Below are 56,729 nucleotides of genomic sequence, written 5' to 3' on the forward strand. Positions count from 1 at the left end.
AGGGCTTGGCTTACCAGGTATTGGCTTTCTAACCACACGAATTTGGGCCATTGGGTGTCGTCAATGTGGGCGGCGGCATGGAAACCGGAGCGGGTTAGGCCCGGCAGTAGCACGGTGGCGGTGACGCCGGTGCCCGCCAGCTCGGTGGAAAGTGACTCGGTGAAGGTAGCTACCCAGGCTTTGTGGGCGCTGTAGGTGCCCATGACGGTGCGGGCGGCTACTGAGGCTACGTTCAAGATAGCGCCGTGACCGCGTGGAATCATTACGTCGGTGGCGGCGCGGCTAAGTTCCATCACGGCCCGCACCATTACGTTTAGGGCGTCTAGTTCGCGTCCCATATCACCGTCGATAAAGGATTGCCCCAACCCAAAGCCAGCATTGTTAACTAGCAGCCCGATTGGGGGCAGCTGGGTGGAACGGATACGCTCAGCTACCGCGTCAACACCCGCCTGAGTGGATAGGTCTGCGGCCAGCACCTCCACCTTGACACCGGCTAGGTTGTGGATTTTGGCTGCGATTTCTTCTAGTTTTTGCCGACGCCGGGCCACCAGTACGAGGTTGTGTTGCGCCTCGGCTAACTGCCAGGCAAATTCGAGGCCGATCCCCTCGCTGGCACCGGTAATAAGTGCTGTTCCCATAAGTTGAGGTTACCAGCCAACGCTGGGCCGAGGCCGGTAAGGACGCGAGCAACGAAACGAAGCTTGACTCAGTACTTAACCTGGCGCAGCGCTCACCCCTGGGATAGCTACCAAGCCCGGCGCGCCCCTCATAGCCTGCACAGCTGCCAAGTCTACAGGAACGCAACTGGGCTGGACATGGGATCAATTCGCACAACAAAACAGCTGCCAAGCCTACAGGAACGCAACATTTAAAGGTAAGTCGGGCGGCGCCGTCGTCGTCGACTAAAAGTGGGTATAAAAAGGCGGTGGCCCGCACGTTAGGGGCGAATGCGAGCCACCGCAGCTCAGCCAGCTGCGGAAAACATGGGGGTACATCGCAGCTGCTGAGGTCTCTATTATCAGCCTTTAACCGACCCCGCTGCAAGTCCGGATTGCCAGTATCGCTGCAAGAATAGAAACAGTGCCATCAAAGGCAGTACCCCGAAGAGCGCACCTTGCAAAACCGCCCCGTAAGTTGGGCTGAAGTAGCTCATCATGCCATACAAACCGAGGGTGACCGGCTTGAGCTGCTCATTGTTGGTAACCATCATCAACGGCAACAAGAAGTTGTTCCAGGTGGCCACAAAAATGAACAGGAAAATGGTGACCATAGCCGGGGCCAGCAGTCGCAGCACCATGGTGAAGAAGATGCGGCTTTCACCGGCGCCGTCGATGCGGGCGGCTTCTAGCAGCTCGTCGGGCACAGAAGTTTGGGCATACATGCGCCCCAAGAACACCCCAAATGGGCTAACGCAGCTAGGCAAAATAATTGACCAGATAGTGTCAGTTAGCCCCAGTGAGTGCATCACAATGTAGAGCGGAATGGTTAGCAGTGCGATCGGCAGCAGCAAACCAGCCATAACCACCAGCTGCAACACATTGCGGCCAAAGAACTTAAATTTAGCCATGCCATAGCCAGCCATCACCGAAACCAGGGTGCCAATAGCGCCGGCAGCGGTGGAGTACAGCACTGAATTAGCTACCCAACGCCAAAAGTGACCGTTGGTGGTGCCCATCAGCTTTTGATAGTTCTCAGCGGCGGCGTTGTGTGCAAACCATAGGCCGTTAGAATCGCCTAGATCCGCGTTAGTTTTAGTGGAAGAAATAATCAACCAGTAAATCGGGAATAGGAAGTAAACCAGTACCGCGATCAAAACTACCCCGGTGACGATTTTAGCGAAACAGCTTGGTTCCAAAGAACGCGACCAAGCGTTACGCGAAACCCGATAAACGCGGCCATCTTCTAGGTGCGCAAATTCTGTTTTATTTAGTAGCTCAGCCATCAGCGCTTACCCCGAGTCTGTACGAAGGCATATACCGCCGCCAATAGTGCGGCAATAATGGCCATAGTCATGGAAATAGCAGAAGCCATATTGGGGTTACCGGGTGAGGTCATCATGGTGGAGTAGGCCATCATCATGGGGGTGTAGCTGTTACCCATCCACGACTGCCCGGCGCGCATCACCGTAGGCTCATTGAACAGCTGGATTGTGCCGATAATCGATAGCAACACAGTCAGCAGAGCGGCATTTGTCAGCATCGGCACCTTGATCTTCATGGCCACCTGGAAACCAGAGCAGCCGTCAAGGCGGGCAGCCTCATATAGATCAGTGGGGATAGCTTTCAGCGCAGCCAGGAACACCAGCATGTTGTAGCCGGTGAAAGTCCAGGTGGTCATATTGGCCATGGAGGCCAAAATGATGTTTTTATCGAAGAAATTAATGGGGATGACACTGGCCAGCGGCGAAAGCTGGGGGCTGTACAGGTACATCCACATCATGGCAGCCACCACGCCGGGAATGGCGTAGGGCAAAAAGTAACCCAAACGGAACACGGTGGGGCGTTTAAGCAGGTAGGAGTCCAGCACTAGAGCCAGGGCCAGGGCGGCGATAATCATGAAAGGAATCTGGAACAGACCAAAGAGCATTACTCGCCCCATGCCTTGCCAGAACTGCTCGTTGGTAACTACCGCAACGTAGTTGTCTAGGCCAACGAATTTGGTGATTTGCTTGCCGCCACCATACAGCCCTCCCGCCGTGGTGGTCTTAAAGAAGGATTGGTAGATCGAGACAATAATTGGGACAATAAATGTCAGGCCAAAAAGAATTGTGAAAGGGGCACTAAAAGCCCACCCATAACGCAAATCGCGTAATTTGCGGGCACGGATTGTCGCCTTATTTTCTGTATACGAGCTCGCAGCTGACATTTTCATCTCCTCCCCTTAATTAGGTGCGTAATGCGGTTGCAGCAGGCGGGGGTGCTAGCAAATATGCCAAGCACCCCCGTTTTAGACTGCGAATCAGGCTACGCCGATGTTCTTTTCCTTCAGGGTGGAAACAGACACCGTCTGGGCGGTGGTCAAAACGTCTTCAACCTTGGCAGAGCCGCTGGTGACCTTACCGCCGGGCTCCTTCATCTTCTCGGTTACGGTGAACCAAGTGGGGATGTAGGGGAAGTCGGTGACCATGGTGTTGTTAGCTTCAGCGAGGAAGCCGTAAACGTCCTGGCCGCCCCAGAGCTTCTTCATGGCCGCAGGGGTCTCAGGCTTGGCGGTGGTAGCGGCTACTACCAGACCCTGGGAGACCAGCGCGGGCACCTGGGTGTTGAACCAGTCAGCGAACTTGAGGGCTTCTTCCTTGTGCTTGCAGCCCTTGATGACGGCGACGGCGGAACCACCGTCAGCACCGGTAACCTTCTTGCCGTCCTCGGTGGGTAGGTAGGTGACCTGCCAGCTGGTGGCGTCCTTACCTAGGTCGCCGAGCATGAAGCCGGGCTCCCAACCAGCGGCAACGGTACCGATAATGGTGCCGTCCTTGAGCTTGGCGATCCACTCCTTGCCCCAGCGCCCGTCGGCGAGCTTGAGGGCCAGGCCTTCGTCGTTTAGTTCCTGTAGGAAGGTGGCTACCTTCTTGGAGGCGGCGTCAGTGACCTCTACCTTCCACTTGTCACCTTCAGGCTTGTACCAGTGGGCGCCGGCAGCGGCGGCCTGACCGGAGATCTGGTAGCCAACCTCATCCTGCTGCCAGGTGGCAATGTACTTGCCCTTTTCCTTGGCCTTCTTGGCGGCTTCCTTCAGCTCGGCCCAAGTGGTGGGGGCCTTGATGCCGATGGCGTCGAAGGCGGCCTTGTCGTAGACGTATACCAGCGGGCCGGTGTCCTGAGGCAGACCAACTACTACGTCACCGAGCTTGCACTGACCCATAGGGCCGGCTGCGAAGTGCTTTTCGTAGCCGCCAGCCTTAATTTCCTTGGCGACGTCTTCTAGAGAGCCTTCTAGGTATACGGAGGCGATTTCACCGTAGCCAACCTGGGCTAGGTCGGGGGCGTTGCCAGCCTTCACTGCCTGGGCGATCTTTGCATAAGACTCAGAGGCCTGGCCGTCAAACTTCTTGACGTTTACGTGGATGTTGGGGTTTTCCTTGTTCCACTGGTCGACGACGGTCTGCACCTTGGTCATACCGTCCTTGTCGGGCAGGCGGTGCCAGTAGTTGATTTCTACCTTGCCACCAGATGCCTTATCGTCTTTGCCGCTACATGCAGCTAAAGTCGCCAGGATAGCGGTAGTGGAAGCACCAACCAGGGCCTGGCGGCGAGTAATGCTGAGGGTTCGCATTTAGTTCTCTCCTTTGAGTATGCGCTAGGGGCGGCGCATATTCTGTAACCGCGCTGCGGTAGCAGCGTTGCTCTTGTCACTTAGATTAATAACTGCCCCCACTCAAGTCAAACGAAATCGAACACAACCGCACACTAAATCGTTTGACCTGCGGTTATAACAATCAATTTGGCTAGTTTTCGCGTTTTCCTAAGCTCTACCAGGCCCTATAGGCAGCTACACACCCAGCTCAGCAGCCATTTTGCCGCCTCCCCTGCGCGCAGGTACGCGCAACTGCAATCAAACCGTTACGCTTGTCCTATGCGTTTAGCCACCTGGAACGTCAACTCTATCCGCGCCCGCATTGATCGAGTTATTGCCTTTTTAGAGCGCAGTGACACGGATGTGTTGGCAATGCAAGAAATTAAATGCCGCCCCGATCAGTTCCCCACCGAAGCTTTTACGCAGGCCGGCTATGAAGTGGTGGCACACGGCTTAAACCAGTGGAATGGGGTGGCCATCGCCTCGCGCATCGGATTGTCTGATGTCGTACATCAATTCCCTGATCAACCCACCTGGGCCGCTAAAGCTGGCGAGGACGGCGTCGTCGAAGCTAGGGCCCTGGCGGCCACCTGCGCCGGAGTGCGAGTGTGGAGCATCTACGCCCCTAACGGGCGCGAACTAGACCACCCCCACTACCGCTACAAACTGGACTGGTTTGCGGCTTTGCGTCAGGATGTGGCCGAAAGTTTAGCCCAGGCTCCTGAGCAGAAAACCATTTTTGTGGGCGACTGGAATGTGGCGCCACTGGACACTGACGTGTGGGATATTGCCGCTTGGGAAGGCAAAACCCATGTTTCGGCCCCTGAACGCGCTGCTTTTGCCTCCCTGGAGCAGGCCGGGCTGGTTGAGATCACTCGTCCTCTGGCCCAGGGCTACACCTATTGGGACTATAAGGGTCTAGCTTTCCCCAAGAATAAGGGGATGCGTATTGACTTTATGCTGGCCTCGCCGGCTTTGGCGCAGCTGGCCACTAGCGCGGTTATTGATCGTGACGAGCGTAAAGGTAAAGGCGCTTCCGATCACGTGCCGGTAATCGTGGATTTTGATTTGGACGCTAACTGATGCCGTTTTCTTCTGTAGCTTCTAGCGCTGCTGTCTCCCCTAACGCCGCCTCACCCAGCCCCGCCGCAGCGCTAAATGCCGCCGCTTCACCCAGCCCCGCTGTCTCCCCTGGCTCTGCCGCCTCGCTAAGTGCTTTGGCTGAGTTTGATTTTCCGACGGCGCTGGTGGTCAGTCAGGACGGTCAGGTACTAGCCCAGGGCGGCCAGGTGGAGAGCGATTTTGCTTTCGCCTCAGTTACTAAACCGTTGGTGGCCTGGTCAGCTGCGGTGGCCTATGAACGGGCCCTGCTTGATTTAGATGCCCTAGTGGGCCCGCACCTGCCCGGGGCAACCGTGCGTCACCTGCTCGCCCACGCCAGCGGCGTGGCCCCTAATGATGACAGTGTTTTAGCTGCGCCGGGCACTAAACGCATCTATTCCAATCGCGGCATTGAGCTACTGGGGCAGGTACTGGAGCAGGCTACCGGCTACCAGCTAGATCAGTGGGTGGAACTAAGCGTGCTGGAGCCGCTGGGCCTGGCCAGTATTTTGATTCCAGGCTCGCCGGCCCACTCTGGGATGGGTAATGCGGTTGATTTGGCTGCTTTCACGCGCGAACTAGCCGCCCCCACCCTGGTTAGCGCGGATACCGCCAAGCTGTTTACTAGCGTGGCCTTCCCGGGTCTATCCGGGGTACTGCCCGGCTACGGCAAGCAAAACCCTTGTGACTTTGCGCTGGGTTTTGAGGTTTATGGCGCTAAGCAGCCGCATTGGCTTAGTAGTGCCCAGTCACCACAAACCTTTGGGCACTTTGGCCAGGCCGGCTCCTTTATTTGGGTTGATCCAGCCACTGGGCGCAGCGCCGCTTTTTTGGGGGCTAAGCCTTTCAGCCAGATTCACAAGCGGCTATGGCCGCTGCTAAACCAGCAGATCGCCGCCCTATGAGCAGCGCGCAAGACGGCGCCTCACAAGCCCAGCCGCAGGGCTTCCCCGAGCTGCAAGAAGTTCAAGATGTGCAAGCGGGGTGCCAGCCACAAGACGGCCCTGCCTGGCAAGGCGGCCCGCAAGAGGGCCTGGAACTGTATCAGCGCGTTAGGGACTACCAGCGCCAAGCCGATACGGGCGGGCTGGAATACCAAGCCGATTCGCGCGGCTTGGGCTACGCCGTCGTCGATTTAGAAACCACCGGACTAGAGCCGCAAGATGAGGCAATTATTGAGGTGGGCGTAGTGCTACTCGACCCGCACGGGCGTGAGCAGCTGCGCTGGGACTCCCTGGTCAACCCGCACCGTCACCCGGGCCCCACCCGCATTCACGGCATTACTCCCGACGATCTCACCTACGCCCCTGAACTGGGCACTTTAGCCCCGGCCCTGGTTGAACTGCTGCGCGGGCGAGTGCTGGTGGCCCACAATATTCGCTTTGACGCCAGTTTTTTGCTGCCCGCCTTGCGCCTGGAGCTGGGAGCGGCGGCGTTGCCGCGCAAAATTTCGCAAGTGTGCACTATGAACTGGGCACGCTCGTTTATTGATACGCCGTCTCGCTCACTGGTGCGTTGTTGTCAGGTGTGCGGGATTGAGCTGGCCAGTCACCACCGCGCTATCGACGACGCCGCCGCCTGCGCCCAACTGTTAAGCCACTATTTGGGCGTGATTGCTAGTGAATATGAGCTTTTCCCCCACGGCATCCCCTGGGGTGAGCAGCTAGCAAAGGCCGTGCAGCTGTGGCAGCAAGTACCTCGGTGCGAAAGCAGCCAGGTGGTGCGCGCCTTGCAAGCGCGAGTTGGGCGCTAACAGGTTTTGCACGCGCTTTAGCCGCGCCAGCCCAAAGCTGAGCCAGCCCAAGGCGCGCCCCAGCCAGCCCAAAGCCCAGGCGCGCCCGCCGGATAAGCCAGTTTGCGCGCCCGGACCAGGCAAGCGCTAGTTAGGCGCTGGGAGCTGAGCCGGCGTCGCCCACCTCTAGCAGCTGACCAATGGTGACAATAAAGCCGGAGTCATCAACCACGGTGCCACCTGCGGCTTCAACCAGTTTGGCGGCAATGGAATCGATCATGGCGGCGGCTGCGGTGCGTTCACGACGACGCACGCGGGGTAGGTTCTCACTGAAGGCGTCGGCCATCTTGCGTGGCTGCCAGCGCATGTCATAACGGATAACGCCGTCATTAGCCCACTCTTCACCAAGCAAAGCTACCGGTAGGTCACGGGCCCCAGTCACATACACCTGGATCTGGCCCCACCCTGGGTGAGCTTGGGAAACCGGCAGGAACAGCGAATAGTGGTCCACTTCGGCGCGCGGCACTGAAGGCGGCAGGGCAGCAGCCTCAGCAGCGCGGCGACGCGCCTCCTCAATAGCATGTGGGCCCAGACGCGCTTCCAGCTCTTCAAGCTGGCGGATATTAAAGTTCATTTCCCCAGTGATCCGGGGGATTTCCTGGCTTTCAAAAAGCTGACGGTTAGCTACTTCAAAACCGTCACGCTGGTCAGAAGTAACATCATCAAGCACCACCTGGACAGCGTCAGGGGTCAGCCAAATCGGCGAATACAGGCTGGCACCAATATAGGCGTGCGGATCTGGGGTGAAAATCTGGCCAGTGTCTACCACTCGGATAGCGCCAGCTAGGCGGCGTGCAATAGGACGCAAAGCGTGTAGCGCCGCAGCTTCAAGACCGATAGGGCCGCCGTCGCTAAATAGAGATAACAGCGGGTCAGTAGCTGCCAAAGCCGGCTCCAAATAGGCGCGCTGACGCGGCACCGAAAGTACCATTACCTGGCTAACCCAAGCCGGCAGCCCCAGGTCAGCGCGTTCTTCGTCACCAATCCACCAGGGTCCTAGCAAAACCGCGCCGGCCACAATCTGTAGGCGCCCGGCCCCAATCCAGGCAGCTGACGGGTCTAACGATAATGCCAGGGCCTCAACCTCGTCAGCATTTACGTCGTCAGCTAGCAGCAGGAGGTGGTAGTCATCTGCCAGCGCCCTGGGGAAAGTGTCCACCGTGGCCAGCTGCTGCGTGGCCAGGGGTAAGGAGACAGAAAGGTCGGCAGCATCGGTCATATTTTAATTTCCTCTAAGTTATAGTTTCTCGGCCTCTACCTGGGCAGACAAAACCGGATCAGCAGGAATATCGATACAGCTAAAGCCCTGGTAGGAGCGCGACGCCGTGGGGCCACGCTGGCCCTGATAGCGCGAGCCACTAGCGCCCTGGCCATAAGGTGCACGCGCCGGGGAGGACAGCTGGAAGAAACATAGCTGCCCGATCTTCATCCCCGGATAAAGCAGGATCGGCATAGTGGCGGTGTTAGATAGCTCCAAGGTGACGTGACCACTAAAACCGGGGTCAATGAAGCCAGCCGTGGAGTGGGTCAGCAGCCCCAAACGTCCCAGCGAAGATTTACCCTCCAGGCGCGCGGCTACGTCGTCGGGCAGTGTCACGCGCTCATAGGTGGAGCCCAGTACGAACTCGCCGGGGTGCAGCACGAAAGGCTCGTCTGCCGCCACTTCCACCAGTCGCGTCAGATTCTTCTGCTCATGGGCGGGGTCAATGACGGCGTAGCGGTGGTTATCGAACAAGCGAAACCAACGGTCCAGGCGCACATCAATACTGGCAGGCTGAATGAGCTCCGGCTCGTAGGGCTCAAGAGCTACGCGGCCAGAGTCAATCTGGGAGGCTATGTCGCGATCAGATAACAGCACAGCGCCAGTCTACCCGGTCAGTCAGTCATCGCATCTTGTAATGCATAACTATTTAAACCGTTAGTGGCAGAACTGGCGCCGCGTTAGGGAGGCTGCATCTCTAAGGCAGTACCCCTAAAGAAGCCGCTTTCAGGAAGCTAGCAAAATTCAGGAAGCTAGCGGAACGCCGTTAGCGTCGTGGCCGTACATCTGGTCCGGAGTGGCAATCAGGATCATGATGAAGTCCACGAAACCCCAAATTCCCGCAGCAATAATCAAGAAAACGCCAATGACAACAATGCTGAGCACGATGCCAGCAATGGCCAGGCCCAGCTGGTAGGCGCCGCGCTTGGTGTAGCCCAGGTAGAAGTTGTGAACACCGAAGGTGCCAAAGAAGAAGGCAAGCACAGCCGCAACGATCTTGTTCTTGGGCTGGCCGGTGTACATGGGCATCTGGGGGGCAGTCATATGTCCTCCTAGTGAATATTGGTTTATTGAGACCTGCATGCGTTATAGTAGTGCATGGTCGTTCAAGCAATGACTGCGCGGGTGTAGTTCAATGGTAGAACTTCAGCTTCCCAAGCTGACAGCGCGGGTTCGATTCCCGTCACCCGCTCCATTTCGGCGATAAAGGTTTTTACCGCTTTTTCCCTGATCTTTTAAGGCCCTGGTGCGACTCTGGCTTGTTCGCGCCCGGCTGCCGCGATGGCTTTTTTTGAGCAAATGACAGTATTTTTGCCGACGGCGCCATTCATGGCCCTTTTCACATAGAGTTGTGACCAGTGAGGCGCAAGTGGCTAGCCAAAAACCTTACAAACACTAACAAAACCGGCAACAGCTTGCATTGCTAACTAGTCGACCCATAGGGGTTAAAGGACGAAAAGAGTTGGTCTGGGGCTGGGTGCGTGGCGCTGCGGAGAGGCTCCTGGCGGCGGCTGATTCGGGCTGCGGAGCGTCCTCCCGGTTGGTGGATTCGCGGGTTGAAGCCGGAAGCGTCAAAGAGTATGGGGCCTGCATCAAAAAGTATCGAGCAAGCGTCCAAAGGTTCACCTTCGTTGATTAGTAGTACTCACGGATGTATTCGTGGGCCTTGTCGAAAACGTCAGTGGACTTGATCTTGAACTTGACAACCAGTATCAATCGCAGTTGGCGGCGAGCCTCTCGGTCCCCCTCGCTCGTAGACTGCCAGCCGTCGAAGCGCACCTGCCTGACGACGTTGTCAATCTCTTCGACGACCTTCTCCACAATGATCGGTGTGGAGCCGCTTCGTACGGTCTCAAAAAGTTCCGTAAGCGCTGCCTTGCCGCGTTCCTCGCGTGGCTCGCCGGCGAAGAAGTCACCCTCCAGGCCTTCCGTTAGGGCAAAAACCTCTACTGCCAGACTGCGAGCAGGATGTTCGGTATCCCAGTCGAGAAGCACAGGACCAACGCGGAGCTGCGCCAGAAAGGGAAAATCACGGTCCTGGACTGCGGATACGGCGGCTCGGTCGGAGCCCTCAAAGCCATGGGTGCACTACGCATGGGGCTCGATGAGTCCGAGCTCAAACCCTTGGTGGACGGCTTGCCGCTGGATGCTGACGGATACGAGTGCGCCTTCTACATGAAGGATTAATGAGTACGCGAAGCTGAAGTTTTGTGCATGCCGCTAGGCTTCGAGCATGTCACGCCAGTTGGTGGGGAATCCCATGTGGGAGAGGTCAATCGAGTCTGCGTATTGTGCGAAAATATTGCCGAGGCGCGCCACGCGCTCCTGCCACCGGTCTTGATCCGGGTGCAGGAATTTGAGCATGTAGATTTGGGAAAACAAGCTGCGATCCGCTGGGTGGCGCATGCGTGTATCAGGCCGGGGAATTGTGGTGAAACGCCAGAAATACAGGCGAGTGTAGTGGGCGCACTTGTTGCGCAGCTCCGTGAACGCGCGCAACCAAGACAACAGCTGTTGGTCACCGGTGCCGTACATCTTCGCTATCGCCTTGCGGTCGCCTCGTTTGAGATCGGCATAGGTAAACGAGAGCATGCCCGTGGAGAAAAACTCCATGATCACCCAGATCGGGAAGCGTCCTTCGTATTTGTCGAGATGGTGCTTGACGACGGGCGCGTTTCGGTTGTCATGAATCACCCGGTCGATGCGCCGCAGATACGCATCGTGCTTGTGGCGTGAATCGAAAGTGGGAGCCTCCAGGTAGCACTGACTTCCATATGCGCAGGCTAGATATGAGCCGATGTCAGCCTTGAGGGCGCTTTCGATTTCGCCTATGACGTCGAACAGCCATACCCGCAGTTGGCTGTCGAAATCGTATAGGCGCATGATCTGGTCGAAGGATACCGGGCGATAGCCGGTGCGTGTTTTGAAAGGCAGGAAGTAGGCGCGTAGACGGTAATAGCCTGTACGACGGAGAAAACCTCGTGCCGCCTGCATGTCGTTGATGTGGATGCCTTTGCCCTCGATGAGAACGAGTTGTTCGTCAATCGTTGTCGAAGGCTTCAGGTCCATTCATCACCCCAGATAAAAAACGTCTCCCCTGGGACACATCCGAAGGAGAGGTGCGGGGAGTCCTATTGGCATCCATGTTAGCACAGATCCATGCCAGCCGGTGCTGAATCCGGTCTGTCTGCTCCAAGGGCAGCGGGCTGAACAGTCACCGCACTTGCAGGTGAGAAAAGGACCAACCCTGGACTCCCACCGGGATGGGTAGCGGAACCGGTCTTGTTACTAGCGAAACTAACGCATTTGTCTGCTCGTCATGCGTCCCGCTCCCGCTCTGCACCTCGGGGACGTCACCTCAGTTCCTTCCTACTCTCACCCACGCCTGCGAACGGACAAGCGAGTAGACCCCACAAGCGCTGTCCGCCCCATGCCCGGTTTCGCCCTGTCCCAAGCACGCATGGGTGAGCAGAACAGGGACACTCCCGCGTCCGCTTCCAGTAACGAGATCGGGACGCTCTGGGATCCGAAACGTCAGCACCAGGCTGCCACCCCAGGCCGCTCAGAAAGGCCCAGACTCTTCGCATTTGAGGGTGTAGGTGTTGTGGGCGGGGTTGGGCGTGTCGTGGCCGGGTAAGGGTCGAGGCCTTCCTTGGGACCTTGTCGTTTTCTGGTTGATCTGTGAGAGCACGAGGCCGTACTTTTTGACGCGGAGCTGAACCTTTTGACGCAAGGCCACACTTTTTGACGCTTTCTGCCTCGACGCACCGAGCGAGCCCCTGAGTCACCCCTCCGAGGCTCCGATCAGCCGCCATCAGAGGCTCCTCCACGGCACCACACACCCGGCTTCAACACCCCAAAACCACCACAGAACAGCGAAAACACCACCCTGGATAGTTCCCGGCCGTGCCGGAAACCTTTGTATCCAGAGTGACGTCCTTTTGGAGCTGGTGACGGGAATCAAACCCGCTCCGTTTCGGCGATAAAGGTTTTTACCGCTTTTTCCCTGATTTTTTAAGGCTTTAGTGCAACTCTGGCTTTTTCGCGCTCGGCTGCCGCGAGGGCTTTTTTGAGCAAATGACAGTATTTTTGCCGACGGCGCCATTCATGGCCCTTTTCACATAAAGTTGTGACCAGTGGGACGCAAGTGGCTAACCAAAAACCTTACAAACACTAACAAAACCAGTAATAGCTTGCATTGCTAGCTAGTCGACCCATAGCTCCCACAAACCCTTCTCTAGTGTGAGCGCAATCATATAGGATTGTCATTAAGACACCATCCAATGAGGGGAGCTAGCGTTGAATGACGACGACGACACCACTGACAAGTCTATGGATGAGTTACCGCTCTTAGTTAAGAAACCGCCGGCTCCCCTCGGCTTATCTCTGCAACGAGCCATAGCTGTTTTGAAGGACACTGGCCGCTACTCACTGTTGGCAATCATTGTGATGACGCTGGTGCGCGGCGTACTTCCAGCAGTGCAGGTGGCAGCTATCGGCTCCCTGGTTGCCAATATTGCCGATCTTAGTAGCGGGCTGAACCAGGCTGCTTTGTGGGCGCTAACCCAGCTAAGTTTGGCTTTTATTGGCGCTTATGTTTTAGAAAACTTAATTAAATATGTGGGAGACCGCCTGACCTTAAAGCTTTCCTACGACACCGATATTACGGTGGTGCGCAAGCTAAGCTCACTTGAGGTGCAAGATTTTGAATGTGCTCACACCTATGATTCTATCCAGCGGGTAGATTCAACCACCGGCCAGCACATATTTGAGCTATTTGATTCTGCTCGCTCTGGCATTCAGGGAGCTATTTCGATTGTCAGCATTATTGCTGTTATTGCCACCTGGAACCTGTGGATTGCGGTAGCGCTTTTAATTGCACCTATTCCTGCAGCTATAGCCACATTCCAGTTACAAAACAAAGCTTATGAGATTGATTTTGTGCGCGCCCCACAGCTGCGTCTGGCAACCTATTTCAGGGAGCTGTTAACCTCAGATTCTATCCGCAAAGAGATTGGGGTTTTCTCCCTGGCGCAGCTGTTTGAAAGCCAGTACACCAACATCCGAAAGGGTTTCCTTAAAACAGGATTACTTGCTAGCCCGCTACAACCTAACCAAATCTGGCACACTTGGGCTGATTTCAGTTTTTGCTAACGTGGCTTCTATAGTTTTCGCCTCAATTGTTGCTGTGCAAGATGGCAAGGTTGGCGAACTTGCCGGTTTCATCTCCGCTATGGGGCAGATGAATGGCTTAGTTTTGGCCACCTTTATTGGTATTACTGGCATTTACCATAACCTGCTTTACGTATCTAACTGGGTTGCCGTAATGGAAATGCAGCCCGCGCAAATAACCTCTGGCCAGCTAACCCTGGAAGACTCGAAACTTCCACAAGACGCAAGCGACGCCGTCGAGATAGAATTTAAAAACGTAAGCTTCACCTATCCGGGCACGCAAGCTAAAGTGCTTGACGGAGTGTCTTTTAAGATCGACGCCGGCACCACCAGTGCCCTGGTGGGCCTAAATGGCTCGGGTAAAACCACAATTTGTAAGCTTTTACTACGCTTCTACGAGCCCACAAGCGGCAGCATTTTAATCAACGGCATAGATATTGCTGATTACAGTCGCGAAGCTTTATATAAGCGCTTTTCTGCACTTTTCCAAGACTTCGCTAAATTTGAGCGTTCCTTGGGGGACAATATTACTTTCGGCGCCGGCAGGGGTTTTACTGACGACGACAGTCAGGCAGCTACTGCCGCACTAAACATGGTGGCCCTGAACTATTTAAAGGAGGAGCTACCGCAAGGTTTTGACACGATTCTTGGCAGACGTTTTGACGGCGGCCAGCAGCTATCTATTGGGCAATGGCAGCGCCTGGCAACCGCGCGAGCCTTATATAAGAAGCCTGGCCTGTTGGTGCTGGATGAACCCACCGCCTCTGTTGATGCGGTTTCAGAAAAAGCCATGTTTGAGGCGCTGAGCGCAATCGACTACCAACTGACAATCTTGCTGGTGGCGCACCGTTTCACCACGATCTGCCACGCCGAGAAGATCATTGTGCTTGACGGCGGCAAGGTGGTTGGCTGCGGCGATCACGCAACCCTGCTCAAATCATGCAAGTTCTACGCAGACATGTTCCACGCCCAAAACAGCTACAACTAGCAGCGCTGCGGCCTGTCGCCTTGTTATGCCGGGGGTAGCGGCTGCGACTTGGTGGACTTGGCGGGACGCTTGACTGCTAGCGCAGCCAAAATAAGCAAGCAACCACCAACGCAGCCAAGGCCAGACAGTGAGCCGAGCACAAGATCTGAAGTTCTAACCACGCTCACCACATAGGCAACCATCCCGCACATAGTTGCAACCACAAAAAGTGACCACACCTGCGGGTTTAGCTTGGAAGTGCGATCTACATGAACAAGTTGCAGCCAGGCCACTGCAGCTAGTGCAAGGTGGACATACCAACCAACTTGCATACTCAATGAACTGAGCCCAACCACTAGCCACATCGCCGCAACAGCCAGGCCTAGCAGGCTAACTACTACGACCACCCGGTCTAGCTGCTTCTTGTTCTCTGCCACGCCACTCACCTTCGCTACCTGTCACCTTAGATTATGTTGAATTGAGTAAATACAGGCTAGTGCCACAATCTAGCGTTAAGCCATACTTGTCAGCAACTCTGGGCAAACACATCAATAGCGCGCCAGTAAGAATGTCACATGCTATAGTTTCGCCGTGGCGGGCAACACAGTAAGTTGTTGATTTAACGGTAGTTGTGCGCCACTTGCGCCTGCACAGCTTTGTAATTTAAGCGAGTTGAAATTAATGAATGCTGTAATTAACGCCCACGGGTTACAAGTGGCTTATGGCAAGCACGTAGCCCTGAACCTAGAAGACTTTCGCATAGACTCTCAAGCTGGAGTGGTTGGTCTTTTTGGTCCAAACGGCGCAGGAAAAACCACCTTACTGCGCACGCTTGTTGGCGACATCGCTAAATTTAAAGGGAGCCTGCAAGTCCCTAACCGCACAGACATAAGCTACCTACCCGACGAGCCTTTCCTATACCCCTGGCTTAGCGTTGGCCAATGCGTAGAACTGTTTACTGCTCGCCACAGCGATTTCCGTGTAGACGTTTTTGAAGAATTCCTTGCCGGAGCCGCTTTTTCTGCCTCAAGTAAGGTCCGTAGCCTCTCCAAAGGCATGAGTGAACGCCTACACCTGGCCTTAATCATGTCCCGGGCCCCCAAACTTTACGTGCTGGATGAGCCCTTGGCCGGCGTCGACCCCCTAGCGCGCGACTACCTACTTGAGCTTATCCGCACCCTACGCAGCCCCGAGGCACCCCTACTACTAAGCACCCACCTAATTAACGGTGTTGACTCCATTTTTAACGAAATCGTGCTGATATCAGACGGGCGACTACTAACCCACGACAGCGCAGACAACCTGCGCGCGCTTGGTGATGGAGATTTAGAGCTAGCCTACAAAAGGAGCGTGTCTGGCCGATGAACGCAACCAGTGACAATCGACTATTTGCCGTCAAATATGGGCGCACAATGGTGCCCCTGATCGCCATGATCCTGGTTCTATCCCTTGTGCGACTGAGCTTAGACCAGCTAGTAGTTCAACAGGTATACGGCATTGGTGTCATGCTGATTGAGGTTGCATTAACGCTATACGCACTAGATGCCAGCCTGCGCCTGACCGGGCTTTGCGATGATCGCCTACTGCTACTTTCCCCGCTATCAAGGTGGCAGCTAGCTGTGCGAAGCACCTGCGTGCTGTCGCTGTATCTCCTGCTGGGCTACATTGCCACCCTTCTACCGCTATTAAATTCCCAATCAGTAAATCTGACTTTGCAGCTGGCTAACCTGCTTGGTTACGGGGTATTAGTATTTACCGGCTTGGGTTTAATGCTGCTTATAACCTATGCAGCTAAAAGCATTCATGAGCGTTTCCAGTTCATATTGTCTACCTGGGTACTGTTTTCAGTTACCACAGCCCTGGCTGTAGCCCTTTGCGTGCGCGCTCTTAACTCCGCTGTTCCCAGTGCAAACTGGCTTCTAGGGGTCAGCTCCGCCGAGAACACGGTCAACCTCTATGCCGCAAACCTGCCAGTTACCGCAGTTGGCTTAGGCGGTCACAGCCAAACAGTCTTCCTATTTATCCTCGCCAATTTGATCCTAGGCGCGGTTTTTTGGGCTGGCGCACTGGCTTTAGCACGACGCAAGCACAACTTCATACGCCTATAGCCACCACTGCGAACCAAAAACACAATATAGTGGCGGCGATTACATACCTTAGATATAATATCTTTACAGCTCAGATGTACGGCTGATGACGGTATTAGGGCAGGTAATCATCAATGACAGCTAAGAGAAAAGTTGCCTCGGTTCTTAATGTAGTAAAGACCTACGACGGCCTTAATGTTGTTGACGACGTGTCGTTTGACCTTTTTACAGGACAGACGACTGTACTTGTTGGACCGAATGGCTCCGGTAAAACCACAACCCTGGAGATGCTTGTTGGTTTGCGCTCAATGAGCAAAGGCTCGGCAACCATCGCTGGCATTCCGGTTGTGCCAGGCGGAGAACATAGGTTTTACACCGGCGTTCAACTTCAAAGTTCAGGCATACCTTCACGGATCAAAACAAAAGAAGTTATCCGCTCTGTTGAATGCCTTTACGCCGACCCCGCAGACTGGAAAGCTATGGCAACCGCCCTTGGTGTCGACGCTTATCTTGACGCGATGGTTGATAACTTGTCTGGCGGTCAGCGACGCCGCCTAGACATTCTGTGCGCAGCAATAGGGCGCCCATCTCTCCTGGTTCTAGATGAGCCCACCTCCGGGATTGATCCAGAAGGACGCGCTATCGTATGGGATTTCGTGCGCTCACTCGCTAGTGAGGGCTGCGCCATTATTACCTCCACACATGACATGTCAGAAGCTGAGGCGTTCGCAGATCGTCTGCTCGTAATGGCAAAAGGAAAGATCCGCATCGAAGGTAGCGTCGACGACGTTCTTTCCAGTCTTGGCGGAAACCGACGTTTACGCGTCGCTCGGCCAACTGAGCACATTATCAAACTGTTTGAAGAATCTGGTTTACGTCACGGTCGTACCGGAAAGGCAATCGTTGCAATAGGCAGCGCCGAGGATACCACCAAGTTGGCTGCACAAATTGATGAGCAGAATGATGCAGTTGACATCCTCACCGGACCAGTTCGTCTTGAAGACGTATTTGCAGTCATAACCGGCATAGATGTGAAGCAAGGAGCTGAAGATAAATGAAGCATCATGCAAAAGGAGGTTCTCGCTCGAAAATTATCTGGGTATGGTACCGGCAAGAATTACTTCTTCTATTAAGAGAACCTGTTGCCGTATTCTTCTCCTTAGCTTTCCCACTAATCATATACATTTTCATTGGTATCCCTTACGCTGAACAAATTATCCCTGATACCAAAGTAAAATTTATTGACATGATGTTCCCGACACTCGTTGGAACAGTTGCCGCTAACCTCCTCCTTATGGGGCTTCCAATCTACCTAGCTGAACTTCGTTCACGGCAGGTAGATAAACGATATCGAGCTCTGCCTTTGTCTGGCACAAATTTTGGAATTGCCGTTATCTCAGCGATGCTGACACTCACTATTGCAGCGTCAAGCCTAATAGTCGGGATTGTTGGTTTTCAACATGGACTTCGCCCGGAGGTAACTTCACCGCTATTTGTCTTACTAAACATTGGACTTGTCGTTTTTCTTTGCGGTGTTGGATTTTTCCTTGGAACACTACCTTTGGGCGCTCGCACGATCAACGCCCTCACTGCCGCAGTCTTTTTCATCTTATTTTTTGGCTCAGGCGCCGCAGCCCCAATAGATACGCTACCTGCAATAATCAAGAAAATTCTTGAGTGGAATCCCCTAAAAATTTGGTTTGATGCGCTTGTAGCCGTCTACACTGACTCGCCATTCCCCGCCGGCGGGACATGGAAGATCGCCCTAACACTTATCTTTGCAGCATTTCTTGCTGCGATAGGACTGACTAGTTGGCGCAAAACTGAATAACAGTTTGATACTTGGTGAACGTGGTCTTGCCTTGGCTGTAAAGCCAAGGCAAGACCACGGGCAAGTAATAAGAAGTATTTGTTACTTCCTAACGTCCCACTTGAAAGTACGCACTGCCACTACAAACAAAGCCACAGTAACAGCAATAACTACCGCAAATGCTAACAGTGGGTTACTAGTGCGTTGTAGCGGGCTATCAGCCGCCCAGAAGATCAGGTCAGCGAAAATACTGGTAGGTATCTTGCTGAGAACAGCTGTCAGTGAGTCTGGCAGGATTGCGAATGGTATGGCAGCCCCACTAAGGAACAGTGCAAGAAGCTGGATAAGCGTAGAAAGATTGGCCGCTAACTGGCCTGACGAAACCACCCCACCGATTAGATACCCAATAGTGAAGAAAAGCGCTAAACCAATAAGCGACACCGCAAAAACTAAAACACCATTCGACGCTGTCACTAGATCCAACCCAATAGCGATTGCAATAATGATCGCTATCTGGATGATCCCCATAATGAAACGCACAGCTAGGTGAGTTAATAAAAAGTCTGTGCGCGACAGTGGGGTTGTTCCCAGCACACGCAGCGCCCCGGCTTCTCTAAGTTCTGCTAGCGGTCCGGCTGTTACCTGAAGCCCGATGCCAGTGACTGCCAGGAAAATTGCCATAGGCATAACAATCGGACCAAAATCTGGGCCACCCGGTTTCCCGGCCATAATGTAGGTCATCCCTAAAAACATTCCCGACATGAAGAAAGGGAACACTGCCACAAACACGAAATATGACACATTTCGCACTAGCTCGCGAGTTTGTAGTTTAAGTAAATCTTGTGTGTAGTGTCCACGCATTACTACTGCCCTGCCTTAGTAGTCGCTTGCTTTTCAAACTCATGGCCAACCAAGTTTTTGAACACATCATTCAAACTTGGTTCTTTTATAGTTAAATTGGTGAAACTACCTATTTGCGCAAGTCTCTTGAGTACTTCATCGACACTCTTAGTGTGGATCAAGACGCTGTCACCTTGGATAACAACCTCTCCCAAGGCTTTCAACTGGTCTTTAACAGCACTATCAGCGCCGTTAATCTGGCAACTAACCACAGAGCCCTGAGTATGACTACGAATAAGCCGCTGGGGACTTCCCTGGGCTACCACCTTGCCACCATTAACCACACCTACGTCATCGCACAGAGCAGTAGCTTCTTCTAAATTGTGTGTAGACAGCACTATGGTCATACCCTGCGAGGATAGTTGCCTTAAAACATCCCAAAGTTTTTCGCGTGCAATAACGTCAAGGCCTGTCGAAGGTTCATCTAGGAACACCACATTGGGTTTACCAACCAGAGCCAGGCCAACATTTAGCCGTTGATGCTGACCACCTGATAGCTTGGATACTTTTCGAGATAGCAAATCTTCTAGGCCAAGCCAGTGGACAACATCGTTAACTGGGTATGAATCTGGGTAGAGGCTTCCCCAAAAACTCAGGATTTCTTCTACTTTTTGATGGGGGAAGATTTTTACTTCCTGGGGTTGGACCCCTACATGGGAACGCACCCAGGCGTTATCACTGAGCGGATCTTTACCAAAAATGCTAACTGTCCCAGAATCTGCTCTGCGCAGGCCCACAGCTATCTCAATCGCCGTCGTTTTACCGGCCCCGTTAGGGCCAAGCAGCCCAAAAATCTCTCCCTGCGCAACGCTCAGAGTCAGCTTATCCAGCGCCTGCACTGGCCCGGAAGGAGTGTCGTACCGTTTTGACAGCTGACGCAACTCAACCACATTCTTCATCGCCATAGCCCCCAATCAGAGTGGAAATATGCAGTTGTTATGTGTCTTGTCCACACTTGCCTCAAACCGCAAGACTTCCGTATCTCGCCGTTGATTACAGAAATGGACAACAACTTCAATTACATTTAAACCCAAGAAGACATGTAACGGAAGTCTCAAACAGGCATGTTGCCAGGCCAGCTGAAAAACTATCGCTTAAGCCAGCGCCGTCGTCGTAAATAGCGCCACCACATAGGCCAGGCCAACCCCGAAAACCGGCAGATACCCCTGCCCACCACGCGTTTCCATGCACCCTATTATCCCACTTCAGGGGCAGTTTGAAGGGGTTAATAACGATTTTAAAGCGGGCTGTTTTAGGCAGGTTTTAACGCAGGTTCTGGCAGGTTTTAGCGACGCCGCAACACCCCGATACGCTCGGTAAGGGAACGCTGCTTACCCACCACCGGCAATTGCCACACACGCCAATAAGCCAGCAGGCAGAAACCCGCCCCCACACACATTGAAAACAGCATCGCCAACACCGGATTTAAATCAACAAAGCGCACCAATGAGGCTTGCGTAAAAGCAGCCGCAAGCGCCGGCAGTGCATAAAGCCGATTGCCGCCAAATACTGCCGGGGTGCGCCCTACGCTAATGTCGCGGATCATGGAGCCGCCTACCGCCGTCATGCAGCCTAAAAGCAGGGCGGGGATGAAACCTAGATGATTTTCTAGGGCTTTCGCGGCGCCGGTGGCGGACCAGATGCCTAGCACGACGGCGTCGGCAACCACCAGGAAGCGGTGGGACCACTTGCCTTCAAATTTGAAGAACCAGGCGATCGCGGCGCCCAGACACGCCATCCAAATGTAGTAGGGGTCGGTCAGGGCGAAGGGTGGGCCGTTTTGGATCATGAGAATGTAGGTGGTGTAGTAGTCCACCTGCGCTTGGTAGGAGGAGTACTGCTCTCCCCTGTCAGTGGATACACGCGCATACGCCGCGACCTTCCTGCATGCCAGGGTGGGTGCTTGTGGCCCAGAGATAGGGGCTTGACTGGGATTGTGGTGATGGTGGGCATCAGTTCTCCTCCCCGAGTGTGATGGTGTGGACCTTGCCGTTCTCTAGGGCCACGACGGCTTGTCGGTGCGGGCTGATGGTGATGGTGCGGACTTGTTCAAGGACAGCGTCGTTGTCCCATTCATCCAGATCGAGCACACAGGTGATTACACGGCGTAGTTCGGTTTCTCGTACTTGGGGCGCGTGGCAAGGGTTGCCTTTGCCACGGGTAGCGGTCTCACACCACCAGAACTTGTAGGACACGTGCCGGCGCGTCTTGGTTCGCCGGTGAAAGCGCCTGCCACGTTGACTGCAGTAGACCCGGTGGGTCAGTGCGCCGGTACCTCCTGTGGGGGTGGCTGCCCGACCTCCTGACGCGCGTCGTCGTGCGAGCTCAGCTTGGGTACGTTCCCATGTCTCCTCGCTGATGATGGGCGGGTTGCCTCCCCGCTGTAGAATAATCATGGTTTTGGTGCTGGAGCCCGTGACAGGGGTGTAAATGGTTGAGTCTTTCAAACTATTCGTTCGGACCTACACGTATTGGGTAGGACTCATCCTCGGCTTTGCGATAGTGCCCGGTTCCCTGCTCTTCACCGGTGGAGTCGCCCCGGTGAACACCCCATCGTGGCTTACCCCTCTAGCAGGACTGCTACTTTTTATCATTGATAGGCCATCAACATGGGAGACGCCGCTCTGTCGAGCATTACTGATCCGCGTATTGGGTACAGGGGTTGCGGCCATCGCGTTAGTCGCTTTTGATACAGTTGCTTCCACCCACTATGGATCTCAACATTGGAGTGAGACGCTCCTATCTCTCGGTCTCGGCTGGATTGCCTTCACGGTCATGGCAGGACGGATGCTCATGAGGAGCTCAGCCCGATTTGCCACGCCTACTTTCACGAACAGGGATGCGATCCGTACGTACACGACATGGATTGGAATCTGCTTCGGGATTTTCTATATCCCCGCCACGGGGCTCGCCGCAGCTGGCACTCTTTTGATGGTATTTCCACTTTACGGAACGTTTCTCACCGGCCTGGTTCTTTTGATTGTTGACCCGCCACAACGATGGCCGCAACGGAGAGTGAGAGCACTGTGGATACGACTCTTGTCAAGCGGGGCAGCAGCATTACTACTTACTGTCACGAACTCGTTCTATCGCAGTACTGACACACACGAGATTTCCGTTGGGAACTGGCGGGGAAACCTGCTCTTCTTCGTAGGCGCTTGGGCACTTTATGCCGCAGTGGCTGGGGCCGCGTATCTTATGCGTGGCCCCAGCCACGAAGCAGATGACAACCTCAGTAAATGAATTCAGCTAGAGCTTGACATGCTGCCTTCTTGGTTTTTCTGCCAGGCTCAACCCCCGAGTAGCCGTATGCTCCATTGGAACCGTCTGTGAGAAGACCAACGTATATGCCATTCAATAGGCCATCAATTTCTGCAAAGAACTTGTCCTTTGCGGTTCTTTCATCGCTTGCACCAACACTCTCAGAGATCGCCTTGAATCGCTGCAGTAGCGAAACTGGATTGTTGTAGTAGCTCCTCAGCGTTCGAGACAGAAGGTTGGGGTCATCGGCCCCCGATCCTTTCAGCATCGCAGCCAGTTTGATCGCATCCCCGTCGCTACACAGGTCGGAGTAGTTGCAGTTGTTCGGCAGATCATTGGGAATGGTCAAACCTTGAAGTCCGCTAGCACAACTGCGCTCAGCGTTTGAAGAACAGTGCTGGAGTGCCACTCAGAACCTTCGCTCTGAAATGCCGTTCGCGTTTAACGGTGTACGAGGCAGCAAACAAAAGTTCGCCGACTACGTGCTTGCCCAGACCACGGCAGTCGACCATGACCTTCAGGCGCTTATCGCGCAGTACCGGCTCGCTCACGACAGTAGCGCAAACCAATGCGCCCCGCTTGATGACATCGAGGTTCACACCCCAGATGAATCGATTCTTGCTGAACCGATCGTCAGCAGCGTTAAAAGCGAGTACGCGCGCTTCGTGTCCAAACTTGGTGCCGCCGACTGGGTGCGCCACGGCCACACCCACTACTCCCAGGCCGCAGGAACCACCTGCCCCTTCTGCCAGCAAACCCTGCCCATAGATTTCGAGCAAACTATCAAAGCTTGCTTCGACAGCGAATACGACCGCAAAGTCCAGGCCCTTGAGACCTTCAGCCGCGCCTACAAGCAAGCAACAGCCCTACTAGAGCGCATGCCGCTTTCGCGCGATCTGGGCCCTATGCCAGAACAAGCCGACCTAAGCACCTACGACGCCCTTGTCACCGCGCTCAAAGACCGGATCAGCAGCAATCTCAACCGGATCGATAACAAGCTCAACGCTCCCAGCACCACCGTGGTGCTTCAGCCCCTGGGCGAGCTGACTGGGCTTGAGAAGCCAAACGGATTACGTCAACTACCCGGATGGATCGTCTGGTTTGAGGTGATGCCCAAGCTGTGGGCTTTAACCATCGGCAGCGTTAAGAAGCAGTTGGCGATGTGGTTGTTGACCTTCACTGGCCATGAGGTCCCCGGCGACAGGATATTCAGGAGATGCGCCATGAACAGCACAGCACCGTAGATGCGTTCGCTCTGGCCGTCCGGGAGCGATTCGAGGCCTGGGATAGTTCGCACATACTTAGTGGATGCGGGAACAAAGGACTTGTTCCACAGCCGGCCGTGGTGTGCACACGTATTACGAACGATGGTGAGTTGCTCAAACCAGGAAGCCAGCGGATGCCTCCTCCTGACGATCTTCCGTTCATTCTTCGACAAAGCACCCAGGTCAATCGTGATGCCGAAAGTCTCAGCAATCTGCGCTTGCGCCTTGTAGGTGAGCCCTTGATAGAGCTTGGAGACATCGCCGAAGTCGAGGACTTCGCTCAGGACCCAGAATGGGTACTGGCCACCATATTGCTTCTTGTAATGGTCGATCGCTGTGTTGTGTGCGCCAGCTCGGTCAACACGCCTGCGAGCAGTACGAAGCCAACCATCGAGGTCAAAACCTGACCGGTAAAACCTGCGCTCTTGATAGCCGAGCGCATTGTCGCGGCACAGGAGGGAGGTCAGACGGCTACGGAGACCGACCTCGATCCTTTCCATCCCATCATGAATGAGAGTGCGTAGTTTCCTGTCCGCTTCGTACAACGCCACGACGTCAGCGAAGTCAGCTCCAGGAACGAAGCCATCCTCAACATGCTCCTCAGTATCCACGCGGCGCAGCGGATACCAGTAAGCGGAGAGCCGGTAGTACAGGACCGCCTCGAGCCATTGACTGGCTAGCTCGTCATCGACGGCCATGCCACGCGAACGCAGCAACTCGATCTGCTCAGGCACACTGGTCGGTGGTTTCAGCGGCCGTGCCTGCTCGTCACGCTTCATCACCAGTGTCTCCGCCCGTGTGCCGCTGAATAAAGATCCAGCCCACTCCCAAAACCGAGGTTCTGAGGCGGGCTGAACGATTAATACTAATATAGCCCAACTCAGATCTTTAGACAAACAACACAGGCATACCTCGTGTCCACCTGAAAACGTGATTCTCTCGAGAATACTGAGGAGAGTCCTCGTTGGTGGACACGATTGTCTCACGGCAAGGTTGCCTGCTGTAGAGCACCAGCTCTCAGATCCCTACAGGGATGACGTCGTCGATGCTGGGCTCAGCCGTGTTGCGGCCGGGTTGGGTGTGCTGGATAGACACGACCACAGCCGCAACTCCCACCGCGCGCTCTCCCTCGTAGCGCAGTGAGACTTGGGATTTGCCGTCCGAGCTGATACCGCTGATGGTGCCCTCCATGCGCGCAGCATCGAGGCGCTTGCAGATCTCATGGGCGATCACCAGCGGCAGCGGCAGATACTCGGGTGTCTCGTCGGTCGCATACCCGTACACCGTGCCCTGATCACCCGCGCCGGTGAGCACGAACGCTCCCTCACCGCCTGTCCGGGTCAGGGCGCGGCGTACAGCGGCCCGGATGGAGACCTTGACGCTGGAGGTGATCTCCCCGGCCACGATGATCCGGCCCTTGGTCGCCATCACCTCCACCGCACAACGAGCCGATAGATCCTCAAACAGAAGGTCATCCAGGACCGTGTCAGCAATCAGGTCACACAACTTGTCCGGGTGACCGATACAGGTGGACTCGCAGGTACGGATACTCGTCATCAGGGCTTGCTCCAATCAACTGGGGTCAATACAGAAGAACCCGCACACCACAGGCGGTGAGCGGGCAAGAATTCAGGACGTACACGGTGTACGCCGCGGGGCGGGGTGGTTAGTCAAGAAGGCGTTCCATCAACTGATCCGCGGGCGTCGCCTCGGAGTAGTCGCGGGTCGCGGTAGCCCGGACGATCTCGTAAATCTCGTACCAGTACACGTTCGCCTGCTTACCAAACGACTGCGACATGGCGACGAACGGGGACGCGATGGCGGCACCGGTGGTGGGGGTTTGCCGAGTAGGCCGAACTTGGAGATCGCCTGCTCGCAGTGCACATAACGCGCGAACGCCTGCGCATATGACTCGATCAAGCGTGGGGCGACGAACTGGGAACAACCACGAGCATCCAACCGCCGCCACGTCTCGCGGTAAACCAAATCAGCACCGAGCGGTTTCCCATCACGCTGAACCTCGAAGAGATAATCCGATGGTTCTGGCATTGTTTCACCAGCGAGCACCGCACCGGCACCGATGTCGCCGCCCTCAAAGTCGAACGGCTCATTCAGCGGGTCTTCGAGACGCGTGGCGGGGCGTCCAGCAGCAAGCTTCTCGTTCAACGGATCAGGTTTCGCACCCGCGTGTACGCGGCGCCCGCCTCGGTTCGTTCCATCTTTCGCCATCAGAGCGACCTTTCTCGATTGCTCCCTTCCGTGTGTCCGTGTTGCAATTGAGACGTGGCCCGGGCAAAAACGAAAACAGAACTCTTAGATGCAACCACCACACAGTGGAGCAAGCTGCAAGCACTCATTGACTCCATGCGCCCCAATATCGAAACCGCCGGCCTGTTTTTCGGCAACGATTTCGACCGACCAGAAGCCCACTGGATGCGGGATAAGAACCTGCGCGACATACTAGCCCACCTGCACGAGTGGCAGCGCATGCTGCTTGGCTTCGTCGACGCCAACCGCCACGGTCAGCCTCGGCCGTTTCTTCCGTTTCCTCACACGTGGCGAACCACGCCAGCTTTGAACCAGGAAATCTGGGAGCACTACCAAGATGTGTCGCTAGATGAAATCCAAGCGTTACTCACGGCGAGCCACACTCAGACCGTCGAACTCATTGAGAGTTTCAGCGACGAAGAGCTTTCAGTCAATAGTGAAGTTGGCTTATCTCTGACTAGGTATGGTGAGGGAAAGGGCACTGATGCGTGATATCGTCAAAATCGCTCTGGTCTATGGCGTATGTGTTCTGGTATTCCAGACTGCTTTTCTCAGCGACCTGGTGTGGGTGCTGTTCCCTGTGGTAGTCATTGGACCGATTCTCGTACCTGTAGTCGCATTATTAATCACCCGTAAAATCCAGGTAGCAGACTGGCGGCTAAACTTTTTTGTTCTACCAATTTTACTTTACTGCTTTGGCGTGGTTGCTGACATTATGGCATCTTGGATTTCAACTGGAGGAAGCGTGTTTTCAACCGGAGATCACATTTGGTATCCAGTATCTCCAAATTCCCCTTCGGATGTTAAATGGTATGGACTTTACGGAATCCCAGCTGTTATTTTCATGGCAGGCTACCTGATTCGTTTAGCGATACGAAAACGGGTAGCCTACCATGTTTCTGAACCTAATGATCCGTCAGAAAATATAATTCGCTAGTTTCTCGTAGGCTTTATTTTTTACCTTTGGGGAAACTGAATCAGCTAGCTTTCGTCTTAGAAAACCACCTGGGAATCCTGACATGACTGAAGTGAATGCTGTCAACGCTCAACCAAGAGAACTGGACTCAATATCAGGGAACTGAGCTTGAGACTATCCGCGAAAACCTCGCCGACAGCCACATCAAGCCACTACGAATGAGCAATCAAAAAGCTCCGCGCATTCACCAGAAAGCCGCCAGAACAACCCCATAACCAAGCCGCCCCCCAGTAGCTTCTTACCACGCTGTACACCACAGACAGATACTCGGGAGCCTCTGGTATAGGCGCTCCCGTGCGCCTTTTCGTGACTGTCGGGTTCAACGCACCAGACCTCGTGCCCGCATTCACGCGAGATCCGCCCCGATCAGCGCTATCCTTAGCAATGCAGGGAAACCCTTCTTGTAGAATGAAAACCTATTGGGGCATACAACTCCTGATGCCGTTGCCGTATCAAAATGTGTAGCGAAAAGTTGAAGGGACTGGTCATCAAAAAAATATCTGTGTTTCTTGTATCCGCTCTGGCATATTTTGTCGGCGCGTGGCTTTTCGCCGCCATCTTTATCTTTCAACGGTACGAGGATCGGGATCAGAGATTTTTTGTGATCTTCTTATTGATGCCAATCATGTATGTGTGTTTCACGATTCTTCTTCTGCTTTTCAATAAGCATATCATCGGTATTCAATCTGCCCGCGCGTTGCAACTTTCAGCAGGAGCCTTTATCGGACTCTCAGCTTTTCTCTTTTCACTCGATGGTGTTGGCTCATTAGTTCGTAGCGATTCTTTTTCTCGACTGCTGAGCCAGTTTTCCCTTCCCGCCATCGGCGCTCTTGTTGTTGGTGGTGTAGCGCTTGGGTTTAGCGTTTTTACCCAAGCGCCACACCAAGGAAAAGACCAAATCAATTATCAGTAGATGAATTCAGCTAGCTTTCGGCAAGCTGTCAAACTAATCTCTTCCTTGACGTATCCAGCCAGTCAGGAACCATCCTAAAACGGCGCTATCCAAGTCGGCATATTCACTTATTTTCTGATATGCCTCAGTGGAATTATTCGCCCCCAAGCTCCAGCCAATCTGCTTGAATCTGTTGGCTAGTTTACTGGAATTGTTGTAGTACTCTCGCAATGTTACTGACAGAAGATGAGCGTTGGAGTCGTTGCCGTTTTCTAGCGTTTTAGCGATAACGATGGCGTCTCCGTCACAGCAGAGGTCGTCACGGTTACAGTTGTTTCCTACCGATTCCCATTTTCCCTTGTCGTTTTTCTTGTCAAGTACTAGCCCCTTCAAGCCAGGATGCTGACGGTAATCGTTACCTTGACCGACTAGAGCTGTGGCCACCTGATCCAGGTTCGCGCCGGGATTCCACTCAAGTGTTTTCTGAATATTCTCCATGGCAGTAGCTAGGTCTCCAGCCCAGCCAGGGCTGGCCCGGGGGTATGAATGCTTGGAGCGTGTCGTGCTCGCTGACCCAGCGCCCCACGGCTGCGGCGATGAATTCAGGCCCGTTATCGGCACGCAGCACCTGGGGTGCACCACATGCCAAGGCAGCCAGGTCACGCATTTCGATCACGTCGACGGCTCCCATGCGCCGCTCAACGCGCAAAGCCAGGTGCTGGCGCGTGAACTCATCAATGACGTTACAGACCTTAAAGACACGCCCTTTCCAGTCCGAGTCGAACTGGAAATCAGTGGCCCACACCTGCCCAGGAACGCTAGCCCTGACCAGGTGCTGTAGGGGCGGCAATACGCTGACCGCGACAGCCCAGCAACACGCCCGCGCAAGATGCTGAGAAAACCCCTGGCCGATCAGGTGGTTCACAGCGTCGTGCCGGCGCGGCAGGTCTGGACCGTACTCATGCCCTCACCTCACAACGCCTCGGCCTTCTCCAGCTTCACGACAATCTGCTCATCAGAACAACCCTCTCAAAACAAACGGTCCGAAAAACCCAGACCCCTCCACCTGACATTTGTCATGGGAGCACCTGCATCAAAGGACACTTCCAGCTCCAGTCACGCGCGAGCAGGCTGGAGCCATGGACACGAACACGACGCCCGCCCTTCGGGCGACGAACATTCACCAGTCTTTCGGCTCCGTCGACGCCCTGCGCGGCGTGAGTCTGACTCTCAACCCCGGCGAGATCGTGGCGCTCCTCGGCGTCAACGGTGCGGGCAAGAGCACGTTCCTGGACCTCGTCCTGGGCTTGGCCGCCCCCACGCAGGGCGAGATCAGTGTCTACGACATGAGCCCGCGCGAGGCCGTGCGCCGCTCCCTCGTGGGGGCAATGCTCCAGAGCGGCGCGATGCCCCGCGACGACAAGGTCCGCAACACGATCGACCTGGTGGCCTCGATGCACGCCAACCCGATCCCCACTGACGAGCTCCTGGAGCGTACGAACCTCACGAAGCTGGCCAAGCGTCCCCTCGCCAAGCTCTCCGGTGGCGAGCGTCAGCGCGTGCGCCTGGCCCTGGCGCTGGCCGGCAACCCGGACTTCCTGATCCTCGACGAGCCAACGGCCGGCATGGACGCGCTGGCCCGCCGCGCTTTCTGGGAGACGATGCGCGCCGAGGCCGCGGAGGGCCGCACGCTCCTCTTCGCCACGCACTACCTGACCGAGGCCCGCAAGGACGCCGACCGCATCGTCATCATTGACGAGGGACGCATCCTCCTGGACGCGCCGACCGAGCAGGTCGTCGCCGAGAACGAGGACCTCGAGGACGTCTTCGAGCGCATCACCTCCCACGCGGACGCCGAGTGAGCACAACGAACACCCACCCCGACAAGCTGGCCCCGGCCTTGTCCCAAGGCCCCCGCCCCACAAACGCAGACACGACACACGAAGAAGGAATCATGACCACTCACGCACCCGCGCGACCCGCCGCGCGACCGATCCCCTCCGCCTTCACGGGAGCAGGCAAGCTGTGGCTCTCGACGTTCCGCTCACATATCCTCAACCCGTGGAACATGGCGTTTGCCCTGGCGGTCCCCATGTTCATGTACGCGATGTTCGGCATGACCGATATCGCGCGCACGACCCAGACCGGGTGCGGGAACGTGGCCGGCGCAATGATCGTCATGATGACGACGTACGGCGTCATCTTGGTCGGAGGCTCGCTCGGCGCGACGCTGTCCGTCGAGCGCACGACCGGCATCTCGCGCATGTACGGGCTGACCCCCATCCAGCCGTGGGTGATCCTGGTTGTGCGGCTGACCGCCCTCGTGGCGCTGAGCGCGTTCATCACCCTCATCACCTTTAGCTTCGGCCTGGCGACCGGTGCACAGATGACGCCGGGAGCATGGGTGGCCAGCGCAGCGGTCGTCATCGCCCTCTCGGCTCTGGGCGCGCTCATCGGCCTGGCCTGCGGGTACACGATCAAGGGCGAGAACGCCTACAGTGCGTCCGCGCTCGTCATGGTGATGGGCGGCTTCGCGTCCGGCATGTTCATCCCGCTGGAAGCGATGCCTCCCTTCATCTCCCACATCGCCCCCTACACGCCCCTGTACGGAGCCGTGAAAGCCGTCTACGCGGTCGCTGGCACCAACCCGATGCCGACCGCCGCGTGGATCAACATCGGCGCTTGGGCGCTCATCATGGCGGGCATCGCCTGGTGGGGCGCGTCGCACGACACGGGTCGATAGGCTAGGGCCATGAAGGAGCGCTTAATCTCCCTGGCGTGGGCGATTCCGTGGATGCTGTTCATGGGATTCCCCCTGGCCTACGCCCTGGAGTTGACTGATACGGCCCAGCGTGCGGGCATCATCGGGTTGTGCGCCCTCCTAGCGGTGACGAACTCGGTGACGTGGCTGACCAATCCCCCGCCCGCGCGCAACTCCTTCACGAGGCCGTTCATCCTCTCCCACGCGGCGCTGGCGGCGGCGACGGTCATCTATCTCGCATACGCAACCTCCATCGGCACCCCGTTTGCGTTCATGATGGTCTCGTATCTGCTGGTCGCGTGGGTCTTCCAGGCGCCGAGCCGCTTCCTCATCGCGGGCGTCGTGCCGATCGTGGCAATCGCGGGCGTGGCCTTCTACGCGCAGGGGGAGCCGATGCGGATGATCTGGTACTTGGTGATGCCCGGCGGTTGGGTAGGTTTTGCGCGCTGGGGCATGGAGCGCTCGGCCCGTGAGCGCCTGCGCCGCCAGGACGCGATCGCGCGGGCGAAGGCCGCCGAGCGGGCGCGCCTGAGCACGGACCTGCACGACATCCTCGGGCACTCGCTGACGGGGATCACGATGGTCTCGGAGCTGGCGGGGCGTCTGCTGGACGCGGGGCGCGCAGAGGAGGCGCGCGAGCAGATCCGCGCCATCACCGCTCAGTCGAACGAGGCCTTGGCTGATGTCCGCCGCATCGTGGCGGCCACGCGGGCCCTGTCCCCGGGTGAGGAGCTCGACGAGGCCCGCTCACTTCTGGAGGTCGCACGCATCGACGCTGACATCACGAACGAGGGCGAGCCGCCATCGGGGCCTCGTTCAGCTGCGGCCGCCCACGTGATCCGCGAGGGGGTCACGAACGCGCTCCTGCACGCACGCCCCTCGAGGGTGCGCATCTGCCTGTCTCCCACCGGCGTGGTCGTCTCAAACGACGGATATTCCGCCTCCTACGCGGCCTCGACGGCGGGGGCCGGGTCGGGCCTGGTGGGCCTGTCCAAGCTGGTCGGTGACGAGGGTACGCTCACCTGGGGTGCGTCGGGTTCCACATGGACGCTCGCGTTGGCCTTCGAGGCCACACCCGACGCCCACTCGTCCTGATTGTTCCGCTGCACACCTCCTCGACGAGGCCGTGTTCCCTTTCCCCGGGTCTTGCGCGGTCCCGGGAGGGGGAACTCGCCTCGCCCTGAAGGGCGGGCACACATGAGTGATAATTCTGCGACCTGAGTTAGCCTGGTACCCCAAGCGCAGGCAGACAGGAGGGTGACGTGTCGATACGGGTACTCGTGGCCGACGACCAGGCGATGATTCGCGGCGCCCTGGCGGGGCTGCTGGACCTGGAGAGCGACATTGAGGTCGTCGCACAGGCTTCCGACGGGGCCCACGCCCTCAAGGAACTGGCGCGCCTGGCCGAGTCGGCCACCACGCCTTCGCAGGAACAGGCTCCCGCTGACGTGGCCGTCATCGACATCGAGATGCCCCGCATGGATGGCATTACAGCGACGCGGGCGATCCGCGCGCGTTTTCCCGGCGTGCGTGTGCTGATCGTGACGACGTTCGGGCGCCCCGGCTACCTCCAGCGCGCGCTCGACGCGGGGGCCACGGGTTTCATGGTGAAGGACGCGCCGGTCGAGGCCTTGGCGGACGGAGTGCGCACGGTGGCCGCGGGGGGCCGCGCGATTGATCAGAGCCTGGCGCTCGAGGCCCTGTCGGCGGGTTCTTCGCCCCTGACCGACCGCGAGGCCGACGTTTTGCGCGAGGTCGAGGGCGGCGGCACGATCGCCGACATCGCCCATTCGCTGGGGCTGAGCCAGGGGACGGTACGCAACCATGTGTCCTCGGCGATGCTGAAGATGGACGCGCGCACCCGCGCGGAGGCAGCCATCCTGGCCCGATCCGCCGGCTGGCTGTAGCCAGGGCACGCAAGCACAACTTCATACGCCTATAGCCACTCCCGCGAACCAGTGGCGCCGCTGCAGGCAGCCGCTGGTTCATCTATGCCTGTAGTCAGGTCCTGGGCTGTTTAACAGCTCGAACACCTGGGCACTGCTTAGGTTGGCCGGTTAACGCGAGAAGACAGTTAGCGTGGCGGCCAGGGCATGATTCGGTTTACGCGGCTTTCGTAGTCAACGTACTGCTGGCCAAACTGGCGCCTAAGCCAGCGCTCCTCAGTGCGTTTCATTAACACCGTCAAAGCCAACCAATACACAGCCGGCAAAATCAACAATACGTAATTAGCTTGCACCAGCAAAATACCGGCATTAAGAAACAAAAAAGCAGCATATATTGGGTGCCGTACCCAAGCATAAATACCACCCGTGATGAGCTGGTTGTTTTCTATATTTTCAGTTACTCGCGCCCCAAACACGCTCACCAACCACATCACCACGGCCAGTGCCGCCACAATAACGCCAGCTACAACAAATATGAGCCGCAGCCAATTTAGGTTAACAGCCGCCCATCCCAGCCAGAAAAAAGCAGCCACACTGGCCAGCGCCGTCGTCGTAAATAGCGCCACCACATAGGCCGGACCAACCCCGAAAACCGGCAGATGTGCCTGCTCACCCCGCGTTTCCATGCACCCTATTATCCCACTTCAGGGGTAGTTTGAAGGGGTTTATCGAAGGTTTTAAGGTGGGCTGTTTTAGGCGGGTTTAACGCAGATTTTAGGGCGGGTTCTAAAGCAGTTTCTGGCGGGTTTTAGCGACGCCGCAACACCCCGATGCGCTCGGTAAGGGAACGCTGCTTACCCACCACCGGCAATTGCCACACACGCCAATAAGCCAGCAGGCAGAAACCCGCCCCGACACACATTGAAAACAGCATCGCCAACACCGGATTTAAATCAACAAAGCGCACCAATGAGGCTTGCGTAAAAGCAGCCGCAAGCGCCGGCAGTGCGTAAAGCCGGTTGCCGCCAAATACTGCCGGGGTGCGCCCCACGCTAATGTCGCGGATCATGGAGCCGCCTACCGCCGTCATGCAGCCTAAAAGCAGGGCGGGGATGAAACCTAGATGATTTTCTAGGGCTTTAGCGGCGCCGGTGGCGGACCAGATGCCCAGCACGATAGCGTCGGCAACCACCAGGAAGCGGTGGGACCATTTGCCTTCAAATTTGAAGAACCAGGCGATGGCGGCGCCCAGACACGCCATCCAAATGTAGTAGGGGTCGGTCAGGGCGAAGGGCGGGCCGTTTTGGATCATGAGGTCGCGCAGGATACCGCCGGCGGTGGCCGTCATTAGCGCCAGCACCACGAAACCTACTATGTCGAAGTTTTTTTGGCGGGCAATGAGCCCTCCTAGGATCCCATTTAGGATCACCCCGGATAGGTCGATGAACCGGAAAACGGCAGGTAGGGCGTTGGGTTCAAGTAGTTCGTGCATCGTCTTCAGGCTACCGTTTAACTGGCGGAGGTGCCGAAAGCCAGGCCCAGCAGGTAGGTTATGGTGGCCGCCCCATAGCCGATGGCTAGCTGTCGCATGGCGCTGGGTAGGGGGGCTTTGCCCGATAGTACGCCGACGGCGCCACCGGTTAGGCACAGCGCGGCCCCTACCAGCAGGGCTGAGGCGGCTACAGCAACCATTCCGCTGAGCCCAACCAGGTAGGGCAGGCAGGGAATGATGGCGCCGACTGAGAACAGCACGAATGAGGATAGTGCTGCCCGCTTGGCGGTACCGATTTCTTCATAGTTGGGGGCTTCGTCGCCAATGTGGGAGATTTGGCGGGCGCTGCGTGGGTCAATGTTTGCGGCGCTGAGTACTAGTTTGGCGTGTGCGACGGCTTCGTGTTCATCCTCGCCTCGGGCGCGATAGATTAGGGCGAGTTCGTTGGCGTTGACGTCTAGCGCGGGCACAACCTCCCCCGTGCCGGGGTCTGGGGTGGAGGCTTCTAGCAGCTCGATTTGGGAGCGCACCGAGATGAACTCGCCTGCCGCCATGCTTAAAGCCCCTGCTAGTAGGCCGGTTAGGCCGGTTAGTAGGATCGCGTGGGTGCTGATGCCGGTGGCGCCCACGCCTAGCACTAGGGACAGGTTGGATACTAGACCGTCGTTAACGCCGAAAATAGCTGGGCGTAGCGTGCCCGAGAGGCGTTGGCGGTGGCGGGCAGCTAGGGAGCGCACAACTTCGGAGTGGATGCGTTCGTCTGCGGCCATGGCGCTGGAGGCGTCGGCGTCGATCTCATAGTCGTTGCGTTGTTCGGAGCGTTGGGCTAGGGCCAGTACGAACACTGAGCCAAATAGTCGCGCCAGTAGGGGCATGATGGCGCCGCGTAGGGTTTGCCTGGGGGCTGGGTGGGCGTGGGGGCCTAGCAGCTCATACCAGTAGCGTTCGTGGCGGGCTTCGGCTTCCGCTAGGCCTAGGAGAATTTCGCGTTCTTCGCCTTCACGGCGCATAGCTAGGTCCCGGTAGACTTTCCCTTCTGCGCGTTCTTCGGCTAGGTGGCGGCGCCAGTGTTTAATTTGGGTTCGCGACGGCGCAGCGGCAGTTTCAGGGCTTTGGGGTGCGGAAGTCATTGGTTCAATGTTTCATTTTTTTGGCGTCATTGCAACGTTTGGTTACCCGAAATTAGCCTGGCTTGTCAGCCTCAAGGAGGCTGACAGCTTGAGGGGAAACCTGGTTTTGGATGTTTTGGCGCCGCTAGTTATTGGCGTAAAGCATCTGCAGGTGAAACGCCTGCGGCGCGGCGCACTGCCAGTAAACAACCCACTAAGCCAACTACCATGCCGCCAATGATTCCTACAGGCAAAAGCCGCAGGTCAAGCACTGGCTGCCAGTGGCGCACTAGCACTGTGGAGATAATGACTACCACCGCTGTAAATGTGCCAATGACTCCGCCGATTAAGCCAACTATCGCCGATTCAGCGGTGACTAATGCGGCGATTTGCCAGCGCCTAGCCCCCATTGCCCGGCGCAAACCGAATTCTCCAGCGCGCCGCGATACCGCCGTCGCCGTTGAGTTAGTGAGCATTAGCACGGCAGCTAATAATGAGACGGCGGTTAATGTCACCAGCATTGTGCGCACATTGGATTCCACGCTTTGACGCATGGTTTTAGGGTCTTCAGGCGCATCCACGTGGGCGTTTTCGCCGGTGTAAGGATCTAGGGCGATAGGTGCTTGCTGCGCCACCAGCTGGGCGGCGCCGGGGCGCGTACGTATTTCGGCGGTGACGGCATTGGTTGCCCCCACAGCAACGGCGTCTGTTTCACGCATCACCACGGCGTTCATGATGCTGGCGTCTAAACCTGAGTCGCTTATAACTCCCACCACTACGTAGGCTTTATTGGCGATCCACACTACTGGGCTGGCGTCAACTGGGCCTAACTCTAGGTTATTTGCGATACCGCGACCTACTAGCACCTGGCCTGGGCCAAGTTTTATGCCACTGGTTTTGGCGGATTCTTTGCCTTCGATTTCCAGCCCGGGCACACTAGGATCGGTTGCTCCTAATACATCAAAGTTTTGGCCTTTAGTGTCGCTAGTTAGTGAAATATTTTGATTGCCGTGGTTTGAGTAGATTTGTGCGCGTTCCACTCCGGGAATGCGTTTCAGGCGCATTAGTGTAGTGGTGCTGGCTTGTTTAACGCTTCCATCTTTAGTTAATTGTTTAGGTTCTGGCACCGAGACGGCTACACGCTGGTTGCGGGCCGCATCAAATAGCTGCGACACCTGGGCGCGGGCAGCTTCAGAAATACCTACCGTGGCTAACGCTAACGCTACCGCCAGTAATACGCCGGCAATTAGCGCGCCACTGGCAGCTGGTTTAGCGGTAATTGTGCGCCCTGCATCGGCGAGTATGGCTCTTAGGCTAGTTTTTTTGCTGCTGGTTTTAGGGTTTTTAGCTTGCGCTGCATGGCTGGTTTTAGCTGGTTTTAGAGGCTTTGAACTTTCACTCTCGGGAACGGTGACGACGCCGTCGTGCACTTCGATGCGGGTTTTAGCGTGGGCTGCAACTTTTGGATCATGAGTGACAACTATGACGGTAGTGCCGCTTTGGTTGAGTTTATCTAGTACACGCATCACTGAACGCGAATTGGCTGAGTCGAGGTTACCGGTGGGTTCATCAGCAACTAGCACCGGGTTAGCGGCTACGATAGCCCTGGCAATTGCTACTCTTTGCCTTTCACCACCAGAAAGCTGCACTGCTTTGGCGTGTTGCTTATGTGTGAGCCCCACAAAGTTTAGGGCTTGTTCAATACGCTGCGTATCCGTGATTTGTGCGGTTTCCTCACCAGAGCCAGCCGCATCTCCGCTGTACATCAACCCTAAAGCCACGTTTTCAGTTACAGTTCGCTCATCAATTAAGTGAAATGCTTGAAACACAAAAGAGAATGTGTGAGCCCGCAATGCTGCTAGCTGGGAATCACTTAACTTGGTTGCGTCTAGATCATCAATAAAGTATTTGCCTTTAGTGGGAGGGTCAAGTAACGCCAGAACATTCAGCAAGGTTGATTTACCAGCCCCAGAAGGGCCGGTTATAGACACAAAATCACCCTGCTCAATCAGCAGCGAGGCGGTTTTTAGTGCTTTAACCTCACCAGGAGCACCCGGATTATAGGTTTTAGAAACCTGCGATAATTCTAGTATAGTCATTTGCGATCCACTCGCACACTGTCACCAACTTTAAGCTGGTCAGATTTAATGGCGCATTGCCCAGATACGCACCCAAGCTGCTCTACTTTAACCATAACAAAACCGGACGCCTGGCGTTTGAGCACATTTGCGTTACCATTAGCATCTAGCGCCATTGCGCGTTGAGGGATCAGTAAAGCGTTTTTGATTGGTGCTTGTCGATCTACGGTTAGCACCACTGATTTACCACGCGCATCGCTTGGAAGTTTCCCCTTTTTAACGCTAAAGGTTAGTGTATAAGTGGTTGCTTCAGCTTGGCTTTTTTCGTCTTTCTTAGGCGCAGCAGTTTTGAGAGTTAAGTTTAACTGCTGAGAGCCATAAACCGCGCTAGCCACGCTGCCAGTTTTCAATACCGAGCCCACACCAGCCGGCACTTCAGCGGTTACAGAAAATTCACCTGTAGATAGGCCTAACTGAGAGGGTTTGTCTCCATTTAAACTATCACCAACTTTAGGTAGTGAGGTAACAACAGCTGGAAGCTGCGCAATAAACAGCATCTCAGTTTTTGCTATAACTACCTTCTTTTTAGCTTGCTGCGGTTTTTCGGATGCACCTGCCTCGTTTGAGTTTCCACTGCCTTGATTAGCACCCGCGTTGTCTGACTCATTTTGATGAGTATCGGTAGTAGCTAATTCGTCTTTGGTTTGCCCGTATAGATGTTTTAGTGCAGCGATTGTGTTAGCGTCTAGGGTTCCAGTTATTGCTAGCTGGTAGCCCGATGCAACCAGGGCGCGTTGCAGCTGTGACACATCCGCGCCAGAATCACCTTCATACAAATCACGGTAGGCGGGAAAACTACCCTGATAGGCAATCAGAGGGCGATCGTTAATCCAGGCCACCACCTGCGTGTTTTCAAGTTGCTCGCCGGCTTTTACGTTTACAGCGGTAACAACCGAATCGGCGCTAGTAGCAGGCAAGTTAACGGCTGAATCCTGCGCCCCGGTAATAACACCTGTGGCAGTGATTTGATCTGTCAGGTCTCCTTGCTCAACTTCCACAGTTACAGGAGCTGAAGTTGGAGGTGCAGCGGCAGCTGCGCGCTGCGCTGGCGATTGGGTGTAGCTTGCCAGCAACCAGCCTGCACCCACTAGCGCCACCGCCATAAACACAACTAAAACTACAAGTAACCAGCGTTTCACTTGAGATCGTTTAGCGCCCACAGCTACCCCCTTCGATCACAAATAATTACGAGTATTTCTTCACAATCTCACGGCAAGTGGCTTCGACCTGCTTGATTTGTCCCAGCCAGGCAGATAATTCTTTCTGATTCTTTTTGACATAAGCATCGGCGCTGTTCCAGTCAGCGTCGTAGTATGCCTGCTGCCAGCCGGAGCTGATCCGGCACTTTGCATCTGCAACCGCGATTTTTCGCTCATACTCTGACACGGTTCCGGGTGACGCCGCGATAGCAGATTGGGGCGCATCAGCACCTGGATTTAAGCCAATTTTCTGACTGAGCTGCGGTCCTGGCATTAACATTGGATTATCGGGTAGATCACTAAGGCCCAGTGGTTTCATGCATTGCTTCCAAGTGGCAGCAAGTTTTTTAACTTTAGGATCATCAATCCCCTGCTCAGCGCCGCCAATTGATGCCAAAAGAGCATTTCCAGTCTCAGATTTTTCCTCATAAGACTTCAATACTGGATACTGATCCATTAGTTTATTAAAACATGAATTTTTAGCGTCCCGGTAACCGGGATCAGTTTTATACTTTTCAATAGTGTCATGGCTATATTGGTAGACATTCCAGCCAGGAACGATACCCACGTGGTAGCCAACTTCGCTTGCAATCTTCTCATCAAATAGGCGTCTACCAGCACTATTTACGTATCGCTCGGCCTGCCCTTCTGGCGGTTCTGGCCTTCCTTGATAAGTGTATCCTTTGGACTTCATGCAATACCTAAAATAGGCGGTTCGAGCACGCGAAATTAGAATCGTGTCAGCCTCTCTATATGGATCTGTGGGAAGCCGCCATTTAGACATATCGTAACGCGTTAAACCGTCAGCAGAGACTTTGGCTACCTTATCATTAGGAGCAGTTGATGAAGCTTTTTCGCCACTCCCACACGAGGCTAAACCGCAAACTAATATTAGAGCTGCAATGATCCTCAGATACTTCATTTCATCTTCCTTGATTAAAGTTCATCGCATATAGGGAACCCAGTTAAGGGCGTTGCTCACGTTAATGAGCGGATAGGCCTGGCAAGGCCAGGTCTGGGAACAAGCAGTGGATCAGCACTGCATCACTCGTCATTGGAGTGATTACAGAATACATCTACTACCCCAAGCCCACAACTAGTTTTGCAATATTTAATCGACAATTTACATTTATAGGTACAATTAATTAGTTCACTAGGCTGCGCTTATCTTACGTGGCGAGCTGGTTCCACAGCTGGGTCAAAGTGCGAGACAATGCAGGGGTAATGAACGAGCACTCCAGTCAGCCCAGCCAACCAGACGCAACTAACTCAGCCGCAGCGCCCCGCCGTCATCCTGCCCGCCACCAGCGCAATCACGGACGGCGCCAACACAAAAACCAGGCGGCGCCGCGCCCCTTCACCCCCACGCAGCTAAGCCAACGCGCAGCTTCTCTACCCTCCATCACCTACCCAGCGCAGCTTCCAGTCTCAGCCCGCCAGGAGGAGATCGCAGCCGCCATTTTGGCTAACCAGGTGGTTATCGTCGCAGGTGAAACCGGCTCCGGTAAAACCACCCAGATCCCTAAAATCTGTTTAGATTTAGGTCGCGGCATCAACGCCATGATTGGACACACCCAGCCCCGGCGTATCGCAGCGCGCTCAGTAGCTGAACGCATTGCCCAAGAGCTGGGCACTAAAGTTTCTAAAGAATCAATAGTCGGTTATCAGGTTCGTTTCACTGATGAAGTTAGCGAACATACGCTTATCAAATTAATGACCGACGGTATTTTGCTGGCCGAAATTCAAAACGACCCGCTATTGCGCCGCTATGACACTCTAATTATTGATGAGGCACACGAGCGCAGCCTAAATATTGACTTTATTTTGGGTTATTTAGCGCGACTACTGCCCCAGCGCCCAGATTTAAAGGTCATCATCACCTCGGCCACCATCGACTCTGAACGTTTCGCCGCCCACTTTGGGGTTGAAGGCCGCCCCGCCCCAATTATTGAGGTATCCGGGCGCACCTATCCGGTAGAAATCCGCTACCGCCCCCTCGACGGCGTCGAGCCAGACCCAGAGGGCAGCCAAACAAACTCAGCAGCTGCCAGCGCAAGCACCGACGAGCCGCGCGACCAGGTCACGGGCATCCTCGACGCCGTCGACGAACTAATGGCCCTAGGCCCCGGCGACATCTTGGTGTTCCTGGCAGGAGAACGCGACATTCGCGATACCGAAGCCGCACTTATCGACCACCTAGGCCCACGCTACGCCGCCAACGAGTCCAGCGCCCGCCTGCCCGGCAGCGTTGAAATCATCCCCCTATATTCGCGCCTAAGCGCCGCCGCCCAGCATCGTGTATTTGAAAAACACCGTCTGCGACGCATTGTTCTAGCCACCAACGTGGCTGAAACTTCACTAACCGTGCCCTCCATCAGGTACGTGATCGACCCCGGCGTGGCGCGTATTTCGCGTTATTCCAACAAAACCAAGGTGCAGCGCCTACCCATTGAACCCATCAGCCAAGCCAGCGCCAACCAGCGTAGCGGCCGCTGCGGGCGCGTGGCCGACGGCGTGGCAATCCGCCTGTACTCGCAAACCGACTATGAGGGGCGCGAGCCATACACAGAACCCGAAATTCTACGCACCTCCCTAGCCAGCGTAATTTTGCAGATGGCAGCGCTGCGCCTAGGTAATGTGGCAGATTTTCCCTTCATTGACCCGCCAGACCGGCGCGCTATTGCCGACGGCGTGGCGCTACTAACCGAAATCGGCGCTATCAGCGCAAACTCTAAATCCATGCACGAGCCGCGCCTGACCGCGATCGGCCACCAACTGGCGCGTCTACCCATCGACCCGCGCCTGGGGCGCATGTTACTAGAAGCCAATAAACGCGGCTGCGCCAGCGAAGTGATGGTGATTGTCTCTGCGCTTTCAATCCAAGACGTGCGTGAACGCCCGCTTGACGCGCAGGAAGCCGCAGACGCCATGCATCGGCGTTTAGCGGATCCCACCAGCGATTTTCTTACCTACCTCAACTTCTGGCGTTACCTGCGCACCCAGTCACGTGACCTGTCCGGCTCTGCGTTTAGGCGCATGTGCCGCCACGAATACCTGCACTACCTGCGTATTCGTGAATGGCGCGACGTCTACAATCAGCTGGCCCAGTTGGCGCGGCCGCTAGGCATTAACGCCCAAAACATTGAGCTGCCCACCCGCGCCTCCATTCGCGCCGCTAGTGACCGTCTAGTTCCCGGCTCCCACGCGGCCGGCATGGCTAATGCGGACGTAGCCGACGCCGTCGTGGCCCTGGGGCAAAGCGCAGACACCCCTGACGCCGACGCGATCCACCAATCCCTGCTGGTGGGGCTGCTTTCCAACCTGGGTAACTATGATGAGCGCCGGCGCGAATATGCCGGGGCGCGCGCCACCCACTTCACTATTTGGCCTGGTAGTGGGCTGCGTCGCAAGCAGTACGACTGGGTTATGGCCGCTGAGCTGGTGGAAACCAGTCGCTTATTTGCCCGCACCGTGGCCCGCATCCAGCCCCAGTGGGTGGAGCAGGCCGCTAAACACCTGGTCAAGGTCACTTACGGTGAGCCTTACTGGTCCACCAAGAAGGGCGCGGCCATGGTGCATCAGCGGGTGCTGCTTTACGGGCTGACTTTGGTGGCTGACCGCCCGGTCACGCTAGCCAGTGTGGGTACCGACGCCGCCCGGCAGGCTGCGCGGGAAATGTTCATTCGCTCCGGGCTGGTGGAGGGGGGCTGGCACGCCCGCCACGCTTTTGTTGAGCGCAACCGTGAGCTGCTTGAAGACACTGCCGAGGTGGAACGTCGTCAACGCACTCACGGTATTTTGGCTGATGACCAGGCTCTTTTTGACTTCTACGATGAGCGCCTGCCGGAGAAAATCACCAGCGCGGCGGCTTTCGACAACTGGTGGAAGCATCAGCGTCAAGACACCCCCAAGCTGCTGGATTTCACCCGTGAGCTGCTGCTTCCCAAGGGCGACAACCTTGACGGCTACCCCGACACTTGGCATCAGGGTGACCTGACCTTGGCGCTTACGTACGTTTTTGAGCCGGGCAGGCTCGACGACGGCGTCAGCGTACAGGTGCCCATTGAGGTGCTCACTCGCCTGCGCCCAGAGGGATTTGATTGGCTTGTGCCCGGGATGCGCCCGCAGCTGTGTGTGGCCACTATCCGCGCCTTGCCTAAGCGGGTGCGTCGCCAGCTGGTTCCGGCTCCCGACACCGGCACGCGCATTTGGGAGCTGATCTGCCAGCTTTACCCGCAAGCTGCGGGAGAGGCTAGCGACGGCGTCGCGACAGCAAGCCAGCCCGGCGGCGTCGGCAGTAACCCCGGCGGCGTCGTCGAACCGATCCCGGTGAGTTTCCAGCAGGCCTTCACCCAGGCCGCACAGCAGCTACGCCAGGTAGAAATTACCGACGAGGACTGGGACCAGGCGCAAGAAAACCTGCCGGAGCACATGCGCATGGGCTTTAGCGTGCTGGACGCGCGCGGCAACAAGCTAGGGCGCGGGCGCAACCTGATCGTTTTGCAGCGGCAGCTGGCCAAACAAAGCGAGGCGGCGGTGCGCTCGGCGGTACGTGGCGCCCTGGCGGCGGCCATGGATGAGGCCCGGTCCAAGAAATCGGCGAAATCTAAGCGCAAAAACGGGGCCAACGAGAGCCATAACGGGGTCCATGGGGCCGCCGGCGCAAACGGGAGCGCAGGCGCCCATAACGGGGGCAATAACGGTGCCCGCGCCAATAAATCTGCCGCAAATACTTTTGCAACTATTACTTCACAGTCATTAACTAGCCCATTAAAGGAGCAAACTAATTTAGTTGATTGGCCTGAAGTTCCCCAGGGCGTAATTCCGCAACAAATAGAATCCGCCGGGCGGGCGGGGCTATTAGTTCGCGGTTACCCCACTTTAGTTGCACAACCAACATCTAAAGCATTTAAAGCTGATTTAAAGATATTAGCGGATGTTAATTCTCAGCTAGCTCAGCACGCTGAGGGAGTTTTGGCGTTAGCTTTGGCGCGCACCCCGCTCGAAACTGCGCGGGTGACCAGCCGTTGGAACGCTAAGCGCTCTCTATTCATGGTGTCTGCGCCCTACAAATCCACTGACACCCTGGTGTCTGATTTGTGCTTGGCTGCCGGGCGCCTGCTAGCCCAGCAGTGGAGCCGCGAAACCGGCCATAACCTAGCCCAGCTGCGCGACCGCAAAGATTTTGAGCTCTTTGCATCTTGGCTGCGCGACCGCCTGGAAGACCAGGTGGAAACTATTGCCGCCCAGGTAGAGGCCGCTTTGGAGGCTAAGGGCCAGTTGGATAAGGCAGTGGGGCGTAATACTTCGCTGGCTTTGCTCGACACTTTGCAGGAAATTCGCGAGCAGGCTGCTGCCCTGATTGCGCCACGCTTTATCGCCGACGCCGATCCGGCACAGCTGGCCCACTATGGGCGCTACCTTAAGTCTTTGGCTTATCGCTTGGAGAAGGCGGCGGCCTCGCCCAGCCAGGATGCAGCTCTGGCCTACCAGGTACGTGAGATTGAGGGTCAGGTGAGCGACGCCGTCGAGCACGCTAAGGGGCTGCCGGCTAATCCCGCCCGCGCGGCGGTGCTGCGCCAGGCCCAAAATATGGTGTGGGAGCTGCGCGTGAGCCTGTTTGCCCAGCAGTTGGGGACGGCGCACAAGGTTTCAGCCAAGCGCATCAGCAGGCTGCTGGCCTCCGCCCCGGCGCTCTAGACGACTGTCTACTTCCGCGCCGGCGGTCTATCCGGACCAAGGATCACGCCTTTGGGCGGGACTTGCACCCTAGACCTCTGGCTGGGCTTTAGGCCTGGGTTTCTGGCTGGGGCCAGCATCCAGATGGGCTGGCGCGCTGGTTGGATGCCATACCCGCCAGCTATGCCGGCTTGCACCCTAGGCTTGGCTGGCCAGGGCCAGCATCTAGACGGGCTGGCGTGCTGACTGGGCGCCGTCGTCACCTTTTTGCGTGCTGCCGGCCCCTTGCCCACGCTGGCGCACACAAATACTGACATTTCATCCCTTCCCTATAAAACCCCATGAATTTTTTATAGGGAAGGGATGATTTTGCCTGTAAATGCATGTATGCATTTTTGCCTGCCTGCTGTATTTGTCTGTAAATGCAACTGGCCCCCGTATTGGCGAAACCCAAAAAAGCCAATCCGGGGGTCAGTTATTCACAAGGAGAGAGATTATCGAGTGTTCAACACCAGTCAGGGGCCCTTATTCACCTCCACAGCCATAGCAGTTGAGGCTCCCACGAAGGCGCCTGCTAACGGCATGGACGCCATCGCCGCTGCGAATGCGATGCCCCTTTTCATGAGCTTCATGGTTTCCTCCCTTAAAAGTTTTCCGTGGCCCGCCCGCCGGGGCTTAGCCGGTGGGCGTCACCGAGGCTTAGCCAGCGAGCGCTGCCGAGGCTTACCCCGGGGTTACCTGCCGGCGGCTTAGTGGGCCAGTTGCTTTGCTGATCTGCATCAGCCTTGCTGGTTAAAACTTTAAAAGGGGCTTTTATGGTGGTGGTTAGCGTAACCTATGAATCATCTATGAAAGATAAAGCGTGGCTTGGTTGTAAGAGCGCAAGTAGGGGCCACCAATCTGGCTTGGCTCCATAGGCGTATCCTTGTAGCTCCAGTGCAGCAGGTTGGCCAGGGAGAAACTGTTTGCACACACCCCACAGGCCAGCACGCGGCTTGGGCGGCGCATACGTTCAACCCGGTGACCAGCCGGGCATGTGCCCACCCAGTCGCCGGGGACTTTAGGGGCGCGCTTATCTACCAGCCGCTGCGCTGAGCAGCCCAATTCTAGGGCTTTGCGGCGCCAAACTTCATCGTGACCGTGGCTTGGACCAACCAGGGCATGGGCTACTTCATGCAAAATCGTGTCACGCACGCGAGGCAAGTCATAGAGTTGCATTAAGTAACGTGAGAGAGTGATACAGCGGTTTGTGTGGTTGCACTGTCCAGCTCGACGCCGGGCACGATCCCACCCCAGGCTCCAGCCTTGCAAGCCGTTGGCGTCCATCAGGTCGCGGCCTAAAGCATAAACCTGATCAAGATGCATTCATTGTCCATTTCGTGGAAAAATAACCCTTAGTGTCAGAACCTAAACGTAATTCTAAAGCCAAAACGGTAACCTCCGCCGGCAGCGCAACTAGAGGCAAGGGCAAGCGTGCCATCTCTAGTGCCAGTGCCGAGCGGTTTATTTCGCGTTACCGGCTGGTCTCAATTTTTGCGTTACTGACCCTATCTGCCCTAGCTGGGGCACTGATCCTGCCTAAGTTCACCGCCCCCGCACAGATTGATGATGGCCCCACCCCAGCCGGCCCGGTTAAGGTAACCCCTGATTACAGTGGTTTTAACGCCGCAAATATCATCTCTGACAATAAGCTCTACGGCGCTCCCAATATGAACGCCGAGGACATCGATAATTTCATCACCAAAGTCAATGCTGGCTGCGTTAATAGCGCCGACGGCACTACTTGCATCAGCAAGGCCCGCTTTGACACTAAAGGCTTTGACCCCACAACGGCCTGCCCGTTGGGGATGAATCCCGCCAAGAATCTAACTGCTGGTGAGGTTATTTACCGCGTTTCGGTGGCTTGCAACATTAACCCCCGGGTTTTGTTGGTGCTGCTGCAAAAAGAGCAGGGGCTGCTGACCGCTTCAGGCGAGAAACTGACTGCCTCACGCTATGAATGGGCTGCCGGCTATGGCTGCCCTGATGGTCAGACTTGCGACAGTCGCTACCGTGGCTTTGTCAGCCAGCTCTATCAGGCCGCCGCCCAGCTGCAAAAATACCGCCTTAACCCCTCCAGCTACCGGGTGCAGGCCCGCAAACCCGTGCGTATCGCCTACAACCCCCAGGCTAGCTGCGGTTCTTCCATCATCACCCCAGCTAACACCGCCACCGCCGCGCTCTATAACTACACTCCCTACCAGCCCAATGAGGCCGCTAAGAATGATGGGGACGACTGCTCCAGCTGGGGTAACTTGAACTTCTACGGTTTTTGGAAGGTCTGGTTCGGCTCCCCCCACTAGCTGGCGCGGCTGGCACCCAGTCTTGAGACCACAGGCTGCTTTAGCAGGCTCAAGTACAATTGTTAAATGAGTTATATGCAGATGGCCGCCGAAATCTGGGTGGTGATTGAGTACATCATTAAGATTGGGGCTATGGGGGTGGTGCCTGAAAATCGGCGCCCTGCCTCGTCATCGGCCTGGCTGCTGCTCATCTTGTTCCTGCCCCTGGTGGGCCTACCCATGTATCTACTGCTGGGAAGTGCCCGTATTCAGGGAAAACGCTACCGCCGCCAAAGCGAGCTAACCAGCATTGTCTCCGCCCTAAGCGCCAACCTCCCAGACGTACCTCCAGGTATAAAAGCCGATGAGCGCCTGTTGGGGATTGTGCGCATGAACCGCCACCTAACCGGAATGCCCTGTATGCCGGGCACAGTCCAGGGTATCTATGATGACACCCGCAGCTTCATTGCGGCCCTGGTGCAGGCCATTGACGCAGCCCAGCACAGCGTAAATATTGAGTTTTACATAGTCCATGATGATCCCATCACTGAGCCGCTTTTTGCGGCCCTAGAGCGCGCCCATAAACGCGGGGTGCGGGTGGCGCTGCTGCTAGATCACCTGGGTTCACGCCGCTACAAAGCCTGGAAAAAGCTGCTGAAGCGGCTAAACTCTGCCGGCTACCACTGGCACCTGATGATGCCCCTAGGTTTTAAGCCTGATCAGCGCGGGCGCCCAGACCTGCGTAACCACCGCAAGCTAGCGGTAATCGACGACGGCGTCGGCTTTGTTGGCTCCCACAACCTCATTGACCCCTTCTACGAAACCAACCTGCGCGGCCCTGGACGCGAGTGGAAAGACCTATCCGTGCAGCTAGGCGGGGCTATCGTGGCTGAGCTTGGGGGTGTATTCGCCATGGACTGGTACGCCGAAACCGGCAAAATTTTCGTTGGTGCCCGCTCCCAAGCCGTAAGCGATGAGGATATCTCCCAGGTAGAAACCGCTGGTCTGAGCGCACTTGCTGCAGAGCTGGTTAACACCTCGGCGGCGTGGGAAAAAGACTTGGCCGACGGCGTCGTAAACGCCATGCAGATCGTCCCTTCAGGGCCGGGCTACTCCACTGAACCAAACCTGCGCATGTTCACCTCACTGATCCACAATGCACGTCGGCGGGTAACCATCACCAGCCCATATTTTGTGCCCGACGAGTCGCTGCTGGCCGCCATGACTAGCGCAGCTTACCGGGGTGTGGATGTGCAGCTGTTTGTGGGGGCCAGCGGCGACAATTTCCTGGTGCGTCACGCCCAACGCTCCTACTATGCGGCGCTACTGGATGCCGGGGTGCGTATCTTTCTCTACCCCTCCCCCACGGTTTTACACTCCAAATACATGACCGTGGATAACGAAGTGGGAGTGATTGGCTCCTCCAATATGGATTCGCGCTCATTCATGCTCAACTATGAGCTGATGCTGCTGTGTTTCGGGGGCGATCTTGACGACAAGCTGCGCGCTAATGACGCCAAATATCGCTCCCTGAGCCACGAGCTAACCAGCCAGGAATGGGCGCGCGAGCCGCGTCACCGCCGCTGGGTGGATAACGCCTGCCGCCTGGCTGCGGCAGTTTTGTAGAGCAGGCCGTGACCGGGGGCTAACAGCCAGGCCAGGGCAAACATTACGCCCAGCACCAACACAATCGTGGCGCCCGTAGGCAAATCAGCTGACCAGCTCAAATACACTCCCAGCAGGCTCCCTAACGCCCCCAGCAGAGGGCCCATAATCATCATGGTCAGTAAGCGGTCAGTCAGTAAGCGGGCTGTGGCCGCCGGGATTACCAGCAGTGCCAACACCAAAATATTGCCGATAGTCTGCACGGAAATCACCACCGCCAAGCTCACGCACACATACAGGGCAATATCTAAAGCCAACACTGGCAGCCCTGCCGCGCGGGCAGTTTCACGGTCCAGGCTTACTGCCACAATCTCTTTATTTAGGGCTGCGATCAGCCCAATCACCACTGCTGCCCCGATCAGCGCCACCGGCACTTCACGCGCCGGCACGCCGGTAATAGAGCCGAATAGGAACTGTTGCAGCGAGCCGCTATAGCCTGGGGCGCGCGAAATAATTACCACCCCTAAAGCAAATGCCCCCACAAACAGCACCCCAATGATGGAGTCTTCTTTAAGCCTGCGGTTTTGGGCTAGTAGCGCCACGGTTACCGCCGTCAGAATCCCGGCTACCGCGCCCCCAAGCACCAGGTTAGTGCCGCTAACGAAGGCCACCGCCAGGCCGGGAAACACAGAGTGAGCGACGGCGTCGCCAATAAAAGCCATCCCACGCAACACCACGTGGGCCCCCACCACTCCGCAAACCAGGGCACTAGTGATAGCAATCAGCAACGCCCTGGGTAGGAAGGCCAGCTGTGGGTTTAGTAGGTCATTTAGAAAATCAATTGGGGTTAACAACTTAACTCATCCCTAGGGCTTGCAGCAGCGGGTTATCGGCGCGCACTTGGAAAGTACGCATCCACAGGTCTTTGTCTTTAAGCTGGCTAGGCGGGGCGCAAGCCAAATCGGTGCGGTTAAGCAGACACAAATACTCGCACTGCGCCTGAGCCGCCACCAGATCATGGGTGGACATAAGCACGGCCACACCCGCCTGACTCAGCTCTTTAAACAGATCCGTCAACAGCTCCTGGGTGGGCATATCCAAGCCCGTAAAAGGCTCATCCAACAGCAACAACTGCGGCTTTAACGCCAACGCCCGAGCCACCAGCACCCGCTGACGCTGCCCACCCGAAAGCTGCTCCACCGGCCGCGAGCGCAATTCACTCATGCTTACCTGCTCTAGGGCACAGTCGGCAGCCTCTAGGTGCTCTGGGCGGGGCCGACGCAGCCAGCCGAGCCTGCCGGTAAGCCCGCTTAACACCACCTGACGCACGTTAATGGGAAAATCCCAGGCGAAAGCGTGACGCTGAGGCACATACCCAATGCCGCGCCGGTCAATGCGCTGGCCTTGCCAGGTGATAGTGCCGGTGCTGGGCACGAGCCCTAGGATGGCCCGCAGCAGCGTGGTTTTGCCGGCCCCATTGGGACCGATCAGCCCCATGAACTGGCCTTGGTCTAGCTTCAAGTTGACCTCTTGTAGCACGCTGCGGCCGCCCAGCTGCACGCTGAGTTGGTTTACTTCTAGCATGGTCACTTTCCTGATGGCTGTGCTTTTAGCGCGTTGGTGGTGCTGGTGGCGTCGCCTACCGCAAAGCGCAAGGTGGTGGTGGCCTGGTAAGTTTTACCGTCCACACCGGTAGCTTTGAAGGAGACTTTGACCAGGTAAATGCCAGGTTTGGAGAAAATCCAGTTGGCGTGCACGTGGGTGTTGGTGTCCACCCAGATGTCTTGGGCGCTGGCGGCGGAGTCGGCCAGCACTTTGGGTTTACCGAAGGTGCCTTCTTGCAAAATCAGCCAGCTGCGGCCGGGGCCCTTAACCTGCTCGATGCGCATGTTTACCCCGCCTTGGATCAGCTTGGTTACGGCTGGGTCTTGGGTGTTCCACCCCAGCCAAACCAGCTGGGTTTTTTGGGTTTGGGGTAGCACATAGACGCGCTTGGAGTCGGCTAGGAATTTGTAGTCTTCGCCTTGCGGTACTTGGATTAGGGCGCCATCGCGTACACGCAGCACGGTTTTGTTGGGGTCGCGCCATACGGGTGAGGCTGCTGAATCATCTCGTAGGGACACGGTTAGTTTGCCGCCGATTAGGCGCGGGCCCAGGTCTACGTGTCCAGCTTCGATTACCGCTGGGGTTTGTGAGATGGGCTCGTTTGCGGCCACGTTTTGCTCTAGGGCCGGGTCAGCACTGGGGGTGGCTGAGGTGCCCGGGTTGGTGGCTGCGCCGGTAGCGCCGCTGGTAGGGGCCGTGGTAGCGCCGGCAGCACTGGGGGTGGCGCCGCTAGTGGGCACCCCCTTACCTGCATTAGCACTGCCTGGGGTTTTTGCCGACGACGCCGCTTGGTTTGCGATAGGCCTGCCACCTAGGCAGCGAGCCAGGGAGTTGGCATTAAAACGCATCATCGCCTGATAGGTGGGGGCCTGGTTATCCAGGGTGTCGCCGTAAAGCGGGCATACTTTCACTCCGGCTTCACTGGCCACCACTTTCAAGGTGGAGCGGGTGCGGGCCAGATTTGGCTCTAAAAACACCGCTTTAATATGTAGGTCCTTAATGGTGGCGGCGAGTTTACGCCGATCAGCCAGGGAGGGCTCACTAGCCGGGTTGGGAGCCACGAAACCAGCCACTTTAAGCCCATAGGCGTTAGCCAGGTAAGCGTAGGCGTCATTGGTGGTTACCAGTTGGCGGTTAGCTTCACTAATAGTGTCCAGAGTGCTTTTAACCTGGGTGTCTAGCTGGGCCAGCTGGTTTAGGTAGCGTGCGGCGTTAGCCTCATAGACACTCGCCCCGGCCGGGTCAACCTGCTTGAGTTTGGCGCAGATTACCTTCACATAGGCGGCCGCGTTGTGCACGTCATGCCACAGGTGCGGGTCAATTTCCCCATGCACGTGTTTGCCCAGCACCGCCTGGGGCAGGATGTAGGCTTGCGTGCCCGCACGGCCCACAAAACCGTAGCCTTGAGGCACTTGGGCTAGGGTGCGCGTGGGCACATCCACCACTACCCGCTGCGGGTCTAGGGCTACATGGCCTGGTACGTGGGCCGCCCCAGCTACGACGACGTCGCTCTGGCTGGGTACGCTGGCGCCATCGCTGGGGGTCGGGCTAGAGGTGCTACCGGTCGGGCTGGCAGAGCCACCAGGGCTGGGCGCGGAGGCTGAGCTGGTGCGCCCGGCGGGACTAGCCCCGCTGGGCGTAGCGCTAGCTGAAGCACTGGCTGAGCTAGCGCCCGGGTTCGTGTTGGCGCTCGCAGCGGGGCTGGGAGTGCTCGCGCTCGCAGTTTTAGCGGCTGACGGCCAAGCCTGGCCGCTAGCCTGCTTGTCGGCTACCAGCATGATGCGGCCAGCTTCTAGATCCACGCTCACATCGCCGTGGCCCGGACCCAAAACCACCCGACCTTCACGCTTAGCTACAGCGGCGGCGTCGACCCCCACCGCGAAAGTAAACGTGGCGGTTTTAAACTCCACGTTTTTACCCTTAACCGGGCGCAGGCGGGCCTTAAACTGCACCCGATACACTCCCGGCTTAGTGAAAGCCCAACTCATATGCTGGTGGGCGTCAGCCGGCAAGCTGACAGTGTCATGTTTATAGTCGCTGGCCGCGTCAAACCCGTCATGGCTAGAAAACCCCAGCTCCGGGGTGCCAAAAGTGGTGGTCAGGTAGGAGCTAGCTTGGCCCGGGCCCTGCACCGAAACCACCTGCAAATCAACCTCACTGGCCCGGTTAGCACCATAACGTTTACCGTCACCAGACACGCGCATCCCCAGCCACAGGGTATCCAAAGCCCGATCCTCAACCAGCGGCAAAATCGTGGCCCCCTGCTTGGCGGCCTCCTCGGCGATAGACACTGACTGGGCACTAGCGGGCAGGTTGGCATCCAAGGCGCGAATAATCGAATGCTGCTCCAGCAACAGGTAGTTACTAAAAGCCAAATCCGCATAGGCCACATCCCGAATAGCCCGCAGTGAGGGCTCATAGGAGTGCGGATCGGCGCCGTCGGGAACTAGCTGTGAGACCGTAGCCCGGCCTCCCGCCACATTACGCACTAGATCGGCCAGAATGCCGGTGGTGGTGACCACCCGCAACTGGCCGTCGCGGGCGGGATCTACGCCGACACCGGCGCAGCCCGCCACTAACGTTAAAACTAGTGCAGTCTGAATTACAGACTTAACTAGGCCCATGCCATCCGCCTGCGTGCCACCAGCACCGCAACCGCCAGCAACATCAGACCACCAGCAACATTCAAGGCGCCGCTAACCGCACCGGTTTTAGCCAGAGACTTACCGCCGCTAGCGCTGGCCGCCTGGCCAGCCTTGGCAGAGCCTGAGGCCGCAGAACCAGCAGCTCCACTGGCGCTGCCACCTTCACTGGAGCCGGCACCGGAACTGGCCGCTGCGCCGTCGCCAGAGCCACCATCTTCACCGCTGATCTGCTCACCCTGCTTGGGGGTGACCTGGGCGGAAATGGTCAGCTTGTAGGTGCCCGGGGCGGTAAACACCCAGTTCTGGTGGGCGTGAGTGTTAGCCGGCAGGGTGTAGGAGCTGCCCTCTTCCTGCAGCAGGTGCTCACCCACACCCCCACCCAGGCCGCCGGAGGTAAATACTGAGACCTTACCGGGCCCCTCCACACTCACCAGGGTGAAGGTAACCTCGCCGCTGGTTTTGCTGACAATCTCTTCAGCCTGAGAGTTCATACCCAGCCAGGGCACACCCGCGCTTTGGCTGGAGGAAATCATCCACACATCCTGGCCCGGGGTGGCCACAAAGTTAAGCGCGTCGGGGGCTTTAAGAGTGGCCTTGTCTCCCAGCGAGAAGGTCAAAGTTGCCGGGTCAACCCAGCTGGCCGGCTGAGAGCGGTCATCTTTCACCTGCAGCTTGAGCTTGCCGTCCACAATGCGCGGACCTAAGTCAAAGTGCCCTTCATTGGCGTTGCCGTTGGCGTCAGGGCCCACCACGAAAGTCAGCGTGGCGGTGGCGCTAACCGCCGAAGAAGCCGGGTTTTCCTTCACCGCAGCGGCGCTTTGAGCCTTAGCCTTTTGGGCGCTGGTTTGGGCAGCTGCCCCCTGGCTGACAGAGCGAGCCTGGGCCACAAAACTCTGGGCGGGGCGAGCCTGGGATACAAAGCTTTGCGCGGCGGCCCGGGTGGTTACGGCAGATCGGCTTTGCCCGACGGCGGCGCGAGCCTGACTGGCAGAGCGGCCCTGAGCTGCGGCACGCGGGGCCTGAGCTGACTTAGCGCTGCGCGAGCTGGCCAAAAGCTGCTTGCCAGCGGGGTTAGCTGCGCTCGGCTTAGCCTTTACCTCGCCGCCAATGGCTGAGCGCGGCGAGGGGCTGGTGGCCGGCTTTCCGGCGCTCGGCTTGGGGCTAGCCACCGGGTTAGCCGGAGCACTGGGGGCGGCGCTAACACCAGGCTGAGCGCTGGGGGCAGTGCTGGGCTGGGCCGAGGGGCTGGCCACCGGCTGCGGAACCGCACTGGGAGCGGCCGAGGGCACTGCGCTGGGGGCCGCTGTGGGCTGGGCACCCGGGTTTTGGGTATCAGGGTTTTGCGGGGTAGGTGCCGGGGTGGGGGTGGCTTGAGTGGCGACGTCGCCTACCTCAACCCGATAGCTACGCACCGGGCTAGCAATTACCGTGCCATCACTGCGCTGAGCCAGCACCCGCACTTGCAGCTGGTAGACGCCGGCAGCAGAAAACACCCAGTTGGGGTAGGCGGCGGCCAGCTGTTGCGGGGCAATTTCTGAGCCAAGCGGGTTTAGCTCATAGTTGCCATCAACCAGCAGCGAGGAGGCCAGTTGACCGTTCTCATCCAGACCAAACAGGGCCACGCTAGCGCCCTCAGGGCCGCTGTAGCTGACTTCAAAGTGGGCGGCGCTAAATCCGGCCTGGGCCAGCTGGCTGGTGTCCCAACCCAGCCGTCCCTTGGGGGCAGCACTGGCCGGCTGCAGTGGCGAGTTAGCCTGGGTGCCTTGGCTGACGAAATAGCCACCCGGGCTGCCCGGGTAGTCGTCAGAAATGTTTTGCCAGGTGGAGGCCGGGATCTTTAAAGTGGTTTGGGCCGGGTTGTGGCTGGTTCCGGTGGCGCCATCCTTTAGCTGTAAGTCCACTTCCCCATTGGCAGTGGCGACGGCGTCGAAAATGCTTAAGTCCCCGCCCTCAAGGTTTACCGGCTTGGACTGGCCATCATTACTGGCCAGGCTAGCAGCGGGACGGGAAACGGAGCTGTGGGCGGCGCGCGCAACAGAGGCCTGCGCAGTGACCCCATGGGCAGCAGCACCCTGCGCAGCGGCGCCAGAAATCTGGGCAGCATGGGCAGCGCCAACATGAGCGCCAGAGGGGCTGGCGACAGAAGCGCCCGCTAGCGGCGTCATGAAACCACACAGCGCCACAGTGGTCAGCGCGGCCATACGCCGCAGCCAGGGGTCATTTAGGCGCTGCGGGCTAGAGCCAGAAAAACGCCCGCGACCAGCAGCTACACGCCATGAGGCAAAGTGGGAAGAATTTGCAGCACCCCGGGTGGGAGTTGAGGAAGGCTCGGCAGCCTGCAACCACGAAAACATGGCAGTCTTTCTAGTTGATATTGATTATCATTACCTGCTAAGTGTAGCGACTCTTTTTAGTCCTCACAAACGCGCAGCTCCACAGCAAAGCGCGGGGACCACTAGCACAACCGCCAAGGACCACTAGTGCAACCGCCAGAGACCGCTAACGAAACCACCAGGGACCACCAACGAAACCGCCAGGGGCCGCTAACGCATTTGTTAAGCGGCCCCCGGCGGGGTGGGGCGCCTAGTTTTGAGAGGGAAATCAGGCACCCCTATTGAGTTGTGTATTCAATTGTGTCGATATTCAGTTGTAGATCCCGTCAGTCCTGACGCTTGCGGCGCAGCAACATGCCGCCACCGCCCAATGCCAGGGCACTTAGAGCCAACATTCCGCTGGCCACACCGGTACGGGCCAAACCACCGGGCTTTTCCGGCTTAGCCGGGGCTGCGCCGTGGCTGGGCTTACCAGGCTTACCGGGACGACCCGGAAGCGGGGCGGAGCTGGCCGAACGGCTGGGCTGAGCCGTAGGAGCCGCACTGCCGGTCGGAGCCGGGGTGCCGGTGGGAGCTACCGTGGGAGCCGCGCTGCCGGTCGGGGCCGGGGCGCCGGTGGGAGCCACCGTGGGGACAGCGCTACCGGTAGGTGCCGGGCTGGGCTGAGCCGTAGGAGCCGGGGAGCCAGTGGGAGCCACAGTCGGCTCAGGGCTGGCGGTAGGTTCCTGAGTGGGAGCCATAGTAGGCGAAACCGGGGCGGTGGGCTGCGGCGTCGGAGTGGGCGTCACAGTCTCAGCGCTTACTGCCGTGGTTACCCCAATGCGGTCGTTAGCTCGCTTGGTGGTGCACACCTCGGGGGTGGGAGTGGCCAGGCAGTCCACACCGATCAGGTCATTGCTGGTGGGGCGCACGATCTTGACCATGCGCAGGTTGTCTACCTGCACCAGGGCGTCGCCGTCGCCGGCAGCAACCGTGAACTTAACCTTGGTGCCATCCTTAGCCACATTGAAGGTGACCGGAACGCGCTGGAAATAGCTGGCAGAAGCGTTAGTAGTGTGCTTCTGGTCAGCAGCCATCCAGTTCAGAGCCCAAGTGTGGTTAATAACCGTGGAGGGGTTCTTAACTGGGTTGGTGTCATTGACAGTCTTAACATCCAGGTAGTTCTGGCCCACCAGGCCTTCAGCGTTGGTGTTTACGGTAATCTCCGGCTCAGACTTAGCGGCCCCAGTGGCAGCCTTGTCGGTGGAGCTGGCCTTACCCTCAGCCGCAGCCTTACCGGTACCCTGGCTCTGGGCACTGGCCTGGCTCTGAGCGCTAGCCTGGCTTTGGCTGGCCGCATTACCGCTTGCGTCACCATCGGGAACCAGGACCCCTAGTTCAGCGATAGAGAGCAGGTAATCGGGCTGGTCAGCCTTGGTCTTGTAGTTAGACAGCACGCGCAGGCGAATCAGCTTGGCCTTAACCGGGCCGTTAAAGACAATCTGCTGCACCTGGCCGGTGTTTTGCAAAGTGCCTTCAGCTACCTTCTGGTTGATGTTGGCAGCATCCTGACCCACATAGACCTCGTAGCGTTCGGGACGCCCGTTGGCCTGGTCAACGCGGCTATTGATCTTCAGACCAGCCACGCTTACCGCAGAGGCGGCGGTGGGGTCATCGCCCTGGTACAGGGCCAGGTCAATGTCGCTGGGGTGCGCTACCGGGTGCTGCCAGTCCTTGTCGTAGAAGGTGGAAGCGTTGCCATCAAACATGTTGGAGGCCGGGTTGCTGGCGTAAGCAGCCGGGGCGGATACCAGCTGCTGGTCGCCGCTGTAGTCCTTAACCGGGTTGCCAGGTGCCGGGGCGGGAGTATCGCCGTCGGTGGCGTTACCACACAGAACGCGAGCGTCAGCCCAGTTAGCGTGGTCATTGCCG

Annotated in this window: 50 protein-coding genes, 1 tRNA gene and 4 pseudogenes (2 of these 55 running past the window's edge); 22 read left to right on the forward strand and 33 right to left on the reverse strand. The window is 57.0% G+C overall.

Annotated elements, in window-relative coordinates:
* The 4 genes from HMPREF0045_RS05735 to HMPREF0045_RS05750 form a co-directional block, all read right to left on the reverse strand.
* Window positions 1-638: the 5' portion of an SDR family NAD(P)-dependent oxidoreductase gene (locus tag HMPREF0045_RS05735; RefSeq protein ID WP_005986376.1), read on the reverse strand. The gene continues 139 nt to the left of window position 1, outside the view; only the first 638 of its 777 coding nucleotides appear in the window; the start codon lies at window positions 636-638; the stop codon falls past the left edge of the window.
* Window positions 639-1,018: 380 nt separating this feature from the next.
* Window positions 1,019-1,942, reverse strand: coding sequence for a carbohydrate ABC transporter permease (locus HMPREF0045_RS05740; protein ID WP_005986378.1), 924 nt, complete (start codon window positions 1,940-1,942; stop codon window positions 1,019-1,021).
* Entirely contained in the window at window positions 1,942-2,865 is a 924-nt protein-coding gene (locus HMPREF0045_RS05745; RefSeq protein ID WP_005986380.1) for a carbohydrate ABC transporter permease, read from the reverse strand. The genes HMPREF0045_RS05740 and HMPREF0045_RS05745 overlap by 1 nt, the downstream gene beginning before the upstream one ends.
* 93 nt (window positions 2,866-2,958) lie before the next feature.
* A complete protein-coding gene (locus HMPREF0045_RS05750; RefSeq protein ID WP_005986382.1) occupies window positions 2,959-4,272 on the reverse strand; it encodes an ABC transporter substrate-binding protein in 1,314 nt (437 codons plus the stop codon).
* A 300-nt stretch (window positions 4,273-4,572) separates the two neighbouring features.
* Here HMPREF0045_RS05750 and HMPREF0045_RS05755 point away from each other — a divergent pair, with 300 nt between their 5' ends.
* From HMPREF0045_RS05755 to HMPREF0045_RS09675, 3 genes are read left to right on the forward strand one after another with little or no spacing between them, the layout of a single operon-like run.
* Window positions 4,573-5,376, forward strand: a complete 804-nt coding sequence (locus HMPREF0045_RS05755) for an exodeoxyribonuclease III (RefSeq protein ID WP_005986384.1) — start codon at window positions 4,573-4,575, stop codon at window positions 5,374-5,376.
* Complete coding sequence (locus tag HMPREF0045_RS05760; RefSeq protein WP_005986386.1) at window positions 5,376-6,299, forward strand: serine hydrolase domain-containing protein; 924 nt, start codon at window positions 5,376-5,378, stop codon at window positions 6,297-6,299. The genes HMPREF0045_RS05755 and HMPREF0045_RS05760 overlap by 1 nt, the downstream gene beginning before the upstream one ends.
* Complete coding sequence (locus HMPREF0045_RS09675; protein WP_005986388.1) at window positions 6,296-7,147, forward strand: 3'-5' exonuclease; 852 nt, start codon at window positions 6,296-6,298, stop codon at window positions 7,145-7,147. The genes HMPREF0045_RS05760 and HMPREF0045_RS09675 overlap by 4 nt, the downstream gene beginning before the upstream one ends.
* 130 nt (window positions 7,148-7,277) lie before the next feature.
* Here the strand turns inward: HMPREF0045_RS09675 and HMPREF0045_RS05770 are convergent, their stop codons facing one another.
* From HMPREF0045_RS05770 to HMPREF0045_RS05780, 3 genes are all read right to left on the reverse strand, one after another.
* Window positions 7,278-8,405 (reverse strand): hypothetical protein, encoded by a 1,128-nt coding sequence (locus HMPREF0045_RS05770; RefSeq protein ID WP_005986390.1) that lies wholly within the window; start codon window positions 8,403-8,405, stop codon window positions 7,278-7,280.
* 18 nt (window positions 8,406-8,423) lie between these two features.
* Entirely contained in the window at window positions 8,424-9,044 is a 621-nt protein-coding gene (dcd, locus tag HMPREF0045_RS05775) for a dCTP deaminase (RefSeq protein WP_005986392.1), read from the reverse strand.
* Between the two features lie 147 nt (window positions 9,045-9,191).
* Window positions 9,192-9,491 carry a TM2 domain-containing protein gene (locus HMPREF0045_RS05780; RefSeq protein WP_005986394.1) on the reverse strand — a complete coding sequence of 100 codons (300 nt, stop codon included), beginning with the start codon at window positions 9,489-9,491 and terminating at the stop codon, window positions 9,192-9,194.
* A gap of 77 nt (window positions 9,492-9,568) precedes the next feature.
* Here HMPREF0045_RS05780 and HMPREF0045_RS05785 point away from each other — a divergent pair.
* A tRNA-Gly gene (locus HMPREF0045_RS05785) sits at window positions 9,569-9,642 on the forward strand.
* A 440-nt stretch (window positions 9,643-10,082) separates the two neighbouring features.
* Here the strand turns inward: HMPREF0045_RS05785 and HMPREF0045_RS10485 are convergent.
* Both HMPREF0045_RS10485 and HMPREF0045_RS05795 read right to left on the reverse strand, forming a co-directional pair.
* Window positions 10,083-10,442: a hypothetical protein gene (locus tag HMPREF0045_RS10485; RefSeq protein WP_005986396.1), complete on the reverse strand. Its 360-nt coding sequence runs from the start codon at window positions 10,440-10,442 to the stop codon at window positions 10,083-10,085.
* Between the two features lie 225 nt (window positions 10,443-10,667).
* Complete coding sequence (locus HMPREF0045_RS05795) at window positions 10,668-11,516, reverse strand: Abi family protein (RefSeq protein ID WP_005986398.1); 849 nt, start codon at window positions 11,514-11,516, stop codon at window positions 10,668-10,670.
* Window positions 11,517-12,746: 1,230 nt separating this feature from the next.
* Here HMPREF0045_RS05795 and HMPREF0045_RS10720 point away from each other — a divergent pair.
* Both HMPREF0045_RS10720 and HMPREF0045_RS10725 read left to right on the forward strand, forming a co-directional pair.
* Complete coding sequence (locus tag HMPREF0045_RS10720; protein WP_005986402.1) at window positions 12,747-13,601, forward strand: hypothetical protein; 855 nt, start codon at window positions 12,747-12,749, stop codon at window positions 13,599-13,601.
* 1 nt (window position 13,602) lies between these two features.
* Window positions 13,603-14,607, forward strand: a complete 1,005-nt coding sequence (locus tag HMPREF0045_RS10725; protein WP_196793400.1) for an ABC transporter ATP-binding protein — start codon at window positions 13,603-13,605, stop codon at window positions 14,605-14,607.
* Window positions 14,608-14,630: 23 nt separating this feature from the next.
* Here the strand turns inward: HMPREF0045_RS10725 and HMPREF0045_RS05805 are convergent, their stop codons facing one another.
* The gene (locus HMPREF0045_RS05805) at window positions 14,631-15,023 is read right to left on the reverse strand and encodes a hypothetical protein (RefSeq protein WP_040315737.1); all 393 of its coding nucleotides are present in this window, start codon (window positions 15,021-15,023) and stop codon (window positions 14,631-14,633) included.
* A 244-nt stretch (window positions 15,024-15,267) separates the two neighbouring features.
* On the opposite strand from HMPREF0045_RS05805, the gene HMPREF0045_RS05810 reads away from it, so the two are divergent.
* From HMPREF0045_RS05810 to HMPREF0045_RS05825, 4 genes are all read left to right on the forward strand, one after another.
* The gene (locus HMPREF0045_RS05810; protein WP_005986408.1) at window positions 15,268-15,951 is read left to right on the forward strand and encodes an ATP-binding cassette domain-containing protein; all 684 of its coding nucleotides are present in this window, start codon (window positions 15,268-15,270) and stop codon (window positions 15,949-15,951) included.
* Entirely contained in the window at window positions 15,948-16,694 is a 747-nt protein-coding gene (locus HMPREF0045_RS05815) for a hypothetical protein (RefSeq protein WP_005986410.1), read from the forward strand. Before HMPREF0045_RS05810 ends, HMPREF0045_RS05815 begins: the two co-directional genes overlap by 4 nt.
* A 113-nt stretch (window positions 16,695-16,807) precedes the next feature.
* Entirely contained in the window at window positions 16,808-17,731 is a 924-nt protein-coding gene (locus tag HMPREF0045_RS05820) for an ABC transporter ATP-binding protein (RefSeq protein WP_005986412.1), read from the forward strand.
* The gene (locus HMPREF0045_RS05825; RefSeq protein WP_005986414.1) at window positions 17,728-18,504 is read left to right on the forward strand and encodes an ABC transporter permease; all 777 of its coding nucleotides are present in this window, start codon (window positions 17,728-17,730) and stop codon (window positions 18,502-18,504) included. Before HMPREF0045_RS05820 ends, HMPREF0045_RS05825 begins: the two co-directional genes overlap by 4 nt.
* Window positions 18,505-18,585: 81 nt before the next feature.
* Here the strand turns inward: HMPREF0045_RS05825 and HMPREF0045_RS05830 are convergent, their stop codons facing one another.
* The 5 genes and pseudogenes from HMPREF0045_RS05830 to HMPREF0045_RS11245 all read right to left on the reverse strand — a co-directional run bounded on the left by HMPREF0045_RS05830 (window position 18,586) and on the right by HMPREF0045_RS11245 (window position 21,779).
* Entirely contained in the window at window positions 18,586-19,344 is a 759-nt protein-coding gene (locus tag HMPREF0045_RS05830) for an ABC transporter permease (protein WP_005986416.1), read from the reverse strand.
* Between the two features lie 2 nt (window positions 19,345-19,346).
* Window positions 19,347-20,288 carry an ABC transporter ATP-binding protein gene (locus tag HMPREF0045_RS05835; protein WP_196793401.1) on the reverse strand — a complete coding sequence of 314 codons (942 nt, stop codon included), beginning with the start codon at window positions 20,286-20,288 and terminating at the stop codon, window positions 19,347-19,349.
* Between the two features lie 380 nt (window positions 20,289-20,668).
* Window positions 20,669-21,175, reverse strand: a pseudogene (locus HMPREF0045_RS05840) (trimeric intracellular cation channel family protein); the annotation flags it as partial.
* A pseudogene (locus HMPREF0045_RS11400) lies at window positions 21,176-21,336 on the reverse strand (recombinase family protein); the annotation flags it as partial.
* A complete protein-coding gene (locus HMPREF0045_RS11245) occupies window positions 21,336-21,779 on the reverse strand; it encodes a recombinase zinc ribbon domain-containing protein (protein ID WP_330932956.1) in 444 nt (147 codons plus the stop codon). The gene HMPREF0045_RS11245 and the pseudogene HMPREF0045_RS11400, both read right to left, overlap by 1 nt.
* 34 nt (window positions 21,780-21,813) lie before the next feature.
* Here HMPREF0045_RS11245 and HMPREF0045_RS05850 point away from each other — a divergent pair, with 34 nt between their 5' ends.
* Window positions 21,814-22,626 (forward strand): hypothetical protein, encoded by an 813-nt coding sequence (locus HMPREF0045_RS05850; RefSeq protein WP_005986427.1) that lies wholly within the window; start codon window positions 21,814-21,816, stop codon window positions 22,624-22,626.
* Here HMPREF0045_RS05850 and HMPREF0045_RS05855 read toward each other — a convergent pair.
* Complete coding sequence (locus tag HMPREF0045_RS05855) at window positions 22,616-22,993, reverse strand: hypothetical protein (RefSeq protein WP_040315739.1); 378 nt, start codon at window positions 22,991-22,993, stop codon at window positions 22,616-22,618. The genes HMPREF0045_RS05850 and HMPREF0045_RS05855 overlap by 11 nt on opposite strands.
* 22 nt (window positions 22,994-23,015) lie before the next feature.
* On the opposite strand from HMPREF0045_RS05855, the pseudogene HMPREF0045_RS10150 reads away from it, so the two are divergent.
* Window positions 23,016-23,666 (forward strand): annotated as a pseudogene (locus HMPREF0045_RS10150) (AAA family ATPase); the annotation flags it as partial.
* 53 nt (window positions 23,667-23,719) lie between these two features.
* On the opposite strand, the gene HMPREF0045_RS05865 reads toward HMPREF0045_RS10150, so the two are convergent.
* The 3 genes and pseudogenes from HMPREF0045_RS05865 to HMPREF0045_RS05875 all read right to left on the reverse strand — a co-directional run bounded on the left by HMPREF0045_RS05865 (window position 23,720) and on the right by HMPREF0045_RS05875 (window position 26,138).
* Complete coding sequence (locus HMPREF0045_RS05865; protein WP_005986433.1) at window positions 23,720-24,688, reverse strand: Abi family protein; 969 nt, start codon at window positions 24,686-24,688, stop codon at window positions 23,720-23,722.
* Window positions 24,689-24,926: 238 nt separating this feature from the next.
* Window positions 24,927-25,466: an S-adenosylmethionine synthetase N-terminal domain-containing protein gene (locus tag HMPREF0045_RS05870; protein WP_005986436.1), complete on the reverse strand. Its 540-nt coding sequence runs from the start codon at window positions 25,464-25,466 to the stop codon at window positions 24,927-24,929.
* 109 nt (window positions 25,467-25,575) lie between these two features.
* Window positions 25,576-26,138, reverse strand: a pseudogene (locus HMPREF0045_RS05875) (P27 family phage terminase small subunit).
* Window positions 26,139-26,192: 54 nt separating this feature from the next.
* Here HMPREF0045_RS05875 and HMPREF0045_RS05880 point away from each other — a divergent pair.
* From HMPREF0045_RS05880 to HMPREF0045_RS05885, 3 genes are all read left to right on the forward strand, one after another.
* Complete coding sequence (locus HMPREF0045_RS05880) at window positions 26,193-26,669, forward strand: ClbS/DfsB family four-helix bundle protein (RefSeq protein ID WP_081466797.1); 477 nt, start codon at window positions 26,193-26,195, stop codon at window positions 26,667-26,669.
* Window positions 26,662-27,114, forward strand: coding sequence for a hypothetical protein (locus HMPREF0045_RS10155; RefSeq protein WP_005986443.1), 453 nt, complete (start codon window positions 26,662-26,664; stop codon window positions 27,112-27,114). Before HMPREF0045_RS05880 ends, HMPREF0045_RS10155 begins: the two co-directional genes overlap by 8 nt.
* A gap of 541 nt (window positions 27,115-27,655) precedes the next feature.
* Entirely contained in the window at window positions 27,656-28,066 is a 411-nt protein-coding gene (locus tag HMPREF0045_RS05885) for a hypothetical protein (protein WP_231196683.1), read from the forward strand.
* A 33-nt stretch (window positions 28,067-28,099) separates the two neighbouring features.
* On the opposite strand, the gene HMPREF0045_RS05890 is transcribed toward HMPREF0045_RS05885, so the two are convergent.
* Window positions 28,100-28,543, reverse strand: coding sequence for a hypothetical protein (locus tag HMPREF0045_RS05890; RefSeq protein ID WP_005986444.1), 444 nt, complete (start codon window positions 28,541-28,543; stop codon window positions 28,100-28,102).
* Window positions 28,518-28,850, reverse strand: a complete 333-nt coding sequence (locus HMPREF0045_RS10490; protein ID WP_005986446.1) for an IS3 family transposase — start codon at window positions 28,848-28,850, stop codon at window positions 28,518-28,520. The genes HMPREF0045_RS05890 and HMPREF0045_RS10490 overlap by 26 nt, the downstream gene beginning before the upstream one ends.
* Window positions 28,851-29,184: 334 nt before the next feature.
* Here HMPREF0045_RS10490 and HMPREF0045_RS05900 point away from each other — a divergent pair, with 334 nt between their 5' ends.
* The 4 genes from HMPREF0045_RS05900 (at window position 29,185) to HMPREF0045_RS05915 (ending at window position 32,713) form a co-directional block, all read left to right on the forward strand.
* Window positions 29,185-29,907: an ABC transporter ATP-binding protein gene (locus tag HMPREF0045_RS05900; RefSeq protein ID WP_005986448.1), complete on the forward strand. Its 723-nt coding sequence runs from the start codon at window positions 29,185-29,187 to the stop codon at window positions 29,905-29,907.
* Window positions 29,908-29,999: 92 nt separating this feature from the next.
* Window positions 30,000-30,788, forward strand: a complete 789-nt coding sequence (locus HMPREF0045_RS05905; protein WP_005986450.1) for an ABC transporter permease — start codon at window positions 30,000-30,002, stop codon at window positions 30,786-30,788.
* Window positions 30,789-30,797: 9 nt separating this feature from the next.
* Window positions 30,798-31,901 carry a sensor histidine kinase gene (locus HMPREF0045_RS05910; RefSeq protein WP_005986451.1) on the forward strand — a complete coding sequence of 368 codons (1,104 nt, stop codon included), beginning with the start codon at window positions 30,798-30,800 and terminating at the stop codon, window positions 31,899-31,901.
* A 167-nt stretch (window positions 31,902-32,068) separates the two neighbouring features.
* Window positions 32,069-32,713, forward strand: a complete 645-nt coding sequence (locus HMPREF0045_RS05915) for a response regulator transcription factor (protein ID WP_005986454.1) — start codon at window positions 32,069-32,071, stop codon at window positions 32,711-32,713.
* Window positions 32,714-32,880: 167 nt separating this feature from the next.
* Here the strand turns inward: HMPREF0045_RS05915 and HMPREF0045_RS05920 are convergent, their stop codons facing one another.
* From HMPREF0045_RS05920 to HMPREF0045_RS05945, 6 genes are all read right to left on the reverse strand, one after another.
* Window positions 32,881-33,378, reverse strand: coding sequence for a methyltransferase family protein (locus HMPREF0045_RS05920; RefSeq protein ID WP_005986456.1), 498 nt, complete (start codon window positions 33,376-33,378; stop codon window positions 32,881-32,883).
* A 122-nt stretch (window positions 33,379-33,500) separates the two neighbouring features.
* Window positions 33,501-34,184, reverse strand: a complete 684-nt coding sequence (locus HMPREF0045_RS05925; RefSeq protein ID WP_005986458.1) for a trimeric intracellular cation channel family protein — start codon at window positions 34,182-34,184, stop codon at window positions 33,501-33,503.
* Window positions 34,185-34,201: 17 nt separating this feature from the next.
* Entirely contained in the window at window positions 34,202-35,314 is a 1,113-nt protein-coding gene (locus HMPREF0045_RS05930; RefSeq protein WP_005986460.1) for a VIT1/CCC1 transporter family protein, read from the reverse strand.
* 128 nt (window positions 35,315-35,442) lie between these two features.
* Window positions 35,443-37,392, reverse strand: a complete 1,950-nt coding sequence (locus tag HMPREF0045_RS05935) for an ABC transporter ATP-binding protein/permease (protein WP_005986462.1) — start codon at window positions 37,390-37,392, stop codon at window positions 35,443-35,445.
* Complete coding sequence (locus tag HMPREF0045_RS05940; RefSeq protein WP_005986463.1) at window positions 37,389-38,591, reverse strand: efflux RND transporter periplasmic adaptor subunit; 1,203 nt, start codon at window positions 38,589-38,591, stop codon at window positions 37,389-37,391. Before HMPREF0045_RS05940 ends, HMPREF0045_RS05935 begins: the two co-directional genes overlap by 4 nt.
* 25 nt (window positions 38,592-38,616) lie before the next feature.
* Entirely contained in the window at window positions 38,617-39,552 is a 936-nt protein-coding gene (locus HMPREF0045_RS05945; RefSeq protein WP_005986465.1) for a hypothetical protein, read from the reverse strand.
* 302 nt (window positions 39,553-39,854) lie between these two features.
* On the opposite strand from HMPREF0045_RS05945, the gene hrpA reads away from it, so the two are divergent.
* Window positions 39,855-44,330 (forward strand): ATP-dependent RNA helicase HrpA, encoded by a 4,476-nt coding sequence (gene hrpA, locus HMPREF0045_RS05950; protein WP_005986467.1) that lies wholly within the window; start codon window positions 39,855-39,857, stop codon window positions 44,328-44,330.
* 825 nt (window positions 44,331-45,155) lie between these two features.
* On the opposite strand, the gene HMPREF0045_RS05955 is transcribed toward hrpA, so the two are convergent.
* Entirely contained in the window at window positions 45,156-45,674 is a 519-nt protein-coding gene (locus HMPREF0045_RS05955) for a SprT-like domain-containing protein (RefSeq protein WP_005986471.1), read from the reverse strand.
* A gap of 32 nt (window positions 45,675-45,706) precedes the next feature.
* Between HMPREF0045_RS05955 and HMPREF0045_RS05960 the strand changes: the two genes are divergently transcribed.
* Window positions 45,707-46,651, forward strand: coding sequence for a hypothetical protein (locus tag HMPREF0045_RS05960; RefSeq protein ID WP_005986474.1), 945 nt, complete (start codon window positions 45,707-45,709; stop codon window positions 46,649-46,651).
* Between the two features lie 66 nt (window positions 46,652-46,717).
* The gene (locus tag HMPREF0045_RS05965) at window positions 46,718-48,256 is read left to right on the forward strand and encodes a phospholipase D-like domain-containing protein (protein ID WP_040315747.1); all 1,539 of its coding nucleotides are present in this window, start codon (window positions 46,718-46,720) and stop codon (window positions 48,254-48,256) included.
* Here the strand turns inward: HMPREF0045_RS05965 and HMPREF0045_RS05970 are convergent.
* The 5 genes from HMPREF0045_RS05970 to HMPREF0045_RS05995 form a co-directional block, all read right to left on the reverse strand.
* The gene (locus HMPREF0045_RS05970) at window positions 48,205-49,089 is read right to left on the reverse strand and encodes an anchored repeat-type ABC transporter permease subunit (protein ID WP_005986478.1); all 885 of its coding nucleotides are present in this window, start codon (window positions 49,087-49,089) and stop codon (window positions 48,205-48,207) included. The two genes, HMPREF0045_RS05965 and HMPREF0045_RS05970, sit on opposite strands and share 52 nt — an antisense overlap.
* Window position 49,090: 1 nt before the next feature.
* Entirely contained in the window at window positions 49,091-49,819 is a 729-nt protein-coding gene (locus tag HMPREF0045_RS05975; protein WP_005986481.1) for an anchored repeat-type ABC transporter ATP-binding subunit, read from the reverse strand.
* Window positions 49,820-49,821: 2 nt separating this feature from the next.
* Window positions 49,822-52,464, reverse strand: a complete 2,643-nt coding sequence (locus HMPREF0045_RS05980) for an anchored repeat ABC transporter, substrate-binding protein (RefSeq protein ID WP_005986483.1) — start codon at window positions 52,462-52,464, stop codon at window positions 49,822-49,824.
* Window positions 52,455-54,839, reverse strand: a complete 2,385-nt coding sequence (locus HMPREF0045_RS11005) for a choice-of-anchor M domain-containing protein (RefSeq protein WP_005986485.1) — start codon at window positions 54,837-54,839, stop codon at window positions 52,455-52,457. Before HMPREF0045_RS11005 ends, HMPREF0045_RS05980 begins: the two co-directional genes overlap by 10 nt.
* A 305-nt stretch (window positions 54,840-55,144) precedes the next feature.
* On the reverse strand, window positions 55,145-56,729 hold the final stretch of the coding sequence (locus tag HMPREF0045_RS05995) for an endo-alpha-N-acetylgalactosaminidase family protein (RefSeq protein ID WP_005986487.1). Its footprint extends 3,875 nt past the window's final position; 1,585 of the gene's 5,460 nt are visible here — the last part of the coding sequence; the start codon falls outside the window, past its right edge; it ends in the stop codon at window positions 55,145-55,147.

Source organism: Actinomyces graevenitzii C83 (assembly GCF_000239695.1).
GTDB classification, from domain to species: domain Bacteria; phylum Actinomycetota; class Actinomycetes; order Actinomycetales; family Actinomycetaceae; genus Actinomyces; species Actinomyces graevenitzii.

Bases quoted from the DNA above. Each gene is read 5' to 3' on its own strand.
- hrpA (WP_005986467.1), top strand. From the start codon at position 39,855: ATGAACGAGCACTCCAGTCAGCCCAGCCAACCAGACGCAACTAACTCA.
- HMPREF0045_RS05955 (WP_005986471.1), bottom strand. From the start codon at position 45,674: ATGCATCTTGATCAGGTTTATGCTTTAGGCCGCGACCTGATGGACGCC.
- HMPREF0045_RS05925 (WP_005986458.1), bottom strand. From the start codon at position 34,184: ATGCACGAACTACTTGAACCCAACGCCCTACCTGCCGTTTTCCGGTTC.
- HMPREF0045_RS05770 (WP_005986390.1), bottom strand. From the start codon at position 8,405: ATGACCGATGCTGCCGACCTTTCTGTCTCCTTACCCCTGGCCACGCAG.
- HMPREF0045_RS10155 (WP_005986443.1), top strand. From the start codon at position 26,662: ATGCGTGATATCGTCAAAATCGCTCTGGTCTATGGCGTATGTGTTCTG.
- HMPREF0045_RS05850 (WP_005986427.1), top strand. From the start codon at position 21,814: ATGGTTGAGTCTTTCAAACTATTCGTTCGGACCTACACGTATTGGGTA.
- HMPREF0045_RS05810 (WP_005986408.1), top strand. From the start codon at position 15,268: ATGAATGCTGTAATTAACGCCCACGGGTTACAAGTGGCTTATGGCAAG.
- HMPREF0045_RS05750 (WP_005986382.1), bottom strand. From the start codon at position 4,272: ATGCGAACCCTCAGCATTACTCGCCGCCAGGCCCTGGTTGGTGCTTCC.
- HMPREF0045_RS05830 (WP_005986416.1), bottom strand. From the start codon at position 19,344: ATGCGTGGACACTACACACAAGATTTACTTAAACTACAAACTCGCGAG.
- HMPREF0045_RS05825 (WP_005986414.1), top strand. From the start codon at position 17,728: ATGAAGCATCATGCAAAAGGAGGTTCTCGCTCGAAAATTATCTGGGTA.
- HMPREF0045_RS05795 (WP_005986398.1), bottom strand. From the start codon at position 11,516: ATGGACCTGAAGCCTTCGACAACGATTGACGAACAACTCGTTCTCATC.
- HMPREF0045_RS05910 (WP_005986451.1), top strand. From the start codon at position 30,798: ATGAAGGAGCGCTTAATCTCCCTGGCGTGGGCGATTCCGTGGATGCTG.
- HMPREF0045_RS05975 (WP_005986481.1), bottom strand. From the start codon at position 49,819: ATGCTAGAAGTAAACCAACTCAGCGTGCAGCTGGGCGGCCGCAGCGTG.
- HMPREF0045_RS05890 (WP_005986444.1), bottom strand. From the start codon at position 28,543: ATGGAGAATATTCAGAAAACACTTGAGTGGAATCCCGGCGCGAACCTG.
- HMPREF0045_RS05945 (WP_005986465.1), bottom strand. From the start codon at position 39,552: ATGAAGTATCTGAGGATCATTGCAGCTCTAATATTAGTTTGCGGTTTA.
- HMPREF0045_RS11245 (WP_330932956.1), bottom strand. From the start codon at position 21,779: ATGATTATTCTACAGCGGGGAGGCAACCCGCCCATCATCAGCGAGGAG.
- HMPREF0045_RS05870 (WP_005986436.1), bottom strand. From the start codon at position 25,466: ATGACGAGTATCCGTACCTGCGAGTCCACCTGTATCGGTCACCCGGAC.
- HMPREF0045_RS09675 (WP_005986388.1), top strand. From the start codon at position 6,296: ATGAGCAGCGCGCAAGACGGCGCCTCACAAGCCCAGCCGCAGGGCTTC.
- HMPREF0045_RS05980 (WP_005986483.1), bottom strand. From the start codon at position 52,464: ATGGGCCTAGTTAAGTCTGTAATTCAGACTGCACTAGTTTTAACGTTA.
- HMPREF0045_RS11005 (WP_005986485.1), bottom strand. From the start codon at position 54,839: ATGTTTTCGTGGTTGCAGGCTGCCGAGCCTTCCTCAACTCCCACCCGG.
- HMPREF0045_RS05740 (WP_005986378.1), bottom strand. From the start codon at position 1,942: ATGGCTGAGCTACTAAATAAAACAGAATTTGCGCACCTAGAAGATGGC.
- HMPREF0045_RS05865 (WP_005986433.1), bottom strand. From the start codon at position 24,688: ATGAAGCGTGACGAGCAGGCACGGCCGCTGAAACCACCGACCAGTGTG.
- HMPREF0045_RS05905 (WP_005986450.1), top strand. From the start codon at position 30,000: ATGACCACTCACGCACCCGCGCGACCCGCCGCGCGACCGATCCCCTCC.
- HMPREF0045_RS05780 (WP_005986394.1), bottom strand. From the start codon at position 9,491: ATGACTGCCCCCCAGATGCCCATGTACACCGGCCAGCCCAAGAACAAG.
- HMPREF0045_RS05835 (WP_196793401.1), bottom strand. From the start codon at position 20,288: ATGGCGATGAAGAATGTGGTTGAGTTGCGTCAGCTGTCAAAACGGTAC.
- HMPREF0045_RS05900 (WP_005986448.1), top strand. From the start codon at position 29,185: ATGGACACGAACACGACGCCCGCCCTTCGGGCGACGAACATTCACCAG.
- HMPREF0045_RS05920 (WP_005986456.1), bottom strand. From the start codon at position 33,378: ATGGAAACGCGGGGTGAGCAGGCACATCTGCCGGTTTTCGGGGTTGGT.
- HMPREF0045_RS05760 (WP_005986386.1), top strand. From the start codon at position 5,376: ATGCCGTTTTCTTCTGTAGCTTCTAGCGCTGCTGTCTCCCCTAACGCC.
- HMPREF0045_RS05745 (WP_005986380.1), bottom strand. From the start codon at position 2,865: ATGTCAGCTGCGAGCTCGTATACAGAAAATAAGGCGACAATCCGTGCC.
- HMPREF0045_RS05815 (WP_005986410.1), top strand. From the start codon at position 15,948: ATGAACGCAACCAGTGACAATCGACTATTTGCCGTCAAATATGGGCGC.
- HMPREF0045_RS05755 (WP_005986384.1), top strand. From the start codon at position 4,573: ATGCGTTTAGCCACCTGGAACGTCAACTCTATCCGCGCCCGCATTGAT.
- HMPREF0045_RS05935 (WP_005986462.1), bottom strand. From the start codon at position 37,392: ATGACTATACTAGAATTATCGCAGGTTTCTAAAACCTATAATCCGGGT.
- HMPREF0045_RS05965 (WP_040315747.1), top strand. From the start codon at position 46,718: ATGAGTTATATGCAGATGGCCGCCGAAATCTGGGTGGTGATTGAGTAC.
- HMPREF0045_RS05820 (WP_005986412.1), top strand. From the start codon at position 16,808: ATGACAGCTAAGAGAAAAGTTGCCTCGGTTCTTAATGTAGTAAAGACC.
- HMPREF0045_RS05930 (WP_005986460.1), bottom strand. From the start codon at position 35,314: ATGACTTCCGCACCCCAAAGCCCTGAAACTGCCGCTGCGCCGTCGCGA.